The following is a 57,671-nucleotide window of genomic DNA, read 5'->3' as shown; positions in this document are numbered from 1 at the left end:
GCGATATTGATCTTTCACCCTATGATCTGGATGCACCTTTCCCTACAGAAGATATTAAGATCAAGTCCAACCGTCAGCAAATGATGTTTGAGATTGCAGCAAAGCATCACTTTAGTATTCGTCAGTTATACGAATATATTGTTTCTGCCCGTGGTCACTGGACATTGATTGGTACACCTGAACAGGTAGTCAATCAGTTACAGGAATGGTTCGAAAATGAAGCTGCAGACGGCTTCAATGTGTTACCACCAACAACGCCTGCCGGCCTGGATGACTTCGTCAATTTCATTGTACCGGAGCTGCAACGCCGCGGCCTGTTCCGGACTGAATATGAAGGCCATACTCTGCGTGAAAATCTGGGGCTGAAACGTCCAGTAAACCAGTATCTAGTGACTCAACCCAATACGGCTATAGCCTCTTAGATCAGCCTTTATAAAAAAGATTAGTTTGAATTACTATTTTATTTTCTGTGGAGGAGAGAAAGAAAAATTATTGCTAGTCTTTCATTTCTTAAATTTAAATATAAAAAGTCCGCAGAAGCGGACTTTAATTTCATAACTTTTAATAATTTAAGCTGATTTCTTAGATTTACCTAACTTAGTGGCAAAAGCTGTGACCTTCTGATACCCCGTTGGTAAAATACGTTGGATTAAATCGATCGCTTTGGCATCGTTACCAATCAATAAACGGCGTTTGTCTTTTTGAACGGCCTCCAAAATCTGACGCGCTGCTTCTTCAGGCGGACAACGCAATAATTTATTGAAGCTACGCGCAGACTTTTCAGGGCTCATCCCTAAAGCCCTGAGGCTGTCATTCATTTTTGCGGCATTGGCAATATTGGTACGAATTCCCCCCGGATGCACGCAGAGTGCGCTTACACCACAATTTTCAATATCCAATTCTTGACGTAAAGACTCAGTAAAACCACGCACTGCAAACTTGGTGGCATTGTAGGCAGACTGGGTTGGCTGTGCAGTCAGTCCGAATAAACTCGAAATATTCACCACATGACCATCGCGGGTCTTTTTAATGCGTGGCAAGAATTCTTTGGTTCCGTACACCACACCCCAGAAGTTGATCCCGACAATCCACTCGAGTTCGTCATAAGATGCGCCTTCCACTGTTGACCCCAAAGCGACCCCAGCATTATTGAAGATCATGTTGATACTGCCATGCTCCTGCTCGACTTTTTCAGCCCAAGCACGGACTTCTTCCAAATTGGCAACATTGACTTTGTCGAGGGTGGCACGCACGCCCGTGTCTTTAATCAGTTCAAGTGTTTTAAGTAAACCTTGTTCATTCACATCACTTAATGCCAGATGACAGCCCTGTTTCGCCAAAAGTACAGCCAACTGCTGACCAATGCCCGAACCTGCACCGGTAATCGCTGCAACTTTATTATTAAAATTTTTCATAAGTTTCCCTTATTGATGAAACTGCCTGCCCAGACAGCATTTCTTGTTCTGTCGTGCTTCATGCAGCAATTCCCTTCAATATAATTTTGACAATACTTATTGTCAATCATGATGACTTATCTGTTCAGGACAATCCAGGTTGGTGATCAAGAACATAGGTCTAAATGCAATTTATTGGTAAGATATTCAAAATTTCGGTGCTTATGAGCTTAATCATTTTATGACCAATTCGGCAATTCCTGTGGAAAAGCAACAAAAAACGATGACAAAGGAACGTCAGTTTAAGGGACTGTCTATGGCTGAACGCCAGCAGGCACGCCGGGAAAAGCTGATTGAAGCGGGTATTCAAGCTTATGGCACGCATGGCTTTTTTTCTGTAACTGTCAAGGATATCTGTACTGAAGCCAAGCTGACCGAACGCTATTTCTATGAATCATTCAAGAAAAGTGAGCATCTGTTTCAAACTATTTTCCTAAAACTGATCGATGAATTGCAGCAAAATGTCATGCAAGCCATGATGCAGGCTTCCTCTGATCCTAAAAAGATGATCGAAGCTGGTCTGACTGCCCTGCTCACTACATTGCGTGATAATCCACGTATGGCCCGGATTATTTATATCGATGCCATGCTGGTACAGGAACTGCATAATCAAGCCACCATTCATGAAACCATGGGCCGTTTTGACCGCATGATTCAGGCCTTTGTCATGCTGATGATGCCGAACCTGAGCCGTTCCGCACAGGAAATTTCTCTGGTATCCACGGGCTTAAATGGTTATGTCACCCAGATTGCCATTCGTTGGGTCATGAGCGGTTTTAAACAGTCCATGGAGGAGGTCCTGTCCTCGTGCAGTATTGTATTTTTGGCACTTTTTGAATCTTTTTCAGATAAAAAATAATATTTAACGCAATTATTTCTTAATTTATTTTCTATTTTTCAATCAATTGTTATTACAGATATTTTTCCTCTATCAAGCAACTTAAATTGTCACAAATCTTTGCGAAAGCAGGGCAAATATCCCTTTCTGCAATGATACTGTCATAATTAATCTTTGTAATAGGCTCGTCATAAATATAAAACGGTCCACCGTTGACTTATAGGAAATGCGCTGTGAAAGATGACTACATTTTAATCGTCGATGATGAGCTTCCAATTCGGGAAATGATCCATACGGCACTGGATATGGCTGGCTTCAATTGTTTAGAAGCAGAAGATGCCAAACAGGCCCATCAAATGATTGTGGATCAGCGTCCAGCATTGATCCTGCTGGACTGGATGATGCCTGGTGGAGTGAGCGGTGTAGACTTATGCCGTCGCCTGAAACGCGATGAAACCCTGTTAGAAATTCCAGTCATTATGCTCACTGCACGAGGCGAAGAAGATCATAAGGTTCAAGGTTTGGATGCCGGTGCAGATGACTACATGACCAAGCCATTTTCTACCCGTGAACTGGTATCCCGTATCAAAGCCGTACTGCGCCGTACCAATAGCCTGAATGGTGAAAAAAGTATTGAAGCCAATGGCCTGTTACTCGATCCTGCAAGCCAGCGTGTCAGCTTTAATGATACTATTCTGGATATGGGGCCGACTGAATACCGCCTGCTGGCCTTCTTCATGACCCATCCAGAACGTGCCTATACCCGTGCCCAGCTCCTGGATCAGGTGTGGGGTGGCAATGTGTATATTGAAGACCGAACCATTGACGTGCATATCCGACGCCTGCGCAAAGTGCTGGAGCCATATGGCGCCGACCGTTTTGTACAGACTGTACGCGGAACCGGCTATCGCTTTTCGACCCGTATTGATGTCGCACTCGGCTAATTTGACTTAGGTAAATCCTGCTTTATGTATAAACCCTACCCTGTTCCTGAAATGGCCCGTGGGCATAAACTGCCAAGCTCCAATAGCTTATGGGACTTTGCCAAGCAGGATTTACGCCTTCTGGCCTTCTTCCTGTTGATCGGCAGCCTGATTGGTTTCGGGATCGGGTATTTCTGGGTCTGTATCGTACTGGCTTTTGTAGCATTCTTTGTCACACAAATCCGTTCCCTATATTTGGTCAATGACTGGATTTCCAATCGTCCTTATGACGTACCACCCAAGATCAATGGCATCTGGGGTGCCCTGCTCTTTAATGTCTATCAGGCCCAGCGTCAGGAACGCATTGTACAGGCAGAAATGGTCGAGCTGATTGATCGTGCCCAGTCTTCTCTAGGCGCGCTACAGGAAGCCGTGGTACTGATCGATGAAAATCAGCAGATTGAATGGTGGAATCCCGCAGCTGAACGTCTGCTCGGCATCAGTGCTGAAGATAAAAGCCGTAATATTCTGAGTTTACTCTCTCAGCCAAATTTCGTTGATTATTATCATCATATTGATGATGCACCTGACGGTCTCAAGATGCAATCTTCGATCTTTGAAGACCATTATGTACAGATCAAGATGACCCGCTTTGGGGGTGAAAGCCGTCTCTTGGTCGCTTATGATGTGACCCGGATGCATAATCTGGAGCAGATGCGCAAAGACTTTGTCGATAACATCTCGCATGAGTTACGTACGCCTTTAACGGTGCTCAGCGGCTATATCGAAACCTTTACCGATCAGGAAGATATCAGTCCACGCTGGAAACGCGCCTTTGACCAGATGCAATCCCAGACCCGGCGTATGAATGCCTTGGTCAATGACTTGTTACTATTGTCTCGTCTGGAAAATGACGAAAATATTGCCAAGAATCAGATTATCGACATGCCCAATCTGATGAACCAGCTATTTGATGATGCTCAGGCCTATAACGTGGATTATGGTCATACGCTGAACCTGGATATTGACAGTCATTGTGATCTGATTGGTTCCGATATGGAAATTGCCAGTGCTTTCAGCAACCTGATCACCAATGCGATTAAATACACGCCAAAAGGCGGTACGGTCACCATGGGCTGGCATGATGATAGTGAATCGGCTTACTTTGTGGTAGAAGATACCGGGATCGGGATTGACCCGAAACACGTACCGCGTCTGACTGAACGGTTCTATCGCGTCGATTCTGACCGTAGCCGACGTACTGGCGGTACAGGTCTTGGACTTGCGATTGTAAAACATGTACTGATGCAGCATCAGGCACAGCTAAAAATTGATTCTCGTGAAAATCAGGGCTCTACTTTTAAAGTGATTTTCCCGAAGGAACGCTTGAGCTTCCCGGACTGATTGAAACCTTATCCCAATAAAAAGGTGCCTTTTGGCACCTTTATTTTTAATGGCTTGTTAACTCAATACTTCTTCTTTGGACATGGCCCGGAAATAGGCAGGACGATGAGATAAGCGTTCCAGATAGGCTTCAATCGCCGGATAACGTTTACCCGTACGGGTCTGAATGGCATCTAATGGGAAACTCATCTGAATATCAGCAAAACTAAATCGACCGGCAAAATATTCATGCTCGCTCAGGTAGTCTTCCAGATATTGAATATGATCTTTAAGACGCGGCTGTACAAATTTACTTTTAATTCCACTGGTAATCTGTCGCGCCATAGGACGCAGCAAAAATGGTGTGTGCTTCTCAACGGAATTAATGACCAGATGCATAACCAGTAACGGCATCAGTGAGCCTTCGGCATAATGCATCCAGTACCGGTACTGCTGTTTGGTAGTAGAATTGAGCGGCTGAAACTCCATACCCACATCATAAGTTTCCTGCAAATATTGTAAAATCACCGCAGATTCTACCAGCACCTGATCACCATCAATCAGGATCGGTGCCTTCCCTAATGGATGGATCATCTTCAACTCTGAAGGGGCAGAAAAGTTAGGCAGCCGTTTATGGAACTTGATTTCATAATCTAGCCCCAATTCCTCCAATGCCCATAAAATACGGAACGATCGGGACTGCTCAAGATGGTGTAGGATACGCATGTTAGACTCTTTTGTTATTGTCGTGTTATTGCCGCTTCAGCATAACAAAAAGTGTCTGGTTCCGGTGAAATGCTTTACGAATTATATTACATTTCAATCAGTCTTCTTTACATATGGCGAGATTAAAGTAATGTAGTTCGAATCTCCAGACTCCGTAGCAAAGTTTTAGTCACTGGTGTTTTTTGACAAATTTCCAGAATTTTTTGCCGCAATGTTTCATCTAACGGATTTTGAAAACTTAAACGTCGTTCAATCCATTCCTGCCCTTCTCGATTGGCAAAGAAATCGGCTTCAACCTGAAACTCCCCCAGCTCCAGATCTTTATGTCTGGCATACATACGCAAGGTAATCATGGTGCAGGAAATCAAGCCTGCCAGCAGAAAATCATAAGGTGCGGGACCACGATCCTGACCACCAAAAGCTTCCGGCTTATCCGTCAGATATTGGTGATTGCCATGACTGATCTGTCCCTGCCATGGTGTTTCCAGACTATGTACACGAGCACTTGCAAGCATGGCCATTTCTTCTTCCTTATTTTATGGTGATGCATTTATTTTGAAGGGCGCATATGGCCCGGGAAAGCAGGGGCTTCAAGTCGTGGTCCCTCGTAGGCAGGAATCGAGCCAAATCGTTCATGCTCTGCAATCCATTGCTCACGTGCCATTTTCAATTCTTCAGTCGTGCGGCCAACAAAGTTCCACCATAGTAAAATCGGTCTTTCAAAAGGTTCGCCCCCCAGCAACAGTACACGGCTTCCGGCATGAATCTCGATATGTACCCGATCCAGCCCCGGTTCCAGAATCACCATATTATCTTCAGTCAGTTCATGTCCGTTGATGCTGGCCGTCCCTTCCAGTGCCAGAAAACCATATTCAAATTTTGGATGAAGCGGTAATACTGCCTGGGTACTGTCTGCTGCATACAGATCCACCCCGAGCAGTTCGCTATGTACCTTCACTGGTGATATTGCCTTAAGATATTCCCCAACCAGTACCGTGAACTCAATGCCTTGATCCTCAACCACAGGCAATTCCGGATAATGATCAAACGCGGGTGCCATATTGACCATATCATCTGGCAAAGCGATCCAGAGCTGTGCGGCATGCATTTTAGTTTCTGTTTCAGGTGCAACTTCAGAATGGGAAATGCCATAACCAGCCGTCATCAGATTGACCTGACGCGGACGTAACAGCTGCGCACTGCCCAGACTGTCACGATGCATCATGGTACCTTCGATCATCCAGGTAAAAGTCTGTAGACCAATATGTGGATGTGGTCCTACATCCAGGCCGTCTCCCTGCGGGAAATGAGCAGGTCCGGCATGATCCAGAAAACACCATGCCCCGATCATCCGTTTATGCCGGCTTGGTAACGCACGCTTGATCACTGTTCCCTGACCAATTTCAGCACGGCGTAATGGAAATTCTGCAATGAACTGATTGACGTATTTTGTGCAATCATCTGAATTGAAAAGTTCGATATCATTATTATTCGACATGTTCTGGCTCACTCGGCTGGGTCAAAAGATCATAGCAATTCAGATCGGTAAAAAGAGTGCTACTTTCAGGATTGTGCTTGTCATATTTGCAACAATCTTTAACTTCAACGGTCTGATCTGTACTTGACCTGATTTCTTGTTTTCATGGGTACTCAGAATCTTGAATCTATCCTTAAAATTCGAGGTCGCAACTAGTTAAAGATCACCCAAACCTTTTTTAGCATTTTTCATTTTAATAAGGTGAGGTTTACACATACTGCAACAAACAATTATCTCGGATTGTTTCACGTGAAACAGGCTTATATTTAATTTTTTATAAATTAAATCAAATAATTAATTCAATAACACCTAAGTTTTGGCTCTCTCCTGTCGCAGAAAAAATGTTTTGTTACTTTTTCCTTCTCCATGCGTCGCAATCTATCCGTTTGACCATAGATTCCTGACCCCAAAATTTGCTCATAATATGTGCGAATTTTTAATGGATTGAAAAATGACGATTGCCGATAGCAGGATGCATGCAAATATGCAGGCTTCCTTGCAGAGTCTTAATCGGCATTCTTCGGAACAGCTGCAACCTTCCGAGAATGACCTGAAGAACCGTCAAGTGCTAGAAGATGCACTTGTGGATCGGCACGCCCGTATTCCTGTGCAATTTCTACCCCATTTTTATGACTATCTGTACCGGCATAACTACCATAGTCTGCGTCAGATTCATTTACTGGCACAATTGGTGTTCCTGCTATATTTCTTTGCCGATATCTTTATCATCCCCGACCTGATGATGGTTTCTGGGTTTACTCGGGTGATTTTGGTCTTAGCTTTCTGGATCGTCTGTGAACTGTTATTTCAATACAGCCAGAACATTCGCTTGCTCGATCTGATCCTGCCGATAGGGACTACGCTTTGTGCTGGAGTATGGATCCTGCTCCTGCTCTCTTCTACCAGCCTACATGTAGAAAATTACTTGTATGCTGCATCCATTTTTATTCTGATTGCCAATCTCTGCATCAAGGTTCAATTTAGGGCTGCACTATATTGTTCAATCCTGATCAGCCTGCTGGTCCTGATAGCAATGACGCAGCTAATGACGTTATCGGAAGCTTTTATCTTTATGGTCGTGTTCAGCCCAGTGTTGCTGTTTAGCCTGTATTTTAACTGGAATAATATCCTGCATACCCGTCGTGCATTTATCCGTACTTTGTTAGATGAATGGAACTACCATATGGTGCGTAATCTCGCCCATACTGATGAACTGACTCAGCTCTATAACCGTCGGCATTTTGTTAATCTGGCAGAAAACTGTATTCATGACTGGCCAAGATATTCAAGCACCTGTCTGCTAATGTTTGATGTGGACCATTTCAAGCAGATCAATGATAGTTATGGGCATGATGTCGGGGATCGGGTACTACAGTTAATTGCAGATACAGCGCGTAAGGAAATGCGCCATAGTGATGTACTGGCACGTTTTGGTGGTGAGGAGTTTATTATTTTGCTGTCCGATACACAGTTGCAAGATGCTTTGGTAATTGCCGAGCGCATTCGTAATTCGATTCAGCAGCAGTATCTCTATGCCCGGCCTGAGTTGATACTGAAATTTACAGTTTCGATTGGTATTGCTGAGCTGGAGTCCCATACTCAGGATCTGGATGATCTGATTAAAAAAGCGGATGTGGCGCTTTATGCCGCCAAGAAGAGTGGACGTAACCGGATTGAAGTGTATCGTCCAGATATGAGTTCACCGTTTCAATCTGATCTACAGAATTTTTATACTGAAAAATATATTAACTTATGAACAGTCATAGAAGTAATTTAAACGCATAGACAGTAAATCCAGCCTATCTCATTTTTTGCTTTGTACTCACTCTCCCTTTTTTGTAACCGAAAATATTTATTCTAGATGACTACTTTTAAAGTGAATTTTTAAGGAATAGAATAAAATTTATACAAAACTTAATATATAAAAAATTTTATTTTTTATGGGGAAGGCTGAATGCCACAGGAATATCATAAGGAGTCACGCCTTCTGATTCAGCAGGCGCTTAAAGATCCTCTGGTGTGTATTCCTCAGCCATTAAAATCTGCCTATTATTCTCATCAGAAAAAGCTGCATCTGAGATATCTGCTTCAGGTGAATCTATGTGCACAGTTTGCTTATGCTTCCTATACCCTTGCGGATATTTATGTACTGCATGACATCCACACCCTGTTGCTTGTAACCAAACTGGGTTTTACCTCAGTCATGACCCTGATCACGGTCTGGATGTACCAGCATAGCCGGAATTTACCACTCTTTGATCTATTGCTACCCACTTCGATTATTGGTGCCAGTGCGGTCTGGTTTTTTAATTTAAATCAGTCAGAAAGTCCTTATAACCTGATCTATCAATATTCCTCTCTGGTCTTTATCGTTCTGGCAAATTTAAGTGTACATATCCGTTTCAGGCCTTCCCTGATCATCTCGGCCCTGATTACCTTCATGATCTATATGGGTGTGTATTTCAATGTTAAAGGCGATCTGCAACAGCTGGTTCTGTTTTCTCTGATTTATGTGCCGGTGCTAAGTTTTAGTATCTATATCAGCTGGAATTCAACGCTTAAATCTCGGATTGTATTTTTACAACATACCTTGAACGAATATAACCGTCAGGCTTTTGAGCATATGGCGCATACCGATTCCCTAACAGGATTAAATAATCGCCGCTTTTTTGAATATTTGGTTCAGCAACATCTAACACATAGGCTTGAAGAAGGAACACCGAGTCCTAGTTCATTAATCGTCTTTGACGTCGATCATTTTAAAAAGATTAATGATAACTATGGTCATGATATTGGCGACCAAGTACTGCAAATCATTGCGAAAACAGCTCAAAGTGAAATGCGAAATACTGATATTCTGGCGCGCTACGGCGGGGAAGAGTTTATTGCCCTGCTTCCTGAAACGCATCTGGATGATGCTCTAAAAATTGCCGAGTGTTTAAGGCAGCGCATTGAACAGACCGAAGTGTTTCTTGATCAAGGTCAGTCCTTAAAATTCACCATTTCAGTGGGTGCGGCGATCTTGGAAACTTGTGAAACGGACCTGTATACCGTAATTAAACAGGCGGATATTGCGCTGTATCAGGCCAAGGCCAACGGACGGAACCGAGTAGAGCAGTATGACCCTTTAACCAGTCCTACTGTCGTACTGCTGTCACAAGGCTCGTGGAATAAGGATCGGGCAATTAAAATCGTTGGAACCTAGTTAAAAGATATCTTCATCGAAACGGTCTTGGTCGATTTTATAAATATGAAAGCTCCGTTCAATTTGTATCTCTAAAAGAAACTCTATTTCTAAAAATATTCTTTTCACTTGGAAGTGTTTGATTGAGTATCTCTTTTGACAGATTTGAGCATTCAGCTCATATATTTGCCGCATCTGAAATTTTTATAGGCTCATGTAACTTAAACAATAGCTCCATGAAAGGCAGCATCAATTGATGACAGCTAGGCAATGACATATTTTTCTGTATAAAGTTTTATTTTTATTCATTATAAACACAAAAAAGGACGCCTAGGCGTCCTTTTTTATTGGATATATCATTTTTCAGATACTGCCGCGCGTATCTTGCGCAAAGTTAAAAGCAGTGCTTTTAACCTTGCTCATGGCGTAATTTAGGCAAGAGGCTTCGCTTCTTGAAACCCCTAAATTACTCCCATTCAATCGTCGCAGGTGGTTTAGACGATACGTCATAAACCACACGAGAAACTTCAGCAATTTCATTCATGATACGAGTCGAGATTTTATCTACCAGCTCGTATGGAAGGTGAGCAAAACGAGCTGTCATGAAGTCAACAGTTTCAACTGCACGAAGTGCAATGACCCATGCATAACGACGACCATCACCTACAACACCAACAGATTTAACAGGTTGGAATACTGCGAATGCTTGCGCAGTTTTGTCATACCAACCGCTAGCACGAAGTTCTTGCATGAAAATGTCATCTGCTAAACGGAGAATGTCAGCATATTCTTTTTTCACTTCACCCAAAATACGAACACCTAGACCCGGACCCGGGAATGGGTGACGATAAAGCATTTCAAATGGAAGACCTAAAGTGGTACCCAATTTACGTACTTCATCTTTAAACAGGTCACGAATTGGTTCAACCAGTTCAAATGCTAGATCTTCTGGTAAACCACCCACGTTGTGGTGTGATTTAATCACATGTGCTTTGCCTTGTTTGCTTGCAGCAGATTCGATCACGTCAGGGTAAATCGTACCTTGAGCCAGGAAGTTTACACCATCAAGCTTACGTGCTTCTTCAGCAAATACTTCAATGAACTCACGGCCGATGATTTTACGTTTTTTCTCTGGATCAACTTCACCCGCAAGTGCAGTCAAGAAACGCTCTTCAGCATCAGCACGAATGACACGGATACCCATGTTTTTCGCAAACATGTCCATAACCTGGTCGCCTTCATTCAGACGAAGTAAACCATTGTCCACGAATACACATGTCAATTGATCGCCAATTGCACGGTGTAAAAGTGCCGCAACAACTGATGAATCTACACCGCCTGAAAGACCGAGCAGTACTTTTTGATCACCAATCTGTTCACGAAGCTGTTCAACACGAAGGTCGATAATGTTTTCAGAGTTCCACAGGCTACGGCAACCACAGATATTGTGAACGAAGTTAGACAGTAACTCTTTACCTTTGGCAGTATGAGTGACTTCCGGGTGGAACTGAATACCATAGAAACGGCGTTTTTCATCAGACACCATTGCGACCGGACAGCTTGGTGTGCTGGCAGTAATCTGGAAGCCTTCTGGAATTTGAGTCACTTTGTCACCGTGGCTCATCCAGACTTTTAATTTGTCTGCTGAATCTTCAAGATCGCCAATAAGACCATCACGGATTTGAATGTCTACTTCTGCATAGCCAAATTCATGTACTGTACCTGGCTCAACCTTACCGCCAAGTTGTGCAGACATGGTTTGCAGACCGTAGCAAATACCCAATACAGGAATGCCCAAGTTGAACACAACTTCTGGCGCACGCGGGCTGCCTTCTTCGTGAACGCTCTCAGGACCACCTGACAAGATGATACCGTTTGGATTAAATGCACGAATGTCTTCTTCAGACATGTCATAGGCAAACATTTCAGAATATACGCCAGACTCACGTACGCGACGTGCAATCAATTGGCTATATTGAGAACCGAAATCCAAAATCAGGATACGATCTTCAGTGATTTGAGTATTGGTAGTCATGACAAACAACTATAGAAAGGCAAACGAAAGATAAGCGCCGTATTCTATCATTTTTCGCTGCATTAAGCACACTGTTTCAAGGCGCTTGAAATATATACATATTTAGCACTGTATCTTGATCAGACTGAATTTTTTGTCAGATCTGCTTCAATCCTGGATTCCAGATTGAATGAGATTGAAGCAGAACTTTAAATGTGGTTATTTCACTTTTTCGATACTAATCACATCAATATCGGTAGGTTTCTGACGATGAGTATCTACCTCGCCAAGCACACGAACGTTATCGCCCGCTTTTAACTTCAACGGTTTCCACAGGTCATCATCAACATCAATAATAATCGTGCCACTACTGTCTCGAAGTTCAAAATCATCACTCTGCGGTGCAACTTGACGCACAATTTTACCTGTTAAGGTTACACCAGTTTCATCCGGCATTTTTTGTGCTTGAGCAATGCTGACTTTATTTTTTTGAGCTTCAGCAAGGAGGGCCTGATCTGACTTTGCCCATGCACCGCCACTAACAACGAGTCCCGTCATTAATACAGCTAAAATTTGCTTTTGCATTCAATATACTCCTTAAACAACAGGTCTAAATTCCTGATTCTATCTAAGCAGAGTGAATGCACTGAACGAAGCTTAATTCGGTAAAGCTAGTTTAATGTTATGTATCCACAAAAAAAGCGGTCTTAGACCGCTCGATTGGAGCGTTGCTTTGTTATTGGTGCTCAATCAGATGATCAAGACTGAAGCGACCTGCACCCTGTAATACCAATAGCAATAAGCCACCTGCCATCGCAAAGTTTTTCATAAAGTTCACTGCATCCTCAGGCGTACCATGAAATAAAAATGCAGTCACTAAGCTAAAGCCAGCCAAGAGTGCTGCCACTACACGGGTCTGCAAGCCAAATAAAATCGCTAAACCACCACCCAATTCCAGCAAAATCGTCACAGGTAATAATTCAGCAGGAACACCCATAGCTTGCATATAACCAACCGTTGCTTCATAACCAGCGATTTTGCCCCAACCTGCCACAATAAAAATATAAGCCATTAAGGCACGTGCAGACACGAATGTTACGGATTCAAGTACAGGATGAGCAACAAGATTGGCGATAATACGATTTGGATTCAACATGATAAAAACTCGAAAATGATTGCTAAAATATGAGCACATCTTATAAGTTTCATTTTTAATTATTAATAACCAAAATAAGATTCATCGTTTTATTTTTAGAATGATGAGGCTGGAAATAGACCACTTTTGATGCTGACTTTAAGCCTAATCACTGTTAGGATTTGGGCACACTTTTGCTTGTACTGGCGCCATGGAACTGCTTGATTTTATCCTACATGTAGATGACCATCTGCTTGAATTCATCACCAATTATGGGGTGTGGATTTATGCTATTCTTTTCCTGATTATCTTTGTAGAAACGGGACTGGTAGTCATGCCTTTCCTGCCGGGTGACAGCTTGCTGTTTGCTGCGGGGGCACTTGCAGCATCTACTGGGGCCATGGATCCGTGGGTACTGATTCCGCTCCTATTTGTGGCAGCAGTACTGGGCGATACGCTGAACTATCATATTGGCAAGTTCATTGGGCCGCGTGTGTTTGAAGTTGAATCGCGCTTTATCAATAAAAAACACCTACTAGCAACCCAGCAATTTTTTGCCAGACATGGTGGCAAGACGATTATCTTTGCCCGTTTCGTGCCTTTCGCCCGCACCTTTGCTCCTTTTGTGGCCGGTGCTGGCAGCATGAATTATAAATATTTCCTGAGCTATAACGTGATTGGTGGTTTTTTGTGGATCAGCTCTTTTGTGATTTTGGGTTATCTGTTTGGAAATATGCCAATCGTTAAAGATAACTTTACCTATCTGATCTTCGGCATCATTATTATTAGTGTATTGCCAGGCATCTTCGGTTTTGTTCAACAGAAGCTGAAAAAGAACAAAATGGCTTAAATCCTGATCGCTGAATTCAGTTAAACAAACTGATGATCAGCGGAATCAGGCAAAGCAGCAAAAACAGGACCGACCCTTTATACATGAGGTCGGTTTTTATTTTCTCCGACTCCCTTGCCAGAATTGCCTGACCGAACGCCATCCAGAAGACAAACACCGGTAATGTCACCAGACTAAATATCGCGAAGACCAGTACGAAATTAGTTGGATTTTCCCAGGTCGCCATGGGAAAAATACCGGAAGCAAACAAAGCCGCTTTAGGATTTTTTAAAGTCGCAGTAAACATCTGCCAAGGCCGGATCATCGGGTGCTTATGATTATGCTGCTCTAGCTGCCTGGCTTTAAACAGTCTGAAGGTCATCCAGCCTACAGTAATTGTGCTCAGTATATGCAGCATACTCTGGAAATTCGGCCAGATCGGGACAGCAAGATGTATCAGCAAAGCCCAGACATTAATGGCATAGAAGTAACCCAGCAGAATAGCAGGTATATATAAACTGGTTCTGGCCTGACCATGTTGATGTGCCGCACTGGCAACCAGTGCATTGCCTGGGCCCGGAATCATCAATACTGTAATTACAGCCAGAATAAATAGCCAGTTTTCGATCATACGCAAACTTACCGCAAAGAATGGCGCAACATTAACGAATCTGCTCAATATATAACAAGATGAAAATTCTTATAAATTTGTTCCGAGCAGTCATTCCAGCTAGTTTTATATGCATAATAACGCCCCTTTCCGGACTGCGATGCTAAAAAAATGCCGACCTCAGTCAGCATTTTTATTTTCTATCTTCATCATTATGTTTTTGGTACAGCCTGGCGAATGATCAGTGGGCAGCTCTTATAGCGTGCTGCCTGAACAATCGCTTCCTGCTCACCTAAAACACGTGCCAGTTCGGTCTTCTTGGTATTAGAAGACTGACCCATATTCACTGAAATGCTCGGCCCAATGCCCCAACCACTATGGCTACCCCAGCCACCACCTACACCGACGCCTACGCCAACACCCGTTCGTTTCGGCGCTTGTACACCATTGTCGATATACTGCTGAATACGGTTATATTCGCCTTGCAGCTGACCGCAGTCATAGGACTGGTATTGGGTTGGCGACACATAGGTCGGCTTGACGGTCGTAGCACAGGCACTTAACAAAGCCAGGCCCACGATGCCAAGACTGAATTTCATGAGTTTCATGCTGGAATCATCAATCTTATTTTTGCTCAATCTCATTGAACAACGATTGATAGGCCTGAGTCAATTTATGATCAGTAGCCAGATGAATTAAGGGCTGATTTTTCTGATGGGATTCTTTCATGATCACCGATGGCGGCAACATATTTTTCAATACCGGCAAGCCCTCATCTTTCAGCTGTTGCACCACCTCACGCGGCAGTTTGGCCTGAGCCTGAAACTGATTGACCACAATTCCTTCAATTTCCAGACGGTCATTATGGTCGTCCTGGGTTTCGATGACATTTTCAATCAGGGTATGCAGGGCACGTTTGGAAAATACATCACAGTCAAAGGGAATCAGTACCCGATCTGCCGCAATTAAAGCTGATAAGGTAAAGAAATTAAAAGCCGGCGGCGTATCAATAAACACCCGCTCATACTGACCCGTTAACTGTTGTAAGGCATCACGTAGTTTATAGATCTTATGTTTGGATTCCAGTGCATGTCCCAGTGTGCCGAGACTTGGGCTGGCTGGAATCACATCCAGATGTTTAAACGGTGACTGGTGCACATAGCTTTCCAGGCCTTTAGTGCGGGTTTTTAGAATTGAGCCGATGGCATTGCCAATCAGACCCTTGTTCTGCTGGCTGCCCAGCACTTCATCAAAATAGTTTTCAATATTGGGTTCTAATGCAGGCTTGTCTCCTGAATAGGTCGCATCATCACCAAGCAGATACTGGCTGGAATTGGCCTGTGGATCGAGGTCAATGAGTAAGGTTTTGTGCCCCTGATGTGCACTGATTGCTGCCAGATTCACTGCAATACTCGACTTCCCCACGCCACCTTTTTGGTTAAACACCACACGTGTACGCATTAAAAACCCCCTATTATTTTTATCAATCTATTTAAAATTTAGCCAAACAAAATGATGTTATTTTCTAGCCAGAAGTTGGCTTGATAATCACCAGTGCCATAATTGCAGCTAATGAAATAATTGCAATAACCAGGCCAGCACGACGTTGAACCAACAGGACAGAGTCATCTTTTTTATAGGCTTTCATCAAAGATGAAACCAGTACCAGAAATAAAATGACCTTGGCATAGAACCAGGGTTGTACTTCAAAGTTTTTTATCACTAGCGAAATGACGCCCGTCAAAGCAATTACGGCAAGTGCCAGATGCTGCAAGGCAACAAATAGCTTGCGTGCAACCGGATTAGGTAAATTGCCCTGTGTACCAACAAACAAGGTAAATGCACGTGCCAGAATCGCGATAATTGCCAGACTGGCCGCTGACATATGGATAATTTTGACTAATAATTGGGTTTCCATATGTTCCTCTTAGTTTTTTGGGGCATGTGCACATTCAGGACTGGTCGTATCCTGACCGCTCCACTCTTCTGGAACAAAAGCATGGATTGCTAATGCATGGATTTTTTCCGGGCTCAGTAAATCGCCTACTGCGGCATAGACTTTCTGATGACGCTGTACCTGACGCAGGCCTGCAAAAGCTTCACTCACAATTACCGCTTTAAAGTGTGATTCCTTACCCGGATAATAGCCACCGTGACCAGAAGACTCATTTACCACCTCAAGATGAGATGGAGACAGGGTAGCCAGACGCTCTCTTAAGACTTGTTCAATACTCATGGCCTTCTCCGCAATTACAAATGATCCAAATTCTATTCAGTATACCCTGTTCTGTCATGAGTTTTACTGTGCTCAAGGAGAGTTAAAGGTTGCCAAGGCCCTGTTTTAACAAAATTTTGCATAAATTTTATCGATTTATAGCGCTGAATTGGCTGAATTGATTTTATTTTATGCAAACGGTGCAAGATTTTTCATAAAGTTATTGACCCTGTTTTTGCATGCTGTATTATACACGGCATGCGGGAATAGCTCAGTTGGTAGAGCACAACCTTGCCAAGGTTGGGGTCGCGAGTTCGAGTCTCGTTTCCCGCTCCATATTCTTTTTTGTTTAGTTTTTTAATAGTAAAAAATTATTCGACCCTGCGGGAATAGCTCAGTTGGTAGAGCACAACCTTGCCAAGGTTGGGGTCGCGAGTTCGAGTCTCGTTTCCCGCTCCAAATTCAAAAAGCCCTGATCGAAAGATTGGGGCTTTTTCGTTGTTGATTTTAAATAACATTTTTTCTTTCAGTCTATAAAGCTATCAGCTTCAAAGTGAGTAAAAAGTTAAGTTAGATCAGTTAAGAGTGGGCTTACGTGACCAAAAGTGACCAAAACGTGCCCTATCAATGTCAACTATAGATCAACATGTTTAAGTTTTTGCATGAATTCTACTCAATATGAACTGAGTAATTTTTAAAAAAACCTGAAGCACTCCCTTATGGCTTTCATTAAAGCTTTTTAATCTCTTATAAAAAATGGTGACCAAATTTGGTCACCAAAAATACTTAATAAAAACAATATACTAACTAGAAAATTATTAAATTATATGACGCTTTTTATTAGCAATAATTATTCATCTGGCTTGAACTTTAATAAATCACCAACGTCTACATTTAACAATACGCACAATTTTTCTAATGTTTCAAAATCAATACGAGTTGATTGACCATTATAAAGCTTATGTAAAGTCGTCTTACTCATTCCGGTTGCCCGAGCTACATCTGCCACTTTCATTCTTCGTTCCGCCAAAAGAACAGGCAAGTTACAAACTATCATTAATTACCACCATTGTGTAATAAAGTACTTGCATGATGTATTAAACGCATTTATTATTGCATTATGATCTTAAATAACACCATTGTGATACTTTATAAAAGGATACAAACATGAATCTTACTTATATTACTACAAAAGAATTGGCAGAACGAATCCATTATAACGAACGTACCATTCGTAATCAGTTAAAGGATAGCGTTCTAATCGAAGGTATTCATTACATCCGCCCTTTTGGTGGACGCAAAATTTTATATGTATGGGAGCGTATTGAAGAAGATATGACTAAAACCACTTTAGGCTCGCTACACAGCCTACAACTTCAATAAGGAGGATATTATTATGGCTGCCATCCGTACTAGATACGGTAAGTTATGTGTCGATTTTCGATACTTAAACATCCGTTGTCGTGAAACAACAGCTCTTGAAGACAATGCTCCGAATCGCAAAAAGCTTGAAAAAGTGATTGAGCGAATGGAAGCGGAAATCTTATTGGGTATTTTTGACTATGCTAAGTACTTTCCAAAAAGTTCTCGTTTGAAAGAAATCAAAAATGCAGAAAACAGAGTAAATGAAATCAGCTCTAAAACACCTCTATTTTCAAAGTTCTGTGAAATCTGGTTCACTGATAAAGAAATAGAGTGGCGTACAAGTTATAAGGAGAAAATTCAAATTGTAATCAAAAAGTACTTGATCCCTTTTTTTGGCGCAATTCCTGTTATTAATATTAAAAAGTCAGACATTCTTGGATTCCGTTCATCCCTCGCCAAAGTGACTCACGGAAAAAACCAAGAATGCCTTTCACCATCAAGAATCAACCAGATTATGATAGTGCTTCGTATGATACTCGATAGTGCTGCCGAACGATATGAATTTGATAGCCCTTATAAAAATATCAAGAACTTAAAGCAAGGAAAGATTGAAGTAACACCTTTTTCATTAAAGGAAGTACACGCAATCCTTGCCACAGTTCGTGATGATTTTAAGCCTTATTATACTGTTCGATTTTTCACAGGTATGCGCACCAGTGAGATCGATGGCTTGCAATGGAAAAATGTGGACTTACAACGTCGGGAAATCCACATTCGTGAAGCATTGGTGAATGGGGAGCTTGGTGGAACCAAAACTTATGGTTCTGACCGCACGATCCAGATGAGTGATCGGGTTTATCAGGCCTTTCTGCAACAAAAAAGCTTAAATTCTGGAAAATCAGAATTTGTATTTTGTAATCGCGATGGTGGGCCGCTTGATTATCGCCTGGTCAATAAGCGTGTCTGGCATCCCCTGCTACGCTATTTAGGGCTAAAACCTCGTCGTGCTTATCAAACACGTCATACTGCAGCTACGCTCTGGCTGTCGGCAGGCGAGAACCCAGAATGGATTGCACGCCAGCTGGGACATTCAACGACTGAAATGCTATTCCGGGTCTATAGCCGTTACATCCCTAATGTTACGCGCCGCGATGGTAGTGCTTTTGAAGCCATGCTGGAGAGACTGAATACAGAGAAGCTTGTCCATGAACAGTAAAGCTTTTTTTGGCGGCGTAGTCGTTAGCCCAGAAGCAGATATGGTCGCTCGTGAATTAATCCATGAGCTACACATTCCCAAACTGCACAATCTGGCCTTTTTGCTGGAAATCAATAAATGCTTCGATGATCACCAAGCATTAAGACTCTGGCTACAGCGAATGCTGGATGAAGGGCAAGCTCATTACGATGACTTGGCTCAACAGGCCCGTTTCCGGTTAATGAGCCTAGCTCACTAATAAAACAATCATAAAAGGTCATCAAATCGATGACCTTAGCCCCTCTATACCTATAAAAAGGTGAACACATGCATAAAGATATTTCAATTTGGATGCCACTCTATATTGGCGACCTACAGGCAAAATTTGCACGAATGACGGCAGAACAAATTGGTGCGGCACTGCTGTTAATGATGGATTTCTGGAAAAATGGTGCCATTCCTCACGACCTAGCGACTGTTTGTAGCATCACGAAATTACCGCAGCACACCAAGGCTAAAACTTTGTTAAATACGCTGATGGCCCTAGAATTGTTTGAAGTCGAGTCTGAGCAGATTCATTCAAATTTCTTAAGCAGTTTAAAAAGCCAAGCATTGCAAAATCAGCAAATGAAATCTGATAAAGCTAAAAATGCAGCTCAAGTACGTTGGGGGAAATCCGCAAGTAATGCTCAAGCATCAGCCAAGCAACGAAAAGTAAATGCTCAAGCAGCTCCTGAGAAGAACCCGAGTATTACTCAAGTCATGCTTGAACCATGCCCTTCATCTTCATCTTCATCTTCATCTTCATCTTCATCTTCATCTTCAAATTTTGAAGAAAAAAATGAGGATTTTTTAGAAAATTCCAAATGGATTTAGGAGAGTGATCATGAATACCATGCTTAAAACGCTCCAGTTTCGCACAGAAACAACGGAAACACTTTGCCCTACCCATCATATACCCCTGATGGAAATCGCTGGTCACAAGCTATGTAAATTGTGTGCCAAAGAAACCGTCCATCACTCACATGCAGCCTATGCAGATGAGTTGCAACAGCGATTGCTACAACAGAAAATCAAAAACTCAGGGCTCAATAAACGCTACCTGGATCGTGGCTTCAAGAATTATGTAGTTGCATGTCCTGCACAAGACAATGCCATCAAACTATGTCAGGCTTTTGCACAGCAGATTATTTCTGACCATTATCCAAACCTACTGCTCATTGGTACACCGGGTACAGGAAAGACTCATCTGAGTGCGTCAATCATTCGCAACATTCTGCATAACAGTACAAAATCTGCACGCTACTATACCAGCGCAGAAATTGCTCAAAAAATGATGGATACCTGGTCAGATGCTTCACGCTCTGAGAAAGAAGTCATCGACCATTTCTCCAGTTTTGATTTATTGGTGATTGATGAATATGGCCTGCATGACCGGCATGAAAAACGCCTGGAGATGGTGCATAAGGTCTTATATAGCCGTTATGACAACATGAAATCTACTCTGCTGATTTCCAACTTCACAGTCCAAAATATGCAGCGAGATTTAGGTGTCCGATTATGGTCACGATTACATGAAAACAATTTGATTGTAGTACCGTGTTATTGGGATGATAGACGCATCACCGGATAAAAGAAGTCTTTACTACCGCCAATTATCTTATTGATATAATTGGCATTTTTTATAATTAATTTCTAAAAATCTCAACTTTATTCTCTAAAATATAGACAGAAAAATTCTAGAAAAAGAGAGGAAATCCTATCATTTTATGTTGAAAATCATAAAGTTCATTAATGAATTACCGGTATCAAAATAATTACTACCGAATAGCGTACTTATTAATAGGACTTACGCAAAGACGACCGAAGGCGAGTTATCTTAATCAATTTTTGAGCTTACAAGCAGGGGTTACGATGAAAATTTTTTGGTTTATACCGACACATGGCGACAGTCGTTATTTAGGCACGAGTAAAGGGGCAAGAACCGTTGACCATACCTATATGAAGCAAATTGCAGTGGCAGCCGATAACCTTGGCTATGAGGGCGTGTTGATTCCGACAGGTCGCTCATGTGAAGACCCTTGGTTGGTCGCCGCTAGTCTCATTGATGCGACCACTCGCTTAAAGTTTTTGGTGGCATTACGCCCTGGGGTGACGACACCCGCGCTTGCTGCTCGCATGACAGGCACCTTTGATCGATTATCAAATGGTCGATTGCTGCTTAATCTGGTCACAGGCGGCGATGAACAAGAGCTTAAAGGCGATGGCATCTTTGAAGACCACGCGACGCGTTATCAGACAGCCAGTGAATACACCACGATTTGGCGAGAGATTTTGACTCGCTCGCACACAGGCGAATCCTTTACTTTTAACGGTGAACGCTTGCAAGTAGAAGATGCTAAATTGCTGTACCCCCCTCTACAACAGCCATATCCGCCCTTGTGGTTTGGCGGTTCATCTGAGGCGGCGCAAACACTGGCTGCCGAACAAGTTGACAGTTATTTGACGTGGGGTGAGCCGCCTGCCGCCGTCAAAGAGAAGATTGAGCAGCTTAAAACCAAAGCCGCTGCCAAAGGTCGTACATTAAGCTATGGTATTCGTCTGCACGTGATTGTGCGTGAAACCAATGAAGCCGCTTGGCAAGCCGCTGATGAATTATTGAGTCATGTGAATGACGACACCATTGCCGCTGCCCAAGCCAAATTTGCCCAAATGGACTCGGTGGGACAACAACGTATGGCAGCCTTGCATGGCGGTCGCCGTGATAACTTAGAAATTTCGCCCAACTTATGGGCAGGGATTGGACTGGTACGTGGTGGCGCAGGCACCGCACTGGTGGGCGACCCACAAACTGTTGCCGCGCGTATTCAAGAGTATGCCGATTTGGGCATTGATAACTTTATTTTTTCAGGCTATCCACACTTAGAAGAGGCGTATCGGTTTGCTGAATTGGTTTTCCCATTATTACCGAAAGACACCCAAAACACCTTGGTCAAGCCAAATTTGACAGGACCGTTTGGTGAGATTGTCGCTAATAACTATGCACCACCGCAACAAACCCGTGACACTGCAACCCCAAAAACACCTACCACTGCTGCACCTAAACACGCCATCGCCTCTTAAATTCATCTTAAAGACATATTAAAGGCGTCTTCAATGCTTGTGATAAAACGTGCTAATTAAAGCACGTTTTTCGCTTCGTCTATACCTATCATTAGACACCTATCATCCGACAGGGTGTGTGGAATCCACCCTAGCCATGATAAACATCTTTTAACTGATAAACCTTTTAACTGATAGACTTTGTTTTAAAAAGTGGTAGCCAGTTATACGGTGAGATTAGACCAGCAAGCTACTTTGCTAAAGTTAATCATCAAGGTGTCAATATCCCAACTTTTTTAGCAAATGCAACACAGGAAAAATGACTTCTCTATAGCTAGGTTATATTCGGGATGTGAATAACCTATTGATAGTAATGAATATTTTTTAAGCCAACACTGTTAGTTTTACGGTCTCTAGTATGTCATTTTTTAATCAATAGCTTAGTTGTGTAATTTTATGGGTGATAAAAGTTATTTTAACGCTTTTGCTTTTTGCGGCTTATATAATAAAAAAGATTTAAATTTTAAATCATAAAACAATGGGATAAATAAATTTAAATCATGCACTTCAATTAATGATCAACTAACTATAAGGGCAATAAATATGACAACTGAAAACAATGAAAAACTTTCTTTATTAGACGATGTGGCATTAAAAGCCCAAATGCTCATGGCAAATCTAAAAGAGGGCGCTAATGATGGCTATGACCATTCTGTCACCAGTGCCGGTGAAAAGGGCTTAAAATCAGGCAAAGTGTCTGAACTCACCGCCATCGCCCCCTTAACCAAAGATGGGGCAGCTCGTATCAAACGAATTTTAGAAATCACCAAAGGCAATCTTGCAGGGGCGACCAATGTAGGCACCTTGCATGATTTGCGGTTGGTGTTTTTAGACAATGACACCAAGCTACTGTTTTGTACCGCCTATGATGGCGATTGGGACGCCTACATCAATGACTTTGCTACCAAAATTCCAGAACTCATGGACTTGATTTTTGGCAATGTAGAGGGTTGGCCTGGGATTAAAAGCCCGACTGTCAAGCAATTTATCCTTGACCATCAGATTACCGCTACCGGTTGGTATGTGGGTGTACCGCATCTGACGGTTCGTGATATTGCGCGTAATGACAAAATCGTGCGTGGCATTAATAAAGCCATTGAACAAGCCCAATAAGCCTGCTTAGAACCTGTATTCACCCTATCACGTTTATCGTACTATTATAAGGGTACTATTCCAAGCGTACTCTGAATGGGCAAGCTTTAGGTTAAAATTTCGGTACAAAAGCCATTTGTTGCGTGATTTTTACCATAAGCGGTATTTTTTAGCGTGTTGCATTGTGAACAGGTTCTTAGCATCAAATTTTTAAAATTCCCTGCTAGGAACGACCATGAATAACGACAACCCAGCGAATGAAAGCCTACTTGGCAAATTAAAAACCCATCTACAAGATGGTATCGAGCATGGCATAGATGCCATTAAAGACAAATTTGAACACAGCGATATACCCGCTGAAAAAGTCAGTGTCAAAGAACGGGTACACGAAGCGAAACAAAAAATCGGCACGCAGCTGCACAGCGTCATGACACGGGCAACGAACGCTATCTATCCCAATATCGCCACGATGGAGCTTGAGGATATTCAAGCTATTATTTTGCATGACCGCCCTGCGCCTTACTACGGCACGCTTGTCGCGCTAAAAGTCAATGACAGCAACGCAGGTCGTGAATTATTAAAAGCGGTATTACCAAACGTCAAAGGCTCAAAAAATTTCCGAAAAGACATGGATGCCAATTTGACCATTGTGATGACGTATGAGGGGCTAAAAGCTTTAGGCTTACCGCAAAGCTCGCTTGATTCTTTCCCAGAAAATTTCAAAACAGGGATGGCAGGCCGCTCCGATATCTTGGGTGACAAAGGTGACAATGACCCGAGTAACTGGCTTGCGCCATTTGGTGATAAAGGCGATATTCATATTTGCGGCGCGGTGATTGCCAATAGCCAAGAAAAATGGCAAGCCAAACTTGCCGAACTTAAACAGGCGTTTGCCCCTTATCTAGATACCAGCCGTAACGCGATCGAAATCTTGGTGGAACATGATTTTGGCGTAGATGGTGACGTCAAAAACGTGTTTGGTTATCGCGATGGCATCAGTAACCCAGAAGTGGATGGCAGTGGTATCACCCTTGAAAATAACACCGAACGCCCGATTGCGGCAGGTGAATTTGTGTTAGGTTATAAAGGTGAGGCGGGCGTGGTACCCCCCATGCCACAGCCTGAAGTATTGGGAAAAAACGGCTCATTTATGGTACTGCGAAAATACCGCAGTAATGTGGCTGACTTTCACCGCTATTGCCTTGAACAAAGCGACAATGACCCAGCTAAAGCCGATAAATTGGGGGCAAAAATGTTTGGCCGCTGGCGTTCGGGTGCCCCCATCACCCTAAGCCCAGACCATGATGATGAAGCCCTCGGTAAAGACAATGTAGCAAACAATAAATTTGACTACACGGACGATCCCTATGGCAAAGGCTGCCCATTTGGTGCCCATGCTCGCCGTATGAACCCCCGTAATACCAAAGATTTTATTCTAAGCGATGTGCGTCTTCACCGTATCATCCGCCGTAGCGTTTCGTATGGCGATATCGTGCCGCCCAACGTGACCCAAGACGATGGTCAAGAGCGGGGTCTATTTTTTATCGGTATCAACGCGCATGCCATGGACACGCTTGAGTTTTTGCAAAGTCAATGGATTAATGACGGTAACTTTATGAACCTTGGGGAAGAGCGTGACCCAATGCTAGGCGTACACGCAGGTAGTGACGCTGATAGCGATGTGTTCACCGTACCCGATGAGCCAATTCGTAAGCGTCATACCAATATTTTGCAATTTAATACCCTACAAGGCGGTGAATATCTTTTTGTACCGAGCTTGTCGGCACTTAAATGGATTAGTGAGCTTAACGAAAATTCATATTAGTGTAAAACTAAATAAAAAAGGTTAGGCGTTTTAGTACACTTAACCTTATAAAATAATGAAAATAACAGAGGACAATCATCATGCTAAATAAATTATTCGGTGGTCGTTATGCCAAGTTTGACCCAGCCATCGACCAGCTTACGAGCGACGATGAAAAAGCCATCGACCAAATCACCGCAGATATTCGTGACTATATCGGCAAATCAGACACGGTTAGCAAAATCAATTATCACACCCGAGATGCCCATGCCAAAGGCTACTGTGCGTTAAAAGCCAACTTTGAGATTTTACCAAAACTGCCCAAAGAATATGCCCAAGGTATCTATGCCAAACCCGCTCGCCATGAAGCGGTGATTCGTTTTTCTAACGGTTCATCTCGTGTGGCTGCCGACAACAAGTTGGGACTTTCTCAAGGGTTGGCGATTAAAGTCTTTGGTGTCAAAGGCGACAAATTACTGCCAGATGAGCCAGATAGCCCAAACTTTGACTACAATCTGATTAATTTTCCTATTTTCTTTTGTAATACTATCCAAGACTATAGTTATATTTCACGGCTATTTTTACAATTAAATGATTATTTTGCCAAAGGCGCGAAAGGGCAAGCCAAATTTGCCTTTGACTGGATTACCCAATATGGCAAAAAACTGCCATCCAAAGAATCCCTCAAGACTTTTAGGGCTTTTAGTAAGTTTAAAACCATCAAACCGCAAAATACCTTGTTATACAGTTTTTACTCACAAGGGGCGGTGCGTCATGGCGACTATATGGCGAAAATCCGTGTCGCCCCGACCAAAGCGTCACAAGCCAAAATCAAACGCCGAGATCTCGATGTCAATGCCACCAGCGAGGCGATTCGTCCTCTGATTTTACAAGAAATCCGTCAGCACGATTATGAGTTTGATGTGCAAATCCAGCTGTGCCGTAACTTAAAAGACCAACCCATTAATGACTTGACCAAAGAATGGGATGAAAAAGACGCCCCGTTTGTGACAGTGGCAAAACTCACCATCCCTTGCCAAGATGTGCCGGATGACGGTAATTTTGACATTATGGAACACTTGTCATTTACCCCGTTTCGCTGTATTGAAGCCAACCGTCCGATTGGTAATTTGCAACATGCGCGACTGCGTGCCTATCAGACCGCCTCGACCACTCGCCATCGTTTAAATCATAAAAAACGTGCCGAGCCAATCAATCTAAAACAGGCATTTGATAAAGATTTTTATAACCTTTAAATTTGGCAAAAAACCAGTAGCGGGGCGGTTATGGGGGCATTGTTTGGGGTAAAATTTCACCCATTGGGTAAAAAACTACATCGCCTTTAATCATTCAAAAACCGTTAGCCTGTGACTGGGCTAACGGTTTTTTACCTTTTTACGCCATTAAACTGGCTTTGTTGCACAAATATGTAAGCATCTGATTTAAATAAATTTAATTTTGGATCAAAAAATAATCAAAACTTTTAAAATCAAATAGTTATGAAATCTTTGTGCTACAAAGCCGATTGAAAATCAGATGCGTCCCTGGGCGTTGGGGCGCAAGAACTGGCTGTTTGCAGGTTCGCTGCGCAGTGGTCAGCGAGCGGCAAACATCATGACGTTAATCCAGTCAGCAAAGCTGAATGGCTTGGATCCGTATGCCTATTTAAGTGATGTGCTGAAAAGGCTGCCGACACACAAAGTGACCCAAATTGAAGAGTTACTGCCACACCGCTGGAAACCTAAATCGAATTAAAAAATAGGCATGGGGTTCAGCGGACGCTTACGTTCAGCGGACGCTTACTGCCTATTTAAGTGATGTGCTGAAAAGGCTGCCGACGCATAAAGCGACCCAAATTGAAGAGTTACTGCCACACCGCTGGAAACCTAAATCGAATTAAAAAATAGGCATGGGGTTCAGCGGACGCTTACGGTCAGCGAGCAGCCAATATCATGACATTAATCCAGTCAGCAAAGCTGAATGGCTTGGATCCGTATGCCTATTTAAGTGATGTGCTGAAAAGGCTACCGACGCATAAAGCGACCCAAATAGAAGAATTACTGCCACATCGCTGGAAATCCAACTCAAATTAAAAAATGGGCATGGGGTTCAGCGGACGCTTACACTCAAACTTATCTGGTTTTAACTAAACTCATATTTTTGAGCTGTGCGACAGGTATTTTTTTATTGATTGGGTATTATCGGCTTGTGGTTCGTGCGCGGTAATGAGATATCTAAAATTAAAAAAAGGATTTTGTATCACTACAAAATCCATAAAATTTAAGACTTTATCTTTCTCTTAACGCTTCTCTGGCTTTATTGAATGGCTTAATCAAATAGTCCAGCACTGTTTTCTGTCCAGTGCGAATATCAACTGTCGCCACCATTCCAGGCGTAATCGCAAAAGTCTTACCCTGTTTATTTCGCAGCTTATCTGAATCAGTGCGAATATAAACCCGATAGTAAAATTGATCCTGTTTAACTTCATCTCGAATCGTATCAGGAGATATCACGGTCACTTTGCCATGTAATCCGCCATATATCGCATAATCGTACGCTGTAATTTTGACTAAAGCTTGTTGGTTTGGACGAATAAAGGCAATATCTCTTGGCGAAATTCTAGCTTCGATCAGAAGCTGTTCATCTAACGGCACAATCGTCATAATCTTGCCATTAGGAGGAATTACGCCACCTAAAGTCATTACATCGATTTCTTTTACCACACCGCGAACAGGCGCTCTAAAGACTGTACGATTTAATGTATCTGATTTTCCTTTCACAATCTGCCGTTGTGTTTCTACGTCGGTATTGGCTTTGGATAATTCTTCCCTTGCTTTTACATAATACTGACTACGTGTATCATTAATTTGCTTTTGTAAATCAGAAGCTTGACGTTTTAACCTTAAAACCTCTACCTCACTTGCAGCTCCTTTAGCAACTAACGGCTCAGTCATTCTTAGCTCTTGCTGTACCAATGTTAAAGAAGTCGTTAGATCTGATATTGACTCTTCTAAATTTTTCCGTCGTGTATTATACAACTGTGTTTCTTCACGAACCAATTGCGAATCTTTTTGAACTATCTCGGGAAATTGTAATGCAGTTCCATTTACTTCTGCCCGTAAACGTGCCGAAGTGGCCAATGAAGAAACGAGCAAAGACTGCGATTCACCTACATTAGATGCAAAGCGAGTCGGATCAAGTTGTGCCAATATGGTGCCTTTTTCTACAATATCACCTTCTTTAACATCGAGTTTGGTCAAAATACCACCCTCTAATGACTGAATAATTTGCTCTTTAGAAGATGGAATAACTTTACCCGTACCTGTAGAAACTTCTTCCAATTTAAATAAAGCAGCCCATATAAAGAACACCAAAAGTCCTAAGCCAATAATCCAGATGACCATACTCGATTTAGGTAAAGGTGGTTCATGAAATGAAGCTTTAGCAGGACGTTTTGTTTGTTGTGGTTGTTCATTCATTATTGTGCCCCACTGGATGGATGAGTTTGATTATTTGATTGACTCAAAATCTGATCGCGTGGACCATCCATCACAATTTTCCCCTCATTCATGACAATAATTCGATCAACTAATGCCAAAACAGCTCGCCGATGAGTTGCAACAATTAAAGTCCGATGCCCCATCCAATTCATTAGATGATCAATAAATTGTTTTTCTGCTACATCATCAATCGACGCTGTTGGCTCATCTAACAATACAATATTAGGTTGGCGAATAAGCAAGCGTGACAGCAACAAAGCCTGCCGTTGTCCACCAGAGAAACCTAAGCCACCCTCAAGTACAAGATGATCAAGACCTTCTTTTTTATCTTGTACAAATGACCAAGCTCCTGTCATTTTGAGCGCCTGAATCAAGTCATCATCTGAGGCTAAAGGTGCGCCTAAAGTTAGGTTTTCCCTGATTGTGCCATAAAACAAATGCGCACTCTGATTAAGTAACCCTGTATCACGACGAATATCAGCAGGATCAATCAGTGATAAATCAAGACCATCAAGATAAATATTACCTTGCTGCGGCATTTGCATGCCTGATAATAATTGCAATAATGTGGATTTCCCCGCGCCATTTCGGCCTAAAATTGCAATTTTCTCTCCCGCCCGAATTGCTAGTTGAGCAATCGCTAGATTGGGTTTTGCATCATCTTGATTATATTTAAATAAAGTGCCATTCAATTGATAATCACCCAACAATACTGAGCGATGGATCAAATGCGCCCGATCAGGTTGGTCAACTGGCTTTTTCATTAACTCATCAAGACTACTTTTTGCGACTTTGGCTTGCTGTAATCGTCCCAAAACACCCGTAATTTGTGCAATTGGTGCCAACATTCGTGAAGATAAAATTGAGCATGCAACCAATGCACCTGTGGTCATTTCTCCACTAATCACGGCAAAACAGCCAACAAGTACCACAAGAGCATAAGTCAGACCTTGGACTTTTTGCGTCCATGCAGTCATCACGCCCACTATTTTACGCTGCTTCATACTAATATCGGCAGACATTTCATTCATATGATTCCATTGATTCTGGAATCTGGATTCAGCGCGTAACAGCTTAATGTCCTCTATGCCTTGCACTGATTCCACCAATATTGCATTACGAATCGAAGACTCACGCATTCCCTCTCTGGCAAGTTTAGCCAGTGGTCTTTGTGCCAATATGGCTGGAATAATCATAAGCGGTACAACAAGTACCATGACCCAGAAAAGATTGCCGCCAATGATCCAGAATATAACCAAAAATAAAAAGAAAAATGGCAAGTCGGCAATGGCGCTAATCGTCGTTGAGGTGACTAGCTCCCGCACCCCTTCCAACTCCCGAATTTGGGAAATAAAAGTACCTGTTGATTTGGAACGCTCACTATTTTTAATTCTGAGCGTATGACCAAAAACCCGATCTGAAATACGCAAGTCTGCTCGTTTACCAATAATATCTGATAAATAGATACGCGCTACACGTAAAACAAATTCAAAAATTGCCGCAATCAATACACCACCTGCCAACACCCATAACGTAGGAATTGACTGAGAAGGCACGACTCGATCATAGACTTGCATTGAAAATATAATGGTTGCCAGTGCCAGAATATTTGCAATTAATGATGCAAACATAATATCGATATATCGTTTCCAGTCACGTAACACGATCGACCAGAACCAACTACTCTCATAAGGTTTGATATATTCATCAATACGCGCATCTGCAACTGATTTTTCAGGTCGCAGGATATAAACACTTTCAATTTCATGTTGAAGGTCAGAAGCAACAAAACTTTGCGCAAGCCCCTGATCACCACTCATCTGGATACTGACATTATGATCGACATCTGCCTGATCAACCACACCAACTTGACCATCCTTGAATACCACGATGACTGGTAAACGCCATGGATTAAGCATCTCTTTTGAAAATTTACTTTTACGTACACTTAAGCCAATCTGACGTGCAATCGTTTTCACGACCTCATCTGCTGCACTAGCCCCTGCCCAATCCATCTGCAAACGGATACGTTCTTCAGAGGTTTCGATACGATAATGTTTGGCAATCAATAAAATTGCCTGAAGATATGGCTGGTAATTCATCGTACTCATGGCTGAACCTCAACCCCCTGAATGGATAGACGATTAAGATGATAAACATCTCGTGATTGACCTGTAGTCGAGATAAGTTGGACTAGATTTGCATAAATATCATAACGATTATTTTCAATTTCCATATTTGCACTATGAATGGCTTGTTCAGCATTAAGTAAGTCCACTACTGTCCGCGTACCAAGCTTATATTGCTCCTGATATAATTCTTTTGTTCTGGTGGTGGTTGATTGTCTGGCAACCAAAACCTGCATCTGCCGTTGTTTATTTGTGACTTGTTCCTCAGTCATGCGAATCTGTTCCAGAATATCCATATAACTATTTTGTACTTTGGCTTTGGCAGCTTCTTCTGCATAACTTGCAGCGCGACTTTGCGCCCCCACTGATCCACCCTGAAAGAAGTTACTGCTTGCTTCAAATTTAATTGAACTATCAAATCCGTCATCCTTGTTATTGTTTGGATTGACACCATTCAGTGCCTGACTTAGCGTTCCAACTAAATTTAAAGTAGGGTAACGACTGAGATCTGTCTGAGTTTTCTGTGCTTTTGCGACATTTACTTCTGCTTGAGCAGACATAATCGTAGGAATCGTATTGATTTTAGGTGCTTCAAAAATCTTTGATTCAGTGACTACATTTTCAGGTATTTTCCAGTTGATCCGACTGATATCAAAGCCCAGTAAAGTCCGTAATTTTTGTTGATACAGTCTTAATTGTGTTTGTTGAGCAATTAAATTTGATTGGGAAGCTTCAAGATACGACTTCGCCTGCACGGGATCTGCCTGACTGCTAATGCCAGCATTTGCACGCAAATTGGCAATCTCAGCAATACGTGCAATCCCATCTACTTGCTGCTGTGCAATGCGACAGACTTCCTCATAGCGTTTTAGATTCACGATTGCACTTGCAACCTCAAGTGCAACCTCATCAATCTTGACCAGCACTTGCGCCTGCTGCAATGCTAATCTGGCTTTTTGAATATCCACACTGGATTTGACCTTACCAAAATCATAGACCATCTGTGTCGCATTAAGACTTAATAACTGCCGACCGCGTTCGCCAGAAGTCATATCTCCAGTCGAAATACCACCCGATAATTGAGGATAATATGCAGCTTTAGCCACATCAATATTGGCATTTTGAGAAGCAAGACTCGCAATATTTTGACTAATTTCAGGATGTCGCTGAACCGCAATTTTCACTGCCTCAGAAATATCAAGCGTTCTTGAAGTGGGGCTTACCAAGCTCAATCCCGCAGTATTGACCGTATTGGAATGTGTTGAACCGATAACAGGAAGTTCATCAAACTTTGAGGTATCGACATCAAAATTTGAGAGCTGTTTAAGATCTACTTTATTAAAATGATCATCCGATTTTGGGGTAAATACACCTTGTAAATTATCTTTTAACGAAGTTGCAATTTCCTGACCAGACGCTGCATAAAGTAAAGGCATATAAAGGCTAAGAAGTGAACATAAACTCGTCTTTATTAATACATCCCGTTTATTCATGATATTGTTTCACGACTATAATAATGATGAGGAAAATCAAAACTCAAGCATTGTACTGGAATTTTGTTTTGCCATTAAATGATTTAGCGAAATTATTCACATCTAGCATAAAAATTGCCCCACGGATGGGGCAACTTTTATTCATAAACACGATAAGTTAGCCAATCGTAATTTGATGATTATTTAACAGCTCTGCAAGCGTTACATTCGAAGTTTGATGTTCTAAGACCAAAAGATCCTGATAATTTGAACCATTTGCTTCACCATCACGATCTACTTTCACGGTTGCAGATTCAGTTGCTGCATCATAGTCAACCTTAATGAATTTTTCGACTTGTGAAAGATGAGATGATGTCAAATCACTATCACTAAGCAAATCATTAAAGAATTCTGATGAGAATTGAATCGTTTCGGCATTGCTATCTGTTGCGGTAGAACCAAAACCGAAATCTGTCCAATGATCAATACCATGCCCCGCTTTGGCATCACTCGCATCTAGCACATTATAAATCAATGTATCGTGACCCTGACCCGTCGTAATGGTATCGTTACCCGCTTTGGCCACAATCACATCATCCGAACTGGTTTCAGCTACGCTGAAGCTTCTCGCTGATAATGGATTTACTCCAGATTGGGTATGAACATTTTCACTCACCAGCAAAGTGACAGCCGTACCCGATACGGTACTGATGTATGTCACATAACCATTATTGGTTGCACTTTGTGTCCAGCCTAAACCAAGTTCAACAGTATCCTCAGCAGTACCATTGATCTTCAAGGTATGTGCCGCATCAGTCATGGTCAATACATGTGATGCTGTCAGGTTAGTGATATTATTTGCTCCATTTACAGACAAATCCAGCACTTCAACATTCTTCAGATTTGCTGCCAAAGTAGCACCTGATACAGTTTCACCAGAACGGAGCTGAATCGTATCTGTACCTGCTCCAGCATTAATACTACTTGCTGTATATAGCAAGGTATCATTACCTGTTGTAGCCTTTTGGGCCGTCATATTTACAGTAATGTTCGTAAAAACATGAGCAGATTCACTATTTCCAGCACCACTTTCAACTGTCCATGCTTCTACCCCGATTTGTGTACCTGCAGTCGCTGAATCCTGATCAGTTAAAGCTGCTTTCGCCTGTTTAAAGCCTAACTTATCTATATTGCTTTGGGTTAAACCTGTAATGGTATAAGTCGTACTTGATCCAGTTCCACTTACTGTAATTTGACTAGATGAAATCTGTACACCATCGATATAAAAAGAGGCATATTGACCCAGACCTGTGAGTTTAATGGTCATAGTTTCAGTACTGCTGTCATTTGCAACTTCTGAAACTTTTGGATCATGCATCGATGCATTCAGGGTAAGTGGAATAATCTCATTTTCTTTACCGAAAGTTTGAGTCGGTTTGATATCAACGCCATTGGCTAAGGCATTAACCACCAAATCTCCAATGTCTTTGGTTTCAGTTAAAGGAGATAAGCTACTTTCACCAGAAGTTACAACCAACTGTAAGTTTCCAACAGTACCACTCCAGTGTATCGGCGGTAATATCGCAACATAAGCTGGTAGTCCACCACTTTCTGAGAGTACCCAAGTGTTGGTTGTGCCATCACCACCTGCATTACTTGCAAGCGTTGCGGATGCCGCATCATTTCCGACATAAACCAAGAAGCCATTTGGAACATCAGATAGCAAAATTGCACCATAAGACTCTGAACCATCTGAATCGTTCAAACTCACGCTTAGTCCACCTGCACCAGTCAGCTCAATTGCATTGGCTTTAGTTGCCAGTTTTGACTCATTACCAATAAAGTTTTGTGAAACAACATTTACACCATTATTGATCAGTTGAACTTCCACAGAACCCTTGACACTGACTGCTTTAACATCTGCACCGTCTTCTTGTACTTTTGCATAAGCAGTAAATGATACATTACCTGGTACAGTTTTCTCACCATTTGGCATGGTATACGTTAAGCCTACTGTTCCGCCATTTTCATCAATGTCAATGACGTAGAACTCACCATCAGTTGTACCATCACCATCAATATCTACACTTTGTAAAACAAGTGGTGTTGTACTACCCGTGATGTATAGCTGACCACCTTCCATGGCATCGGTTGTATCAGCAGCATTGACTTGCACATACATTTTACCATCGACAACCTTACCAAAACTTCCATCGGCAGGGTCGAGTGTAATAGAACTTGTGATTGCTGTCGCACCTTCACCCACCATACTATCTCCAGACATGGTGAATATCGGATTATCCGTCACAGGAGCGATTGGAATCGTCATGTCTTGAATCGGAATCGTTGCCTCTTCGGTAGCGCCACCCAAGACCGAAGTCGTAAGTGTCGCAACGAAATGGAACTGTCCAGATTGACCATTATCATTCCAGTCTGCTGGTGGCGTGATCACAATACTGTCTAACAGATTTTGCAAAGCAGCTTCGGCTTCGGCATCAGTGGCATTCGGATCTACCGTAACACTTGCTGTCCATACTGGGGTATCAGGGTTACCATCATTATTTGTATCGATCATGGTTTGTACCATACCATTGACGATTGTACCTGCTGGTAAATCTTTCAAGGTGACAGTAAACAATTTGCTTGCCGAATTATCCTGAATGGTAATGGCTTGATCTACCACATCGCTTAATTTAAATGGTGTATCTTCCGTAGCAGATGCACCATTATATTGCCATTGGTCAATAAGCGGTGCTTTACTGCCTGGAGCCTCAGCAAAATCTGTATTTAGATACCATGTCACTGAATCAGATTTGATGTCTGTTATAGCAGTCAAATCAGACCCTAGATCTTGTGTCTGTACAGTTATCTTAATCGGATGGTCTGTTAAGCCATCCGCGTCGGAACCAATCTTGAAAGTGACTGGTACATCAATACCACCCTGTGCGTTGATTGAAGGTGCATTATTTGCCTGATAGACCAGTACCCATGTACCAGCACCTATCTGTTGAACATTTGCACCTTGTACAGTTACACCCTCTGGCACATTTTCGATCAAGATACGAACCACGTGTTCACTGCCATCATGGTCAATCGAAGCGACGTTCAGATTAACGGTCACAGTATCCGTTGCAGTCAATGTTGCGGTATCTGGATTAGCATCATCATTTGCATCTTGATCTGATGATGAAGTGGTATTGCTTATTCCAGAAATACCAGTAACAGATAACTCAACAGCATCGGTAACTGCACTCGCCGTTAATTTTAATTCTCCATCTTTAACCACCGTGTCCGCTGGTGCGGTTTGCACCGAACCATAATGATTATCGGTCACTTCATATTTGTAAGTGAAGAAGCCCTGATCACCATCAAGCTGATCACCACCTTTAGCTGCAAGGGTTTGACCTTGTTCAGCAGTCAGTTTATAGTAAGTCTTCCCATCAATCATTTCAGTTGGTAAGCCTGCATTACTTAAAAGAACAGCCGATGTGCCAGTACCCAGATATAAAGTATAGTTTGCTCCTGCCGCCTGATTCTGTGCAATCCAAACATGTCCCAAAGTTTCGTCATTGTCACCATTTACATGAACAATGCCAAAATTCAGGGTCGTAATTTCATCTTCAACCAGTGTCGCACTGGTCGTTGCTTCTGCTTCGGCAGAAGGTGTCACTGTGAAATTAACGTCAGTTAATACACCAGTTTTGGAATCACCATCATTTTCAGTAGAAACGCCTGCAACTTTGAAATTCACATTGCCACTGTAATTCTCTGGTACTGTGATAAATACATTATTTAAATCTGTTGGTTTAATCACCCAGACACGTTCTTCACCTGTGCCAGTGACCAAAACAGTGGCTGGTCCACCCAGATTGAAATCTTTGGCTAAGCCAGTGATACGAAGGGTAAAGCTTTCTGAGCCATCTGTATTATCAATCGATGAAACATTTTCAATCAAATTAGAGAGTGACACTTTATGCTGGGCAGTACCATCCAGATTAGCTTCAGTGGTTGTATAAGACTGTACACCAGGCTGATTACTGTCATAATCTTTTAAGGTAATTGTCGGTGTATCTGCTACACCATAAACTGTAACAGGTATAGAGAGCGGACTAGATGAAGCAGATGTGACGTTACCATCCGTCGCCGTCGCAGTAACACTTAAGGTAAAGTTTACATTGCTGTTAAAAGGTGGAGTAATCGTCAGTGGCGTAGATGTACTAAAGTTAGAGATCGTGACTGAACCGTTAGTAATCGTTTGTTCTACGCCGCCATAGATAATTTTTGCACCAGCAGGAATATCTGAAATGGCGATATTAAAGGTTTCTGATGGATCAGAACTTCTTGGCGTAATAGACAGTGGGATTGGCGTATCTTCCAAACCAATCGCACGACCATTTAATGACAAGGTATTAATACCATCAGCAACAGGTTCGATGATAATATTTTCTAACCAAGCTTCACCTGATACTGCTGTCGTTGGTGTACCCGTCCCTTCATTGTCATCATCATAGTCTACTGTATAAGCTTCAACTTTGATTTTAAAGGTACCCGATACATTTTCAGGAGCCAAGAACTGTAATGTTGACAATGCACTAACAGGTACATCAATTGGTGTGCCTGTATAAGTTGCAGTATAGTCAACACCAGAAACTGTCCATTTGAATTGTGATCCGATGACTGTCGCATAGCTATCCCCTGAAACTAACTCAGGAGTTAAATGTGCATAAGTCAGTTCATCTGCGTCCTGATTCGTCCAGCCATTGGCAAGGTTAAATCCACTCTCAGTACCCAGTGTATACCATGTGTCTTCTGCACCTGCTGTCGTGTAAGTGTGACCACCTGTCATGGTCAGGTCAGCTGTACCATCTTTATCAGAATCACCTGAACCAGGAAGATTACCCCCGATTTCAGCAACAGGATTTACAGTGACTTTTATTGGCAAAGTTTTAGTCTGGGTATCTGTATCCGAACCATTGGTATCAGTTGATGTTACACTTACTTGAATGGTTGCATCTTGACTACTGTGTGCTGGCGGCAAAATTGTGAAACCATCCAATATAGCTTCACGGTCTGCTTCAGTCACATTGCTGTTAAAAGTGATGGTATATGGAGAGCTGCTCGAACCATCTCCACTAATACTCCATTCTCCGTTATTGGTTGGAGCAGTCACGACCCAACTTGTCGGAATTTCAAATGCGACTTGTGTAATGACTTCTGTACCAGTAGTCGTATCCGTCACTCTTACATTTTGCAGGAAAGCAACTGCTGTGTCTTCATTGGTAGAAACATCACCTGCTGCGACATCACCTGCTACTGGCGTAACTTGTAGATTTAAATAAACACTGTCAGTACTTTTAGTTCCAGTAGTCGGCCCATTACCTACACCATCACTATCTTGGTCCTGCGCATGTAGCGTGATCTGGATATTGTTAATGTCACCACTAAAGTCTTTTGGTGGTGTCACTGTAATCGATGGTAAGCTTGGTGAAACGCCATTGTAATTATTTGGAATGTCTATTCGATAGCCATTCAACGATTCTGTTGCAGTAATGGTGTGAGGCTGTCCACTTACAGTTAAGGTTGCACCTTCTGGTAACCCCGTAATGGTCATCCAGCGTTGCTCACTACCATCGGTGTCGGCAATCGAATTACCATCGCCACCAGTCGCCAATGTCACTTGCAACAAATTAGTCAAATTAAGTGCAGTATCTTCCGCAATCTCTTTAATCACAGGTGTCGTACTGCTTGTATCAACAAAACTAGTGCCATCTGAAATTTTCAGATCGATACCGTCCGTAACCGCCCGAACATTGACCACGACTGTTGCAGTACTGGTTTCACCGTTAACACCAGAAACTTTAGCACCGTTATCGTCAACTTCATAACTGGTTACACTTACCGTTACGGTAAAATTGGCATGACTTTCCGCAGGTGGTAAAACCTTTAATGCTTCAAACTGAGCAGACGTCATCTCCAAAGCATTTGCTGGTCTGGTTTCATCAGTCGGATGATTAACATCGGTTAACCAAATGGAGATATTGCCGCCATTCGATGTGAATAATGTAGCATCAGTACCAGATAAGAGCGCTGCGCCAGCAGGAATACCGCTTAAAGTAATCACGCCTAGACGTTCTGGGCTATCACCCGTTGTTGTATTGATATTTTGATCAATAGCATCGATTACACGTGGTGCTTTCAGACCCAATATAACAGCCGTATCTTCATTCGTAGTCACATTTGCTAGTGTTACATTACCACCCACACCCGTTGTTCCGGCTAAATTTGGTGCATCTGCGACTGGATTTACATTTACAGTCACATTGGTTGTTGTGGTTTGCCCACTGTCATCAGTAACTAGTACTTTAAATGTATCGGGACTGGTCGAAGAGCTTCCATCATAGTTACTATAGTTATCGGCAGGTTTATAAGTAATTCGACCAGCCTCATCTACAGTCACAGTGCCATGTGCAACACTGAAACTTTTGCTTCCATTACCGTTATCTGTTCCAGCAATGGTATTACCATTCGCATCCTGAATGGTAATATTCTCAAGTCGTGAATCAGCTGAGGTGGTGAACGGACCATAACTATGATCCTCATCCATCGTGATCACAATCTCAGTTTTTGGTGCATCATCAATCACTTGAACAACGAAACTACCAGATGCCGTATCGCCATCACCATCTTTGGCAATAAAGTCAAAATTCAGATTCAATGGTGTAGTATGACTTGGATGGTTTAATGAACCCAATAGTTCAAAGGTATATTTGCCTGTAGTCGTATCCAAAGTGACTTTGAACACATCACTGCCGCCACGCTTGGCTGTCAGTACGTTACCTGCCTCATTAATACTAAAGCTTATACCGCTATTACCTGTACTATCTAGCACTGCCTTTAAAGCAGTTTGATTTGCAGCAAAGCTTAAACCGCCGCCATTACCTGACCCGTCCTGACCATAACTCACACTCAAATTGCCTTCTGCGGTGAGTAACGATGTGTTTGGTTCACTTCCTGTCGCTAGACCTTTTTCATCTACAGAAGTTACTGCTGGCGCAGAACCAATTGATGGCCCATCATCCTTAAAGATAAAACGATCACCTACCGCAACAGGATCACTGGTGACCGCATCACCATCACCATCTGTAGCAGTTGCAGTTAGGGTAATTAAACCTGCATTGCTGATAGAAAGACTTTCATCATAAGAAGAACCGCCCACGGGATGTTTAAGTGCTTTTGATTGAGTTAAGATAACAGCACCCGTGGTCGGAGCAATGGAGATACGAAATACCACATCGCCTGATTCACTACCCGCACGTCCTTCAATCTGATTACCTACTTTATACAGCAAGACATTTTGGCCACTGGTGGTATCTAATCCGCTATCCACACCTTTGGAACTAATGTTAAGTGTATAAATCAACGCATTACTTGTAGCTTGACCATCCGCACCATACACAGGGGTGAATACATCTTTGACAAAATTAGCATCTGTTGCAGAAACAGAACCTGAGCCAAAATTAGTTTCATCAACAGTTATACGACCAACTTTTGCATCGTTCTCACTGATTTTAGGTTTATCGTCAACAATGCTAATGGTTACGGTATTGGTGACCTTATTACCATATTGGTCTACAGCAGTGTAAGTGAAGCTATTGGTTTCATTGCCTGCTAAATCTTTGGTTGCTGAAGTTAAAGTAAAGCTATAAGTACCATCTGAATTGACGGTATACGTTCCATTTGCTGTAGTGCCTGTTTTTGCTTGTGCTGTCCAACCCGTCTGTAGATTCAAATCACCATTAATAATATTGCTAGAACTACTCGCATCTGTTCCCGCAGGCTGAGTACCATTGGCATCGATCCCATCCTCACGTACGCTACCCACTGTAGTTAATGGATTGGCTGTAACGTCCTGCACATTAATGGTAAGGGTAGATGTTTTTAAGTCACCATCAGCATCACACACTGTATAAGTAAATACATCCTGTGCATTGGCTGTTATTTTGTTTGGATCCGCTTGATAGCTATAACTACCATTGGCATTTAATGTAAGCGTACCATAATCACCTGTGATGCTTGTTCCTACTCCAGTACTCGAAGTTGTACCTGTATTGCCTTTAGCAACACCGACTACACCACCACCAATAGCCCAACCATCTGCACCTGACTGGTCGCTAGAAAGTACACCACTGGCTGCATCTTTGGTCAAAAGCGCGCCTTCTGTAACACTTCCTGTATCCGCTACGGTGATTGGTGCATCATCAACAATATTGATGACCAAATTCCCTGCTGTTGCACTATCTCCATCAGCATCCTTGATTTCAACAGCGAAAGTAGCTGTTGTATTATCGCCACTCGTTTTTGCAGGCAAGGTATAACTATAATAAATCGTACCCGTTCCAGTTGCTGCATTGTATTCATAACGCGCAGTTAGACCATCTGAAAAGGTCTGATTCGTGGTAGTTAAAGTATGTCCACCCAGCTTAATGGCATCACTGGCTGCCAGACCGTCTGGAGAGGTAAAGCTAATTGTGCCACTGGTGGTTTCTTTATTGGTTGAAGCTTCTGTACCACCATCATTTAAACCAGATTCATAGACTGTCGTTGTTGCACCACCAGCCGTTGGTATTGTACTGGTCGGGGTTGCATCAGCAATGTTGATTGTCAATTGTGCTGTTGATGTGTCGTTATCGCCATCCGTTAAAGTATAAGTAAATACGTCAATTACACCACCAGCTGAACCTGCATTACGTGCATAACTATAACTACCATCAGAATGGATCGTTAATGTGCCATATTTACCAACAACCGGATAGTTACCAACTGGATCAATCGTGACATATAACCCATTAGCAGTATCTGCTTTTACTGTAGTTACTCGTGCGCCATCTGCACCTTTCGTGTCAGTACTGACCACATTACCAGTAACTACTGCCAAACTACCTACAGGAATGCTATTGCTATCATTCACAGCAGTCGGAACATCATCAATCACTTGTACAACCAGACTACCTGTTGTGGTTACCCCTCCTGCATCTGTGACACTCAGTGGAATGCCACTCAGAAGTAAACCATCATTTCCAACAACGCTATGTGTCTGGGCGTTGTTCAAAGTATAGGTATAACTCAAACTACCTGAAGTTGGGATACCACCTACACTGCTATTTGCCGTAAAACCATTTAGAACGATGGTTCCACCAACGACGTTGATCGCTGCCGATGGGTTGCTGCTACTCAGTGATTGTAATTGTGAAAGGCTAAAGTTCTGTCCGCCTATGTTAATACTGCTTAAGCCATCTCCTGCATTGATCTGAATCGTTCCACTGGCAGATTCGCTCGCTGCACTTGCGTTGCTACCTGTACTTAGACCACTTTCATACACTGTAATCTGACCACCAACACTGCTACCGTTCTGATCGTTCGGTGTAATGCTTGGTAGGCCATCGGTATGTCCGTTAATGGTGATGGTTAATGTCGTGGTACTCCAGTCCCCATCTGCATCTTTAATGGTGTAGCTAAATGTTTCTGTGAGCTTGCCTCCATCTTTTAATGCATTCACGGTTGCGTTATTTGGGTCAACGGTATAGCTGTAACTACCATCGCTATTGAGTATCAGTGTGCCGTAGTCACCTGCAAGTCCTGTTCCACCAACATTATCTGTTTGTTCTGTTGTTGAGCTTCCTTTGCTGACTCCTGTCACTTGTGTTGCATCTGCACCTAAACGGTCAGCAACATCTGCACTATTGCTACTACCACCTGTGATCACGTTTCCTTCAAGTGCTGTACCGTCTTCTGTCACTGTGCCTGTGTCAGCTTTGGCTTCTGGGGCGGTATCTGTGATGAGAATGACCAGATTCGTCGCTGCTGAGCTTTCATCGGCATTGTCTGTCACTATAATTGGGAAACTATCACTTACGCTGCTATCACCACCGCTGTGGTTTTTGCTGGTGCCACTTTGTTGGTAGCTATAACTGACTTTGCCTGTTACTGGATCATAGTCGGTAAGGGTCAGTGTTCCTTGTGTACCTATGATTGTTTTTGGTGTGGTCGGGGATAGACCCAAGAGTTCGCTGGTCAGAATGGTCGTGACACCAATCGTGATAGATTTCAGTCCATCTGCTGCGTTGACGGTAAACTCGCCTTGTACTGGGGTCGTTGCATTTTCGGCAATGCTGTTCGCACCAAGCGCTGATCCATTATGATCAGTGATAACCACGTTAGGTGCGCCATCGGTATGTCCGTTAATGGTGATGGTAATGGTCGCTGTCGATTTATCTCCATCTCCATCGGTAATGGTGTAACTAAATACGTCTTGGAGGCTTTGGTTATCTTTAAGGGCATTTACATCCGTATTGTTATTATTTAATTGGTAGGTGTAACTACCGTCAGCACGGAGAATTAATGTTCCGTATTCTCCATTCACTGCTGTATTCAATGCGCCATTTGCTACGTGTTCACCTGACGCAACTGTTCCAGCCTGTACTCCACTGACGTTAGCTTTGTCTGCGCCTTGGGTATCAGCTGTATCTCCACTAGATACGCCTCCTGTCAGTACGTTGCCACTGACTGGATTAGGTACGCTGTCTTCTGTAATGCTATTCGTGTCAGGCTTCGCAACAGGTGCGTCATCTATAATCGTAATCGTTACGGTATTCGTTGTACTATTGCCCTGAGCATCCTTAGTTGTATAGCTAAACGTATCCTCAACATTATCGCCATTTGATGGTTTAGTCAGTGTGTATGTGTAATGACCATCTTCATCAATGCTGAACGTCCCATATTGAGTCGAACCATTAGTAACGGGTACTGCTTTGACCTCGGATGGTAGGTTCACTGTATCTGTTACGGTATGACCAGTACCCGCAGTTGAACCACCCGCAAGACCACTTTCATTGACAGTATTGCTAATTGGGGCTGGTGTTAGATTGACATTTGCCACATTAATCGTAAGCGTTGAATGAGTTAAATCACCATCCGCATCACGTACCGTATAAGTAAATACATCCTGTGCATCAGCTGTTACTGCATCAGCGGTTGATACATAGGTATAACTGCCATCGGCATTTAAAGTGATATAGCCATATTGGCCATCTATCCTGCCTCCAACGCCACCAGCGCTGTTCGTTGCAGTATCACCCGATACCACACCAACCACTGCACCAGTATTCACCCAACCATCTGCGCCAGCAGTATCATTTGTTAATACACCGTCAGCAGCAAGTACGCTCAGCACACCACCTTCACTAAGGCTACCAGTATCTGCCACAGCAGTCGGAACATCATCAATCACTTGTACAACCAGACTACCTGTTGTGGTTACCCCTCCTGCATCTGTGACACTCAGTGGAATGCCACTCAGAAGTAAACCATCATTTCCAACAACGCTATGTGTCTGGGCGTTGTTCAAAGTATAGGTATAACTCAAACTACCTGAAGTTGGGATACCACCTACACTGCTATTTGCCGTAAAACCATTTAGAACGATGGTTCCACCAGCGACGTTGATCGCTGCCGATGGGTTGCTGCTACTCAGTGATTGTAATTGTGAAAGGCTAAAGGTCTGTCCGCCTATGTTAATACTGCTTAAGCCATCTCCTGCATTGATCTGAATCGTTCCACTGGCAGATTCGCTCGCTGCACTTGCATTGCTACCTGTACTTAGACCACTTTCATACACTGTAATCTGACCACCAACATTGTTTCCGTTCTCATCGTTCGGTGTAATGCTTGGTAGGCCATCGGTATGTCCGTTAATGGTGATGGTTAATGTCGTGGTACTCCAGTCCCCATCTGCATCTTTAATGGTGTAGCTAAATGTTTCTGTGAGCTTGCCTCCATCTTTTAATGCATTCACGGTTGCGTTATTTGGGTCAACGGTATAGCTGTAACTACCATCGCTATTGAGTATCAGTGTGCCGTAGTCACCTGCAAGTCCTGTTCCACCAACATTACCTGTTTGTTCTGTTGTTGAGCTTCCTTTGCTGACTCCTGTCACTTGTGTTGCATCTGCACCTAAACGGTCAGCAACATCTGCACTATTGCTACTGCCACCTGTGATCACGTTTCCTTCAAGTGCTGCACCGTCTTCTGTCACTTGTCCTGTGTCAGCTTTGGCTTCTGTGTCGGTATCTGTTATGAGTATGACCAGATTCGTCGCTGCTGAGCTTTCATCGTCATTGTCTTTCACTATAATTGGGAAACTATCACTTACGCTGCTATCACCACCGCTGTGGTTTTTGCTGGTGCCACTTTGTTGGTAGCTATAACTGAGTTTGCCTGTTACTGGATCATAGTCGGTAAGGGTGAGTGTTCCTTGTGTACCTATGATTGTTCTTGGTGTGGTCGGGGATAGACCCAAGAGTTCGCTGGTCAGAATGGTCGTGACACCAATCGTGATAGATTTCAGTCCATCTGCTGCGTTGACGGTAAACTCGCCTTGTACTGGGGTCGTTGCATTTTCGGCAATGCTGTTCGCACCAAGCGCTGATCCATTATGATCAGTGATAACCACGTTAGGTGCGCCATCGGTATGTCCGTTAATGGTGATGGTAATGGTCGCTGTCGATTTATCTCCATCTCCATCGGTAATGGTGTAACTAAATACGTCTTGGAGGCTTTGGTTATCTTTAAGGGCATTTACATCCGTATTGTTATTATTTAATTGGTAGGTGTAACTACCGTCAGCACGGAGAATTAATGTTCCGTATTCTCCATTCACTGCTGTATTCAATGCGCCATTTGCTACGTGTTCACCTGACGCAACTGTTCCAGCCTGTACTCCACTGACGTTAGCTTTGTCTGCGCCTTGGGTATCAGCTGTATCTCCACTAGATACGCCTCCTGTCAGTACGTTGCCACTGACTGGATTAGGTACGCTGTCTTCTGTAATGCTATTCGTGTCAGGCGTCGCAACAGGTGCGTCATCTATAATATTAATAACCAGATCACCCGAAGCTGTTTTATCGCCATCGATATCTGTCACTTCCACTGCAAATGTTGCATTGGTATTATCACCTGACGTATTCGCAGGAAGTGTGTAGCTATAGTGGATAGTACCTGTACCAGTTGCCGAATTGTATTCATAGCGTGCAGTTAAACCATCCGAGAATGTTTGATCTGCTGTCGTTAGGGTATGTCCACCTAACTTCACTGCATCTTGAGAAGCCAAACCATCTGGAGAGGTAAAAGCAATTGTACCGCTTGTTGTTTCCTTATCAGTAGATGCTTTAGAGCCACCATTATTCAAACCTGATTCATAGACTTTGGTACTCTCTCCATCGCTCGAAGGAAGCGTAACAAGAGGCGCACTATTGCCAATGACTAATGTCAAGCTAGCTGTTGAGCTATCCCCATCACCGTCAACCAATGTATAAGTAAATACCTCATTTACACCGCCCGGCGTACCTTCATGACGCTCGTAACTATATTCACCTGTGGTCTTATTGAGTATTAGAGTACCATACTGCCCTTCGATCGTCAGCGTTGTGCCATCATCTGTTACCACGTTAGCAGATACATTATCACTAACCACTGTGGAGATGCTCACTCCATCGGCACTAATTTTGTCTGCACCTGTAGCCCCACTACTCGTACCAACACCCGTCAGTACATTTCCAGTTTCAGGGGTAAATTGATTAGCAGCCACATTATCGATGTCGTTTTTGGCAAGTGGTGCATCATCAATAATGCTAATGACTAGACTGCCACTGCTCACAATATTACTTTGATCTGTCACAGATATACCGACTTCTTCCAGAAAGTTATCGGTGTGTGATGCATCGTTGGTAACAGGTTGATCTAGTTCATATTCATAAGTAATGGTGCCACCCGTAGATACGCCATTAAATTCCTGACCATTTGGCGTATAGTCAGTAATGATGATCTTGCCATGAGGCGTGTTGATAATAATCGGTGTAGTTGAGGCATTTTCCAGATCTGTTAGCAAAATATTGGTATCACCAACCGTAACAGACTTTACGCCATCACCAGCCCCAATCGTAATACTACCCGCTTCTTTATTTGAACCCGATGTATCAGTTAAACCCTGTTCATATACAGTAACATGCCCCTGTTCAATTAATGTATCAGTAGTATTGTTCGGATTTTCACTGCCGCCATTTTCATCTTTTATGCTAATCGAAGGATTTGCATCAGGTGTAATTGTGATTACCAATTCCGCTGAAGCGGTTCCACCCTGGCCATCACTAATTGTATAAGTAACTGTTGGAACGGTGCCATTCCAGTTAGTCGCAGGGACAAAGTGATAAGTTCCATCGGCATTGAGCGTTAGCTCGCCAATTTTATCAATTGTAACGGTTTGGCCTGCATTATAGCTTTTCCCCTCCACAACAAATTGAGTAACTGTGATTGCGTTTCCATCAGGATCACGATCATTAGTTAAAACATTGCCATTAACTGGGGTATCTTCAACACCTGTAATTTCATCCTTAACGGCGATTGGCCATGCGTTTTTATCCCCTCCACCGCCACTTCCTGCGGCTGCAATGATGCCACCAATAACAGCACCACCACCAATAATCCATGGCAGTAAAGACCCACCTGCCGCACTAGCAGGTAATAAGACCTCAAGCCCAGGTATTCCCTTAAAACCAGAAACACCATCAAACCAGTATAAGATACAACCATCTTCTTCAAAAACCAGATCAGAATCAACTTTGTCATATACGACAAAGAAGTTTTCGATAAGGACAGTTTCACCATTATTTAACTTTAAAATCAGGTTATTGCCATCACGTAAAAACTCTGCTACATCATTACGATGCATTTTGGTATGGACAATTGATGCTTCTGTTAAAGTGATATGTTGCGTGTTGATAGATACTTTATTTAAAGAATCTTTTTCTACTACAATAAAATTTGTCATGTTCTGTGTGGCCTATATTCGTTGAAACTTTTAAATGCTGAATTACTTGGTAATGCCCGTAATTTGTACCGTCACGCGACGATCGGGCTGTAAACATGCTTTTAGTGCTTCACGAGATTTAACCGTAGGACAGCCGTCCGTGACTGGTTGATTCTTCCCTGCACTTGCCACCGAGATAATATTTGCGGATACGCCATTTTGAACAAGCAGACTACGTACAGTTTCAGCACGATTCTGACCAAGTTTTTGGTTATAAGTTTCGCTTCCTAGACGATCCGTATGACCGACCAATATGATCTTACTGACAGAAACAAAACCTGTTGAAATTTTTGATGCTACGTCCTGAACTTCCTGACGGCCTTTAGGCAATAAATCATTTAAAGATGAACCATCAAATTTAAATAATGTATCGGCTGCCAAATCAATTGTTTCAGTATGCTCAACAGGAGCAACGACAGGCTTTTGAGCTGCTGGCTGTTGTCTACAAGCCAAAGGATGACCATTATTTGAAATAAAAGGTACACCAGCAGCATCTACAGAAAGAATAAAGTTACGATCTTTTAATTGATCTGGCCGCAAGTCGACATCGCAACTCTGACAATTTTTTTCGCCGCTACAATTTTTAACTTTGAAATTATAAACCTCTGGTTTTAAATAATACTTTGCCGTATTATTGATATAGAATTTACCTGATTCAATACTGTCAATATAGAAATAAATTGGACAACTCTGTTCATCTCTTGTATCCCCTGCGCATAATTTAGCATCTCTGTTGACATTGATCTCCTGATTATAACCTTGCTTATTATTTTGAAACCGTAAAGCAGAAGGCTTTGAGTAAGGATCAGATGCACAAGAGGCTAGCACCAATGAAATTACAGTAGTTAAAAGCGATAATTTCCACATAAACAACCCTTGGTAGACTTAAAGAGGTGGTCCCACTTGTTTGAACAACTAAAAGCGTATTTATAAGTGATATTCCGCTCTAGTTAAGCCACCTTGTTTTGTTGGGGTAGCTGATCATAGTAAAACTCATTTGGTGTCATTTTGTCTAGACTGAGGTCGTTTCAAATTATAAAACTCAAAATATGCACTTAATTGCTTTTTCGCATCTGTGACACTGCTATAAGCTTTGAGAAGTTCTATTAATTTTGCATCCTGCAAGGCTTTCAGAATAGATTTATAAAACAACTCAGTGGGTGAAGTAACACCACCTACAGCTTTAATTATTAGCCAAGGTTTTTCATGAGAAAAGTTAAAAGACTTATCAAATTTTTTAAGTAGCTTTTTATCATTAACAAGATTTCGTGCTGCACCCCGTATGCCATCATTTTGATGTAACAAACCTGTTAACACAGCAGCTAAGGTGGATTTCCCTGTTCCATAACTGCCTGTCAAGGTAAAGGTTGACTGACCAGAAGTTTCGAATGAATCTATAATAGTCTGTAAAGAATTATAAGCTGTTCCATGAAAAACAACTTTATCAAAAAACTCTTTTGATATATCCGTATCTAATCGGGTAGATAAAAGATGATTAACATGGACCTGGTAGTAATGATTCAAATTTTCTACTTTAGTCATTTTTAATTTTTCCAGAATAAATATTAGCTAAGAGTTCATCTAAATTGACTTCACTGATTTGATCGCAAGCTAAACTTCTCATACCTAAGGTATCTGTCCATTAGACCTCTTGCGAAAGTCGTTATTGCAAGTTCATCCGATTTACCAGTGCAGCGATTAAGTTAATGCGTAAACCGAATCTTTTCCGTCTATTTCGATAGCGTTCACTTAATATTCTAAATGTTTTCAATTGACTATTAATATGTTCGATCACAACTCGTATTTTTCCAATCATTTTATTGTACTTTTTCTCAACATCAAATAAGGGTAAATTCTTCTTTTTCTTTATTGGCATCAATAATTTAAAGCCATCTTGCTCTAATCCGTAGTACCCTAAATCGGTCATAACATATTTACAATGTTTGAATTTTTTAACCGTTCTTCTTGCCAATTTAATGTCATGCTGACTGCCATTCGATATATCTAGCCCTATGATTTGTTTGCTGTTCGGATGATAGATCACTTGTGCTTTTAGCGTATGTTTCTTCTTTTTACCACTGTAGAACTTACTCTGATTTTTTTTTCGGACGTTCTATTGAACATTCTGTCGCATCAATAATGACCCAGTTAAACTGTTCGTCTGCTGTGGTAATGCTTCGTTTTGGCAGAGTAAACCGTCTTGATTTCATCAATGCATCTTCAACCTTTTTAATGGTTCGATTCACATTACTTTCAGCGATATGGTAATTTGCAGCCAACCCCAATTGAGTGCTGTAATTCCGTAAGTAATTGAGTGTTAATAATAATTGATCCTCTATAGCTAAAGTATGAGGACGCCCAGATTTCTTTTTAAGTGATTCTACTTCTTTTAAAACTTCGATCATTTCACTAAAAACTGGTCGAGGTACACCAACCAAGCGCTGGAATTCAGAATCTGAAAAACGATTTAATTTCTGATATCTCATGAAATTTAGATTGAGGTGGTTTTTACTTTCGCAAGAGGTCTAGTGGTTTTTGAAATTTAGATGCACAATATATGGAATTTTTAGCCATTGTCTGACTGTTAACGAATATACGAATATTTACTTGATTTTTTTATATAATCACCAAGTAAATATGCAAACGGCTTTTGATTTCAATGAAAAATTTGGCGCACCTAAAAAATTGTTGTGCAAAAATTTTAATAAAATCCAAATCAGTATACACCCTGATTTTTCTGGAATTTATCTTTGCTATCAAGAGGCTTTCAAAGCTTTAAAAACAGATCTAGGTATCTTGAATCCACGTCCCGAAATTCACGTCTGGAAAGATACTAATCTATCCGGTTATACCATCGCCAGTAATATCCAATGGTTCCTATACTGGACTCAGAATGCACCCAAAGAAATTAATCTAATTATCCATTCTCTTCCCAAAGATAACAAAAAAATCGAACTATTAAAAAATGTGGCTAGTTCCGAATTTCTAAAATTTCTATCATCTACTTATTATGATCTTAATCGATTAAATCCCAAAAGGTTACATAACTTAATAAATGAATACATTTCTGCCGAGGCTATTTACAAGTTAAACAAAGAAAATTCTTTCAAACCTCACCGTACTATGAGCTTAGACCTGCTAGCAAAACGACTCTCATACACACGATATCAGCTGAATTATCGCAATAAAGTTATAAACCGAAAAAGACAAAGTGTGCTTGATCAACTAGAACAAACTAGTGAAGTTGTACAACAGCTTTTAAATAATGCGGACTTCGTTCTCACGCCAGATCAGCTATGGAAAGCATAATGTCAGAATCCAACCCAACCCATCAAAATATTGCTGATATTCCAGGGGTATCATTAAAACAGACATTGGAAAAACTCTTTGGTGATGAGCAGCTCCAACGTACCGAACATATTCAATATGTTGCTGATTTACTGACTTCGCACCCAACTGATCAATGTCTGGAAGGACTGAATCTCGATCTATTAGATTTTGATCTAGAAACCAATTCTGTTGTTGCTAGACCAGCTGCATTGGTCTCCTCTCGAAAACATACTGTTAGCGCAACACCAGTTACTTGGTATGTGAACTCAATTGCACAATTAGCAGAGTCGGAAGAAAACGCTTTAATCTGGAATATCCTGGTCTTAAAAGCAGCAATCTATTTAATTGCCCTTCCAGACATTAAACCTGAGCTTTTTAAAGAAGACTACACTGAACATTTCAATACTGTAAAACGCTTATTTCAACGCTTCCGTGTGGCCAATAGGGTTCTGAATCCCGATAAAGAATATCAAAATACACGCGAATACATGATCCTTTGGGAAAAGCATCTTAAAGATCCTACGCTTTCGTTAACTGAATTTGTTCAATATTTAAGTAATTTCAATACAGATCCATCCAATGATTTTGAAAAAAATCTACTGAATAATCTACGCATTACATTTACTTATATTTTAAACAATAAGGCCAAAATTGCCAAAGCGAGCATCGAGACTCAACTTCAACATGATTTTTTAGATGAAGATCAGCTGATTGTAGAAAGTTCAGAAATTAAAAAAGGTCAAAAGTCTAAAGCTCTTAATATAGAAGAACAATTAGATGACCAAGATACACGTCAAATACTTGTAGACCCAACCATCGTTACCCCCCTTGCTGCATATTCAGAATCCGGCCAAAGCTATGTGCTGCCTCTGGTTGCCAAACATATTCAACGGAAAGAACATTTGCTGCCATACAGCAGCCTCTTTCCTAATACCACAAGCATAAGTGCCCTAATTACTGAACTATATAAAAATTACATTGTTGAGGTTAAAGAAGACTCTAAAGACAAGGATAAAGAAATCAAAAAAAAGAAGGCATCCTTGATCCTGATGCTGTCATTTCTGACAGGAAATAAAATCCAGGAGTGGCTCCGTCTACAAAGTAAACGTGCTAAAAATTTAAATGCTCGCCAACAGATCAAGCAAAGCAATGGACAATATTATCTGAGAAGTAAATTTTCAATTTTTGAAAATAAGGATTTTGCTTATCCAGAGGGCTTGCTCAACCAAACAGTTCATCTGGACATCCCGATCCCGAATTCATTTATTGAATCTCTGCGAGACGGTGACCCCGTTAAGGAAGAGGACCTTCAGCAACATTTGAAACAGCTGAGAGCCAAATTTTATATTCCAAAATTATCACTAATAAGAATTGGCTCTCTTTTACATCAGACTATTTTGCAACGCACTGGAAATAAACAGCTTGCTGACCTTCTCACTGGTATTGATGCCAATAAGTCTTCTTCTACTTCTTATTGTCATCAAAATATCCTGACTTTACAGACTGAATATGTCTCAATTTTAAAAGAGCTGTGTGAGTCGTTATCCGATGAATACCAGAATATTGAATATGCTGCAGAAAAAAACTTTGGAAGCCGCAAAGCACCTACTTCAAATGTGATTCAAAATATCTTTGCCACTCTCAAATTCAGAATAATTTCACAAAAAGAAGACGACTGGATAGCAATTTTTAATCACTATAATCTGTGGATGTGGCATTTCTTGTTGCTCTTTACTGCTGCACGACCCGTCGCTGAATTTCCAGGTTTTTTAAAAAGCTTTAACCTGAAAAGAAAAATATGCATGGTTTCTGATAAGGAGGTGGGTGGGCGTCAAGGCTATGGACGTTTAATTCCACTAGGTCATTTTGTTGTACAAGAACTCCAGAAATTCATAGATTTTTTACATTATTTTAAAACTCAAATTGCTCCTAGTCAGCCAGAAATTCCACAACATATTCAACAAATTTTAGAGAGCAAGCTCCCACTATTGAATATCTTTCAGGATGGTCAATGGTACCCCTTAAGGCCTTCGATTATAAAAAAATCTAACCCTGAGTTAAGTTTGCTACATGAAAACTGGCACCGGCATACTGCCCGTGCGTTTCTCAGCCATAAAATTAGCGAAATTGAAATTTTAGCTTTATTCGGTCATGAACCGATGCAGCAAGAAGCTGCTCATCCTTATTCCAGCTTATCTATTTCACAATATTCAAGCATTGCCCATGTTCTTGAACAAATGAAAGATCATTTTCAAATTACCGGTATTGAACTCGATGTCCTCATCCAATAAACGAACTAAGCAAGCTCGACCACTATATGCAGAAAATCGTAGAAAACAAATTCGTCTTGAGAAAGAGAAATCTCCTCGATCGGATGTAGAAAAGGAATTAATTCAATATTTCCAAGAAATAGAACTAGAACAAAAAGAACATCTTGAATCCTTATATCCCGCAATTTATGAGTTTATTAAACGCAAAGCTCCAAGCTTGGCCTGGAAAAAATATGCACATGAGCTTTTTCGGTCATATATCAAGCAAATCAATTTAAATCGTCGTGAGACTTTGCCCCTACCGAATCTGACATTTGAGATGAAGCGTGATCAACCAGTTTTTACCATGGACTGGATCGAGAAGGGACAGCAGGTTGATGAAGTTCTTGATAAGCTTTGGGACTACTGGATTCTAGCAAAAGATAGCAAGACATTTTCTGATGATGAAATCATTGGAAATATTGTTATTTCTGCCATGCTTTATTCCGGCTTAAATCAAAAAGCGTCTTTAGAAGCTTTGCTTGAACACTTAAAAGATCCGGCAAAAATCAGAAAGATCGAAGATCTGAACATTATATTTTTAGAACCGCTCTCTCCCTCTTATGGAGATCTATTTATTGATGAAAAAACCATTCGTAAATCGCGTAATTTTATTCCTGATCAAATCACCCGCTTATGGTTAATTCATTTTAATAGCAGAAATATTCGTACAGTAAACCAGAATGTAGAAGATTATCTACAGCTTATTTTTAATAAGATTAAGTTACCATTTAATCTTAAAACTTATAAATTATTACGCGACTACGCCAACTTTAACTGGATGCAACTCCCGAAAGTTGACATTGATCCTGCTCTCTCACAATGTCTTATAGAAAATACTGCAACCTGTGGCTTATCAGAAATAGAATTTGAAAGATTTCTTCATCCAAAATTTAAATATCAGCAGGACACTCTTACTGATTCAGATGTAGAAAAATCACCATCTATTGTGGGTAAATCTTACTCCAATGATGACATTCAGCAAGCTTTGGATGATGTTATAAAGATTCACAAAGACCTTTTACAACTGATTCGTACATCACAAACTGATCAAGCCATTGATGTATTAATCATTAAATATTGTCTTGAAAATACTGATAAATTTAATGAGTACAGTAAACGTGTCGCCTTATGGCTCATCAGCCTTTATAAACCAGAATTAGAACAGATTCAGCAACTGGCTGAACGTTTTAATTTTTGCGTAAACCAATTTCAAAAAGCGTTTCAGCAGAATAGACCGTTAGCAGATAGTTCGATTTACACTTATTACTCCCGTATTGCTGAGCCCTGGCTCACCCATTCCTTACAATATCTAGATAGCGAAGATGATCTGAATACGAACCTAGCGAAGATCTACCAACAAATTATTACGAACACCCGTCTCGCAGATGAAGCAGGCCAACCTGAATTTAAAAAATCCAGAGGTCAAACCAGTAGGATGTTGAAGCGCTTCCATAGCTTTCAACGAACAGTTTTCGAAGCTGAATCTCTCGAATTAGAATCACTCACCATACAAAATAGGCCTAGAGCCCGTATTATTGGCCCTTTGACTTATCAAGCTTTCATGAACAAGTTAGATGTCTTATTTGCAGGTTCTGATAGTCAAGAAAATATGTATAAAACATTAAAAATCATCTATATCTTAGCTTACCGAACCGGTATGCGTATTAATGAAATTCTGGGCTTACGTGTGCGGGATATCGAGGGTTTGAGTCGTCTATCAGTATGGATTCAGCCCTACGGCTCAAAAAAGAAAGGAAACTTACATCAACTTAAAACAGATAGTGCTGAACGCAAAGTTCCTGTGTATTGCTTATTAAAAACCGATGAATATCAACTATTTCATAATCATGTAGTCGAGCAACGTTTACTCAATCAGCAAAACTTATACTTATTCCGTAATTGGAATGAAAATAGCAAGCTGAACAAACATACGGTGACAACACCTTTTAGAATGATTATGAACGAGCTTTTTAAAACTCATGATTATTCTTTTCACTCATTTCGACACACGGCTGCCAATCACTTATCCGTTCTGCTCAACTGCGATTACGCTCCCCTAGTCAAGAATCTGACGGATTATACTGAAGAACAATATCAGTCCATTCGGACAGAGTTACTCCGTCATACACATGGTCAAAATCATTGGTTTATGATTGCCCATTTACTGGGTCACATTGACCCTACAGAAACTTTTAAAAGTTATATTCATCTAAGCTACCTGATTGCTGGGCATAAAATACTGAAATATCACCCAGACATCGATACTCAACTGGCAAAAAAGATGATGGGCTACCTACCTTCTTTCAAATTTTTAAACACAGTAAAAGATTCTGCTCCATTCAATTTCGAAAAGCATGCTGGTCATTTAAGTCAGCAGTTACTCAACGATCAAACTGACTGGTTAAAAAGTAACGTAGAAGACATTCTAGATGAGGTTTCATTTAACTCAAAGCATCATGATTTTTTTAAATATTTCGCGGGAACAAAAGAATCCAAAGTTTCATTTGCATGGTTTTTTAAGTGCCTAAATTTACTGGAAATTCATCATGATCCAGATCGGGTATCACAAGAAATGAGTTTACCTGTCGAACTGGTTAACTACTGGTATGAAAATGCCAAACAACTGGGCCAACTCAAGTCTCAAAAAAACAACCCAAGGTTATTTGATCTCAACAACACAAATCATCTGGATAAACCTTTGAAACCCTCGATGATAGATACCGCTGAAGAGCGCAAAGCAAGGAACTATTTCTTTGAAAATATTCAAAATATCTTTGAAAAAAAGCCAGATCAAATAAAAGCGGTGCTTGAGACATTTTTAAGTCGTGTTACAGTTTCGCATACCGGCATTCATTATCGCTGGAATAAAATTGATCAATTGGAATCATTTTATTGCAAGGTAAAAGACCTGTTTCCCCATCAATTTTGGCATTTGCTTGGACAAGACTTGGTACAATTGCTAGATAAAAAGAAACAACCTTTATTACTGAAGCTGGCTAAATCGAGCACAACAGAGCATCCTACGACTCAAGAAGATTATGTTCGTCTCCAGCTTTACTCGACAAAAGATGCCAAAGCACTGGCCGCATTTAAATTTTGCTTACATCTAGCTTGTATTGGCAGACCTCGATCTCTTGAACTGCAAGTTGAAGGTCTAAAAATCACTACATGCGATTAAATAATTTAACCGTTGCTGCCTTATCTAAATGATGTGTGCTGAAAAAACAAGAGGTTTTAACTTGGTAAACTATACATACTCATCAGGAGTTTATCATGAGCAAGAAACACAAGACGTATACGGCAGAATGAATCGTACCGGGTTTGTCGGAGACCAACTTTCCCTGAGATAAGAAGCATCGCTTCGCAAGGAAACATCGAGCAAAACGAGGTCTACATGATTTTCATCATGCTGAGCGAATCAAACGAATTTGGAAAGAAAGTTCGGGGTGATATGGCGTTCGTAAGGTCTGGCAATAACTGCAACGAGAAATTATGTTATTGCGCGCTGTACAAGTGCGCTAGGTTATGTGCCACCTTTTGTGTTTGAAAAAATGTTCGATGATAAGATTAACACGTTAGGTCAGGTGGCCTAACTTAAATAAAAAAGTCTCCGACAAACCCGGTACGGTTCAATGCAAAATCAACAACAATTTGAACACCCATTTCTCATACAAGTAGGGCTATTTTACAGATCGAAATGATAAATTCATAAATTGCTTTTCAAAAAAAAAGCAACTAATATGCTTCTTATACCACCAAAAAGCAATAAATATGTCTACACTAAATAAGTCTTTACTACAGCAAGTCAAAAAAAGACGAACCCTATTGGGTTTAAAGCAAGTTGATATGCAATCACGTACAGGCATTTCAAGACAGCAGTACCAAAAACTGGAAAGTCAAGGCAATCCTCGATTAGATACCTTAGAAATTATTGCGGCAGGACTAAATGCTCAACTGATGCTCATCCCAGATGATAAGGTTCATTTGATTAGACAATTATTGAATGATGAAATTAAAGTCACTATTGAAGATCAAGATGACTTAATGTCTAACCCATGGAAAGGTCTTCTCGGAGGAGAGGAACCATGAATACTGTTGCAGTCCTGAAATTAACATTACATCACGTTGTCGTTGGATACTTGGCAGGATTTCAGAGCGGAAAAAATATTCTGGTTTTCACAGATTCTTTTCACTTGGATCAGCAACGTCCGACCTTGAGCTTGCTTACTTCCCCTTTATATCCTCAAGCGGATAAGATTTTAGAAAAGACCTATGTTACACATCAGCGCTTACACCCCTTGCTATCAAATCTGCTACCAGAAGGTGCATTACGCGAACTCATAGCACAAAGCCTCAAAATACATATAGACAATGAATTTCAGTTATTGGCAGCTTTAGGTCATGACTTACCTGGGGCACTCATTGCGACTCCATTAGATCCAGAAGAAATTCCAGATGAAATAAAATTCAAACTGCAGATCTCTAATCCAGATCAGATCTTAAAGCAAGAGATTCGAACAGATAATAAGTTTTCCTTGGCCG

40 protein-coding genes, 2 tRNA genes and 6 pseudogenes (1 of these 48 running past the window's edge) are annotated in these 57,671 nt (G+C 41.6%); 27 read left to right on the top strand and 21 right to left on the bottom strand.

The window, feature by feature from the left end; translation table 11 throughout:
* Positions 1–422 carry the final stretch of an LLM class flavin-dependent oxidoreductase gene (locus C3420_RS08385; protein ID WP_228152950.1) on the top strand. 622 nt of this gene lie to the left of the window's left edge, so only the last 422 of its 1,044 coding nucleotides appear in the window; the start codon falls outside the window, past its left edge; the stop codon is at positions 420–422.
* Positions 423–569: 147 nt separating this feature from the next.
* Here C3420_RS08385 and C3420_RS08380 read toward each other — a convergent pair whose 3' ends face one another.
* A complete protein-coding gene (locus C3420_RS08380; protein WP_103800692.1) occupies positions 570–1,415 on the bottom strand; it encodes an SDR family NAD(P)-dependent oxidoreductase in 846 nt (281 codons plus the stop codon).
* A gap of 220 nt (positions 1,416–1,635) precedes the next feature.
* Here C3420_RS08380 and C3420_RS08375 point away from each other — a divergent pair, with 220 nt between their 5' ends.
* The 3 genes from C3420_RS08375 (at position 1,636) to phoR (ending at position 4,619) form a co-directional block, all read left to right on the top strand.
* Positions 1,636–2,313: a TetR/AcrR family transcriptional regulator gene (locus C3420_RS08375; RefSeq protein ID WP_103800693.1), complete on the top strand. Its 678-nt coding sequence runs from the start codon at positions 1,636–1,638 to the stop codon at positions 2,311–2,313.
* 212 nt (positions 2,314–2,525) lie between these two features.
* Positions 2,526–3,236, top strand: coding sequence for a phosphate regulon transcriptional regulator PhoB (phoB, locus tag C3420_RS08370; protein WP_005220310.1), 711 nt, complete (start codon positions 2,526–2,528; stop codon positions 3,234–3,236).
* Between the two features lie 24 nt (positions 3,237–3,260).
* The gene (gene phoR, locus C3420_RS08365) at positions 3,261–4,619 is read left to right on the top strand and encodes a phosphate regulon sensor histidine kinase PhoR (RefSeq protein WP_008307124.1); all 1,359 of its coding nucleotides are present in this window, start codon (positions 3,261–3,263) and stop codon (positions 4,617–4,619) included.
* Between the two features lie 57 nt (positions 4,620–4,676).
* Here the strand turns inward: phoR and C3420_RS08360 are convergent, their stop codons facing one another.
* The 3 genes from C3420_RS08360 to C3420_RS08350 all read right to left on the bottom strand — a co-directional run bounded on the left by C3420_RS08360 (position 4,677) and on the right by C3420_RS08350 (position 6,822).
* Positions 4,677–5,324 (bottom strand): glutathione S-transferase, encoded by a 648-nt coding sequence (locus tag C3420_RS08360; protein WP_005220314.1) that lies wholly within the window; start codon positions 5,322–5,324, stop codon positions 4,677–4,679.
* A gap of 122 nt (positions 5,325–5,446) precedes the next feature.
* Entirely contained in the window at positions 5,447–5,845 is a 399-nt protein-coding gene (locus tag C3420_RS08355) for an OsmC family protein (protein ID WP_103800694.1), read from the bottom strand.
* Between the two features lie 29 nt (positions 5,846–5,874).
* Entirely contained in the window at positions 5,875–6,822 is a 948-nt protein-coding gene (locus tag C3420_RS08350; protein WP_103800695.1) for a pirin family protein, read from the bottom strand.
* Between the two features lie 490 nt (positions 6,823–7,312).
* On the opposite strand from C3420_RS08350, the gene C3420_RS08345 reads away from it, so the two are divergent.
* Together C3420_RS08345 and C3420_RS08340 are read left to right on the top strand one after the other, a co-directional pair.
* On the top strand, positions 7,313–8,617 hold the full coding sequence (locus C3420_RS08345) for a sensor domain-containing diguanylate cyclase (protein WP_103800696.1): 1,305 nt from the start codon (positions 7,313–7,315) through the stop codon (positions 8,615–8,617).
* 198 nt (positions 8,618–8,815) lie between these two features.
* Positions 8,816–10,066, top strand: a complete 1,251-nt coding sequence (locus C3420_RS08340) for a GGDEF domain-containing protein (RefSeq protein WP_008307115.1) — start codon at positions 8,816–8,818, stop codon at positions 10,064–10,066.
* 445 nt (positions 10,067–10,511) lie between these two features.
* On the opposite strand, the gene guaA is transcribed toward C3420_RS08340, so the two are convergent.
* The 3 genes from guaA to C3420_RS08320 all read right to left on the bottom strand — a co-directional run bounded on the left by guaA (position 10,512) and on the right by C3420_RS08320 (position 13,215).
* Complete coding sequence (gene guaA, locus C3420_RS08330) at positions 10,512–12,080, bottom strand: glutamine-hydrolyzing GMP synthase (RefSeq protein WP_004895334.1); 1,569 nt, start codon at positions 12,078–12,080, stop codon at positions 10,512–10,514.
* A 198-nt stretch (positions 12,081–12,278) separates the two neighbouring features.
* Positions 12,279–12,644, bottom strand: coding sequence for a NirD/YgiW/YdeI family stress tolerance protein (locus tag C3420_RS08325; protein ID WP_004895336.1), 366 nt, complete (start codon positions 12,642–12,644; stop codon positions 12,279–12,281).
* Positions 12,645–12,795: 151 nt separating this feature from the next.
* Complete coding sequence (locus C3420_RS08320) at positions 12,796–13,215, bottom strand: DoxX family protein (protein WP_004814196.1); 420 nt, start codon at positions 13,213–13,215, stop codon at positions 12,796–12,798.
* A 190-nt stretch (positions 13,216–13,405) separates the two neighbouring features.
* On the opposite strand from C3420_RS08320, the gene C3420_RS08315 reads away from it, so the two are divergent.
* Complete coding sequence (locus C3420_RS08315; protein WP_004814195.1) at positions 13,406–14,044, top strand: DedA family protein; 639 nt, start codon at positions 13,406–13,408, stop codon at positions 14,042–14,044.
* 16 nt (positions 14,045–14,060) lie between these two features.
* On the opposite strand, the gene C3420_RS08310 is transcribed toward C3420_RS08315, so the two are convergent.
* From C3420_RS08310 to C3420_RS08290, 5 genes are all read right to left on the bottom strand, one after another.
* A complete protein-coding gene (locus C3420_RS08310) occupies positions 14,061–14,654 on the bottom strand; it encodes a LysE family translocator (protein ID WP_008307073.1) in 594 nt (197 codons plus the stop codon).
* A 191-nt stretch (positions 14,655–14,845) separates the two neighbouring features.
* On the bottom strand, positions 14,846–15,241 hold the full coding sequence (locus tag C3420_RS08305) for a hypothetical protein (protein ID WP_004814192.1): 396 nt from the start codon (positions 15,239–15,241) through the stop codon (positions 14,846–14,848).
* Between the two features lie 16 nt (positions 15,242–15,257).
* Entirely contained in the window at positions 15,258–16,094 is an 837-nt protein-coding gene (locus C3420_RS08300) for a ParA family protein (protein WP_008307070.1), read from the bottom strand.
* Between the two features lie 64 nt (positions 16,095–16,158).
* Positions 16,159–16,551, bottom strand: coding sequence for a SirB2 family protein (locus C3420_RS08295; protein ID WP_008307068.1), 393 nt, complete (start codon positions 16,549–16,551; stop codon positions 16,159–16,161).
* Positions 16,552–16,560: 9 nt separating this feature from the next.
* Complete coding sequence (locus C3420_RS08290; RefSeq protein WP_004814186.1) at positions 16,561–16,869, bottom strand: BolA family protein; 309 nt, start codon at positions 16,867–16,869, stop codon at positions 16,561–16,563.
* A gap of 239 nt (positions 16,870–17,108) precedes the next feature.
* Between C3420_RS08290 and C3420_RS08285 the strand changes: the two genes are divergently transcribed.
* Together C3420_RS08285 and C3420_RS08280 are read left to right on the top strand one after the other, a co-directional pair.
* Positions 17,109–17,184: transfer RNA gene (locus C3420_RS08285), tRNA-Gly, on the top strand.
* 47 nt (positions 17,185–17,231) lie between these two features.
* Positions 17,232–17,307 (top strand) — tRNA-Gly (locus C3420_RS08280).
* Positions 17,308–17,698: 391 nt separating this feature from the next.
* Here the strand turns inward: C3420_RS08280 and C3420_RS08275 are convergent.
* Positions 17,699–17,905 carry a helix-turn-helix domain-containing protein gene (locus tag C3420_RS08275; RefSeq protein ID WP_004280956.1) on the bottom strand — a complete coding sequence of 69 codons (207 nt, stop codon included), beginning with the start codon at positions 17,903–17,905 and terminating at the stop codon, positions 17,699–17,701.
* A gap of 110 nt (positions 17,906–18,015) precedes the next feature.
* On the opposite strand from C3420_RS08275, the gene C3420_RS08270 reads away from it, so the two are divergent.
* The 12 genes and pseudogenes from C3420_RS08270 to C3420_RS08220 form a co-directional block, all read left to right on the top strand.
* Positions 18,016–18,231, top strand: a complete 216-nt coding sequence (locus tag C3420_RS08270) for a hypothetical protein (RefSeq protein WP_001054887.1) — start codon at positions 18,016–18,018, stop codon at positions 18,229–18,231.
* A 13-nt stretch (positions 18,232–18,244) separates the two neighbouring features.
* Entirely contained in the window at positions 18,245–19,429 is a 1,185-nt protein-coding gene (locus C3420_RS08265) for a site-specific integrase (protein WP_004883936.1), read from the top strand.
* The gene (locus C3420_RS08260) at positions 19,419–19,667 is read left to right on the top strand and encodes a hypothetical protein (protein ID WP_001084944.1); all 249 of its coding nucleotides are present in this window, start codon (positions 19,419–19,421) and stop codon (positions 19,665–19,667) included. Before C3420_RS08265 ends, C3420_RS08260 begins: the two co-directional genes overlap by 11 nt.
* 68 nt (positions 19,668–19,735) lie before the next feature.
* Complete coding sequence (locus tag C3420_RS08255) at positions 19,736–20,284, top strand: DUF1376 domain-containing protein (RefSeq protein WP_004280955.1); 549 nt, start codon at positions 19,736–19,738, stop codon at positions 20,282–20,284.
* 10 nt (positions 20,285–20,294) lie between these two features.
* Positions 20,295–21,041 carry an ATP-binding protein gene (locus tag C3420_RS08250; protein WP_002058176.1) on the top strand — a complete coding sequence of 249 codons (747 nt, stop codon included), beginning with the start codon at positions 20,295–20,297 and terminating at the stop codon, positions 21,039–21,041.
* Positions 21,042–21,322: 281 nt separating this feature from the next.
* Positions 21,323–22,531: an FMNH2-dependent alkanesulfonate monooxygenase gene (ssuD, locus tag C3420_RS08245; protein WP_004883940.1), complete on the top strand. Its 1,209-nt coding sequence runs from the start codon at positions 21,323–21,325 to the stop codon at positions 22,529–22,531.
* Positions 22,532–23,113: 582 nt separating this feature from the next.
* Positions 23,114–23,683, top strand: a complete 570-nt coding sequence (locus tag C3420_RS08240) for a hypothetical protein (RefSeq protein WP_004280952.1) — start codon at positions 23,114–23,116, stop codon at positions 23,681–23,683.
* Positions 23,684–23,897: 214 nt separating this feature from the next.
* The gene (locus tag C3420_RS08235; protein ID WP_044112365.1) at positions 23,898–25,487 is read left to right on the top strand and encodes a Dyp-type peroxidase; all 1,590 of its coding nucleotides are present in this window, start codon (positions 23,898–23,900) and stop codon (positions 25,485–25,487) included.
* Between the two features lie 80 nt (positions 25,488–25,567).
* Complete coding sequence (locus C3420_RS08230) at positions 25,568–26,722, top strand: catalase family protein (protein WP_044112364.1); 1,155 nt, start codon at positions 25,568–25,570, stop codon at positions 26,720–26,722.
* Positions 26,723–26,990: 268 nt separating this feature from the next.
* A pseudogene (locus tag C3420_RS08225) lies at positions 26,991–27,221 on the top strand (transposase domain-containing protein); the annotation flags it as partial.
* Positions 27,222–27,279: 58 nt separating this feature from the next.
* A pseudogene (locus tag C3420_RS17250) lies at positions 27,280–27,366 on the top strand (hypothetical protein); the annotation flags it as partial.
* A gap of 31 nt (positions 27,367–27,397) precedes the next feature.
* Positions 27,398–27,559, top strand: a pseudogene (locus C3420_RS08220) (transposase domain-containing protein); the annotation flags it as partial.
* Positions 27,560–27,754: 195 nt separating this feature from the next.
* Here C3420_RS08220 and C3420_RS08215 read toward each other — a convergent pair.
* The 8 genes and pseudogenes from C3420_RS08215 to C3420_RS08180 all read right to left on the bottom strand — a co-directional run bounded on the left by C3420_RS08215 (position 27,755) and on the right by C3420_RS08180 (position 49,973).
* The gene (locus tag C3420_RS08215) at positions 27,755–28,945 is read right to left on the bottom strand and encodes an HlyD family efflux transporter periplasmic adaptor subunit (RefSeq protein WP_044112084.1); all 1,191 of its coding nucleotides are present in this window, start codon (positions 28,943–28,945) and stop codon (positions 27,755–27,757) included.
* A complete protein-coding gene (locus C3420_RS08210; protein WP_000106054.1) occupies positions 28,945–31,077 on the bottom strand; it encodes a type I secretion system permease/ATPase in 2,133 nt (710 codons plus the stop codon). Before C3420_RS08210 ends, C3420_RS08215 begins: the two co-directional genes overlap by 1 nt.
* A complete protein-coding gene (locus C3420_RS08205) occupies positions 31,074–32,588 on the bottom strand; it encodes a TolC family protein (RefSeq protein WP_004835512.1) in 1,515 nt (504 codons plus the stop codon). The genes C3420_RS08210 and C3420_RS08205 overlap by 4 nt, the downstream gene beginning before the upstream one ends.
* A gap of 157 nt (positions 32,589–32,745) precedes the next feature.
* Positions 32,746–47,448, bottom strand: a complete 14,703-nt coding sequence (locus tag C3420_RS08200; protein ID WP_103857230.1) for a VCBS domain-containing protein — start codon at positions 47,446–47,448, stop codon at positions 32,746–32,748.
* Between the two features lie 42 nt (positions 47,449–47,490).
* Complete coding sequence (locus tag C3420_RS08195; protein ID WP_032041808.1) at positions 47,491–48,354, bottom strand: OmpA family protein; 864 nt, start codon at positions 48,352–48,354, stop codon at positions 47,491–47,493.
* An 83-nt stretch (positions 48,355–48,437) separates the two neighbouring features.
* A pseudogene (locus C3420_RS17495) lies at positions 48,438–48,585 on the bottom strand (IS3 family transposase); the annotation flags it as partial.
* An 18-nt stretch (positions 48,586–48,603) separates the two neighbouring features.
* A pseudogene (locus C3420_RS17895) lies at positions 48,604–49,029 on the bottom strand (P-loop NTPase fold protein); the annotation flags it as partial.
* A gap of 121 nt (positions 49,030–49,150) precedes the next feature.
* A protein-coding gene (locus C3420_RS08180; protein ID WP_103800643.1) for an IS5-like element ISAba27 family transposase occupies positions 49,151–49,973 on the bottom strand; the annotation gives its coding sequence in 2 pieces (ribosomal slippage) (positions 49,151–49,591 and positions 49,593–49,973; 822 coding nt in all).
* A gap of 151 nt (positions 49,974–50,124) precedes the next feature.
* On the opposite strand from C3420_RS08180, the gene C3420_RS08175 reads away from it, so the two are divergent.
* The 6 genes and pseudogenes from C3420_RS08175 to C3420_RS08155 form a co-directional block, all read left to right on the top strand.
* Entirely contained in the window at positions 50,125–50,796 is a 672-nt protein-coding gene (locus C3420_RS08175; RefSeq protein ID WP_005233305.1) for a hypothetical protein, read from the top strand.
* A complete protein-coding gene (locus tag C3420_RS08170; RefSeq protein ID WP_017394004.1) occupies positions 50,796–53,108 on the top strand; it encodes a hypothetical protein in 2,313 nt (770 codons plus the stop codon). Before C3420_RS08175 ends, C3420_RS08170 begins: the two co-directional genes overlap by 1 nt.
* The gene (locus tag C3420_RS08165; RefSeq protein ID WP_044108666.1) at positions 53,092–56,307 is read left to right on the top strand and encodes a tyrosine-type recombinase/integrase; all 3,216 of its coding nucleotides are present in this window, start codon (positions 53,092–53,094) and stop codon (positions 56,305–56,307) included. Before C3420_RS08170 ends, C3420_RS08165 begins: the two co-directional genes overlap by 17 nt.
* A 191-nt stretch (positions 56,308–56,498) precedes the next feature.
* Positions 56,499–56,647, top strand: a pseudogene (locus tag C3420_RS17890) (IS3 family transposase); the annotation flags it as partial.
* A gap of 253 nt (positions 56,648–56,900) precedes the next feature.
* Positions 56,901–57,218, top strand: a complete 318-nt coding sequence (locus C3420_RS08160) for a helix-turn-helix domain-containing protein (protein ID WP_004883943.1) — start codon at positions 56,901–56,903, stop codon at positions 57,216–57,218.
* Positions 57,215–57,671: HipA N-terminal domain-containing protein (locus tag C3420_RS08155; RefSeq protein ID WP_171294457.1), on the top strand; the 457-nt coding region annotated here is incomplete at its 3' end. The genes C3420_RS08160 and C3420_RS08155, both read left to right, overlap by 4 nt.

The organism is Acinetobacter sp. ACNIH3 (genome assembly GCF_002918965.1).
In the GTDB taxonomy this organism is placed as follows: Bacteria; Pseudomonadota; Gammaproteobacteria; order Pseudomonadales; family Moraxellaceae; genus Acinetobacter; species Acinetobacter schindleri.
The sequence above is the reverse complement of the archived record's forward strand: the minus strand, read 5'-3'. Positions and strand labels throughout refer to the sequence as shown.

Coding starts and splice junctions, on each gene's coding strand:
- C3420_RS08380 (WP_103800692.1), bottom strand. CDS start 1,415: ATGAAAAATTTTAATAATAAAGTTGCAGCGATTACCGGTGCAGGTTCG.
- C3420_RS08375 (WP_103800693.1), top strand. CDS start 1,636: ATGACCAATTCGGCAATTCCTGTGGAAAAGCAACAAAAAACGATGACA.
- phoR (WP_008307124.1), top strand. CDS start 3,261: ATGTATAAACCCTACCCTGTTCCTGAAATGGCCCGTGGGCATAAACTG.
- C3420_RS08360 (WP_005220314.1), bottom strand. CDS start 5,324: ATGCGTATCCTACACCATCTTGAGCAGTCCCGATCGTTCCGTATTTTA.
- C3420_RS08355 (WP_103800694.1), bottom strand. CDS start 5,845: ATGGCCATGCTTGCAAGTGCTCGTGTACATAGTCTGGAAACACCATGG.
- C3420_RS08350 (WP_103800695.1), bottom strand. CDS start 6,822: ATGTCGAATAATAATGATATCGAACTTTTCAATTCAGATGATTGCACA.
- C3420_RS08345 (WP_103800696.1), top strand. CDS start 7,313: ATGACGATTGCCGATAGCAGGATGCATGCAAATATGCAGGCTTCCTTG.
- C3420_RS08340 (WP_008307115.1), top strand. CDS start 8,816: ATGCCACAGGAATATCATAAGGAGTCACGCCTTCTGATTCAGCAGGCG.
- guaA (WP_004895334.1), bottom strand. CDS start 12,080: ATGACTACCAATACTCAAATCACTGAAGATCGTATCCTGATTTTGGAT.
- C3420_RS08325 (WP_004895336.1), bottom strand. CDS start 12,644: ATGCAAAAGCAAATTTTAGCTGTATTAATGACGGGACTCGTTGTTAGT.
- C3420_RS08320 (WP_004814196.1), bottom strand. CDS start 13,215: ATGTTGAATCCAAATCGTATTATCGCCAATCTTGTTGCTCATCCTGTA.
- C3420_RS08315 (WP_004814195.1), top strand. CDS start 13,406: ATGGAACTGCTTGATTTTATCCTACATGTAGATGACCATCTGCTTGAA.
- C3420_RS08310 (WP_008307073.1), bottom strand. CDS start 14,654: ATGATCGAAAACTGGCTATTTATTCTGGCTGTAATTACAGTATTGATG.
- C3420_RS08305 (WP_004814192.1), bottom strand. CDS start 15,241: ATGAAACTCATGAAATTCAGTCTTGGCATCGTGGGCCTGGCTTTGTTA.
- C3420_RS08300 (WP_008307070.1), bottom strand. CDS start 16,094: ATGCGTACACGTGTGGTGTTTAACCAAAAAGGTGGCGTGGGGAAGTCG.
- C3420_RS08295 (WP_008307068.1), bottom strand. CDS start 16,551: ATGGAAACCCAATTATTAGTCAAAATTATCCATATGTCAGCGGCCAGT.
- C3420_RS08290 (WP_004814186.1), bottom strand. CDS start 16,869: ATGAGTATTGAACAAGTCTTAAGAGAGCGTCTGGCTACCCTGTCTCCA.
- C3420_RS08275 (WP_004280956.1), bottom strand. CDS start 17,905: ATGATAGTTTGTAACTTGCCTGTTCTTTTGGCGGAACGAAGAATGAAA.
- C3420_RS08270 (WP_001054887.1), top strand. CDS start 18,016: ATGAATCTTACTTATATTACTACAAAAGAATTGGCAGAACGAATCCAT.
- C3420_RS08265 (WP_004883936.1), top strand. CDS start 18,245: ATGGCTGCCATCCGTACTAGATACGGTAAGTTATGTGTCGATTTTCGA.
- C3420_RS08260 (WP_001084944.1), top strand. CDS start 19,419: ATGAACAGTAAAGCTTTTTTTGGCGGCGTAGTCGTTAGCCCAGAAGCA.
- C3420_RS08255 (WP_004280955.1), top strand. CDS start 19,736: ATGCATAAAGATATTTCAATTTGGATGCCACTCTATATTGGCGACCTA.
- C3420_RS08250 (WP_002058176.1), top strand. CDS start 20,295: ATGAATACCATGCTTAAAACGCTCCAGTTTCGCACAGAAACAACGGAA.
- ssuD (WP_004883940.1), top strand. CDS start 21,323: ATGAAAATTTTTTGGTTTATACCGACACATGGCGACAGTCGTTATTTA.
- C3420_RS08240 (WP_004280952.1), top strand. CDS start 23,114: ATGACAACTGAAAACAATGAAAAACTTTCTTTATTAGACGATGTGGCA.
- C3420_RS08235 (WP_044112365.1), top strand. CDS start 23,898: ATGAATAACGACAACCCAGCGAATGAAAGCCTACTTGGCAAATTAAAA.
- C3420_RS08230 (WP_044112364.1), top strand. CDS start 25,568: ATGCTAAATAAATTATTCGGTGGTCGTTATGCCAAGTTTGACCCAGCC.
- C3420_RS08215 (WP_044112084.1), bottom strand. CDS start 28,945: ATGAATGAACAACCACAACAAACAAAACGTCCTGCTAAAGCTTCATTT.
- C3420_RS08210 (WP_000106054.1), bottom strand. CDS start 31,077: ATGAGTACGATGAATTACCAGCCATATCTTCAGGCAATTTTATTGATT.
- C3420_RS08205 (WP_004835512.1), bottom strand. CDS start 32,588: ATGAATAAACGGGATGTATTAATAAAGACGAGTTTATGTTCACTTCTT.
- C3420_RS08200 (WP_103857230.1), bottom strand. CDS start 47,448: ATGACAAATTTTATTGTAGTAGAAAAAGATTCTTTAAATAAAGTATCT.
- C3420_RS08195 (WP_032041808.1), bottom strand. CDS start 48,354: ATGTGGAAATTATCGCTTTTAACTACTGTAATTTCATTGGTGCTAGCC.
- C3420_RS08175 (WP_005233305.1), top strand. CDS start 50,125: ATGCAAACGGCTTTTGATTTCAATGAAAAATTTGGCGCACCTAAAAAA.
- C3420_RS08170 (WP_017394004.1), top strand. CDS start 50,796: ATGTCAGAATCCAACCCAACCCATCAAAATATTGCTGATATTCCAGGG.
- C3420_RS08165 (WP_044108666.1), top strand. CDS start 53,092: ATGTCCTCATCCAATAAACGAACTAAGCAAGCTCGACCACTATATGCA.
- C3420_RS08160 (WP_004883943.1), top strand. CDS start 56,901: ATGTCTACACTAAATAAGTCTTTACTACAGCAAGTCAAAAAAAGACGA.